General features: G+C 69.6%; 45 protein-coding genes and 1 pseudogene (1 of these 46 running past the window's edge). 24 read left to right on the forward strand and 22 right to left on the reverse strand.

All coding sequences use genetic code 11. From position 1 onward, the window contains the following. Positions 1-83: 83 nt before the first annotated feature. Together FGD71_RS31875 and FGD71_RS31880 are read right to left on the reverse strand one after the other, a co-directional pair. Entirely contained in the window at positions 84-290 is a 207-nt protein-coding gene (locus FGD71_RS31875) for a hypothetical protein (protein ID WP_119104024.1), read from the reverse strand. A gap of 103 nt (positions 291-393) precedes the next feature. Further along, a complete protein-coding gene (locus tag FGD71_RS31880; RefSeq protein ID WP_119104025.1) occupies positions 394-1,827 on the reverse strand; it encodes an MFS transporter in 1,434 nt (477 codons plus the stop codon). 119 nt (positions 1,828-1,946) lie between these two features. On the opposite strand from FGD71_RS31880, the gene FGD71_RS31885 reads away from it, so the two are divergent. Then, a complete protein-coding gene (locus FGD71_RS31885) occupies positions 1,947-2,828 on the forward strand; it encodes a helix-turn-helix transcriptional regulator (RefSeq protein WP_119104070.1) in 882 nt (293 codons plus the stop codon). A 37-nt stretch (positions 2,829-2,865) separates the two neighbouring features. Here the strand turns inward: FGD71_RS31885 and FGD71_RS31890 are convergent, their stop codons facing one another. Then, complete coding sequence (locus FGD71_RS31890; RefSeq protein WP_119104026.1) at positions 2,866-4,311, reverse strand: MFS transporter; 1,446 nt, start codon at positions 4,309-4,311, stop codon at positions 2,866-2,868. Between the two features lie 81 nt (positions 4,312-4,392). Between FGD71_RS31890 and dusB the strand changes: the two genes are divergently transcribed. After that, complete coding sequence (dusB, locus tag FGD71_RS31895) at positions 4,393-5,547, forward strand: tRNA dihydrouridine synthase DusB (protein ID WP_119104027.1); 1,155 nt, start codon at positions 4,393-4,395, stop codon at positions 5,545-5,547. Between the two features lie 81 nt (positions 5,548-5,628). Here dusB and FGD71_RS31900 read toward each other — a convergent pair whose 3' ends face one another. Together FGD71_RS31900 and FGD71_RS31905 are read right to left on the reverse strand one after the other, a co-directional pair. Then, a complete protein-coding gene (locus tag FGD71_RS31900; protein WP_119104028.1) occupies positions 5,629-7,563 on the reverse strand; it encodes an amylo-alpha-1,6-glucosidase in 1,935 nt (644 codons plus the stop codon). Next, a complete protein-coding gene (locus tag FGD71_RS31905) occupies positions 7,560-9,170 on the reverse strand; it encodes an MGH1-like glycoside hydrolase domain-containing protein (protein WP_240436872.1) in 1,611 nt (536 codons plus the stop codon). The genes FGD71_RS31900 and FGD71_RS31905 overlap by 4 nt, the downstream gene beginning before the upstream one ends. A gap of 153 nt (positions 9,171-9,323) precedes the next feature. On the opposite strand from FGD71_RS31905, the gene FGD71_RS31910 reads away from it, so the two are divergent. The 4 genes from FGD71_RS31910 (at position 9,324) to FGD71_RS31925 (ending at position 16,162) form a co-directional block, all read left to right on the forward strand. Continuing rightward, complete coding sequence (locus FGD71_RS31910; protein WP_119104071.1) at positions 9,324-10,541, forward strand: ROK family protein; 1,218 nt, start codon at positions 9,324-9,326, stop codon at positions 10,539-10,541. 404 nt (positions 10,542-10,945) lie between these two features. After that, entirely contained in the window at positions 10,946-13,684 is a 2,739-nt protein-coding gene (gene ppdK / locus FGD71_RS31915) for a pyruvate, phosphate dikinase (protein WP_119104029.1), read from the forward strand. A 210-nt stretch (positions 13,685-13,894) separates the two neighbouring features. Then, positions 13,895-14,827, forward strand: a complete 933-nt coding sequence (locus tag FGD71_RS31920) for an oxidoreductase (protein WP_119104030.1) — start codon at positions 13,895-13,897, stop codon at positions 14,825-14,827. A 174-nt stretch (positions 14,828-15,001) separates the two neighbouring features. Beyond that, positions 15,002-16,162, forward strand: coding sequence for an alkaline phosphatase PhoX (locus FGD71_RS31925; RefSeq protein ID WP_119104031.1), 1,161 nt, complete (start codon positions 15,002-15,004; stop codon positions 16,160-16,162). 109 nt (positions 16,163-16,271) lie between these two features. Here FGD71_RS31925 and FGD71_RS31930 read toward each other — a convergent pair whose 3' ends face one another. Together FGD71_RS31930 and FGD71_RS31935 are read right to left on the reverse strand one after the other, a co-directional pair. Beyond that, positions 16,272-18,317 (reverse strand): SulP family inorganic anion transporter, encoded by a 2,046-nt coding sequence (locus tag FGD71_RS31930; RefSeq protein ID WP_240436873.1) that lies wholly within the window; start codon positions 18,315-18,317, stop codon positions 16,272-16,274. Beyond that, positions 18,314-18,919: a carbonic anhydrase gene (locus tag FGD71_RS31935; RefSeq protein WP_119104073.1), complete on the reverse strand. Its 606-nt coding sequence runs from the start codon at positions 18,917-18,919 to the stop codon at positions 18,314-18,316. Before FGD71_RS31935 ends, FGD71_RS31930 begins: the two co-directional genes overlap by 4 nt. A gap of 406 nt (positions 18,920-19,325) precedes the next feature. On the opposite strand from FGD71_RS31935, the pseudogene FGD71_RS31940 reads away from it, so the two are divergent. From FGD71_RS31940 to FGD71_RS31950, 3 genes and pseudogenes are all read left to right on the forward strand, one after another. Then, positions 19,326-19,691: pseudogene (locus tag FGD71_RS31940) on the forward strand (response regulator transcription factor); the annotation flags it as partial. Positions 19,692-20,576: 885 nt separating this feature from the next. Continuing rightward, positions 20,577-20,849, forward strand: coding sequence for a winged helix-turn-helix domain-containing protein (locus FGD71_RS31945; protein ID WP_420878369.1), 273 nt, complete (start codon positions 20,577-20,579; stop codon positions 20,847-20,849). Then, positions 20,846-22,369, forward strand: coding sequence for a sensor histidine kinase (locus FGD71_RS31950; protein ID WP_119104032.1), 1,524 nt, complete (start codon positions 20,846-20,848; stop codon positions 22,367-22,369). Before FGD71_RS31945 ends, FGD71_RS31950 begins: the two co-directional genes overlap by 4 nt. A 5-nt stretch (positions 22,370-22,374) precedes the next feature. Here FGD71_RS31950 and FGD71_RS31955 read toward each other — a convergent pair whose 3' ends face one another. The 6 genes from FGD71_RS31955 to FGD71_RS31980 all read right to left on the reverse strand — a co-directional run bounded on the left by FGD71_RS31955 (position 22,375) and on the right by FGD71_RS31980 (position 29,719). After that, positions 22,375-23,142 (reverse strand): SDR family NAD(P)-dependent oxidoreductase, encoded by a 768-nt coding sequence (locus FGD71_RS31955; RefSeq protein ID WP_119104033.1) that lies wholly within the window; start codon positions 23,140-23,142, stop codon positions 22,375-22,377. An 88-nt stretch (positions 23,143-23,230) separates the two neighbouring features. Then, positions 23,231-24,658 (reverse strand): MFS transporter, encoded by a 1,428-nt coding sequence (locus FGD71_RS31960; RefSeq protein ID WP_181359316.1) that lies wholly within the window; start codon positions 24,656-24,658, stop codon positions 23,231-23,233. A 148-nt stretch (positions 24,659-24,806) separates the two neighbouring features. Next, positions 24,807-25,391: a TetR/AcrR family transcriptional regulator gene (locus tag FGD71_RS31965; protein WP_119104035.1), complete on the reverse strand. Its 585-nt coding sequence runs from the start codon at positions 25,389-25,391 to the stop codon at positions 24,807-24,809. Positions 25,392-25,566: 175 nt separating this feature from the next. Then, complete coding sequence (nirD, locus tag FGD71_RS31970; protein WP_119104036.1) at positions 25,567-25,917, reverse strand: nitrite reductase small subunit NirD; 351 nt, start codon at positions 25,915-25,917, stop codon at positions 25,567-25,569. Beyond that, positions 25,914-28,502: a nitrite reductase large subunit NirB gene (nirB, locus tag FGD71_RS31975; protein ID WP_119104037.1), complete on the reverse strand. Its 2,589-nt coding sequence runs from the start codon at positions 28,500-28,502 to the stop codon at positions 25,914-25,916. Before nirB ends, nirD begins: the two co-directional genes overlap by 4 nt. Next, positions 28,502-29,719 carry an NAD(P)/FAD-dependent oxidoreductase gene (locus FGD71_RS31980; RefSeq protein ID WP_119104038.1) on the reverse strand — a complete coding sequence of 406 codons (1,218 nt, stop codon included), beginning with the start codon at positions 29,717-29,719 and terminating at the stop codon, positions 28,502-28,504. Before FGD71_RS31980 ends, nirB begins: the two co-directional genes overlap by 1 nt. A 448-nt stretch (positions 29,720-30,167) precedes the next feature. Between FGD71_RS31980 and FGD71_RS31985 the strand changes: the two genes are divergently transcribed. Continuing rightward, complete coding sequence (locus FGD71_RS31985; RefSeq protein WP_119104074.1) at positions 30,168-30,953, forward strand: sulfite exporter TauE/SafE family protein; 786 nt, start codon at positions 30,168-30,170, stop codon at positions 30,951-30,953. A gap of 85 nt (positions 30,954-31,038) precedes the next feature. Here FGD71_RS31985 and FGD71_RS31990 read toward each other — a convergent pair whose 3' ends face one another. Further along, positions 31,039-31,665 carry a class F sortase gene (locus FGD71_RS31990; protein ID WP_119104075.1) on the reverse strand — a complete coding sequence of 209 codons (627 nt, stop codon included), beginning with the start codon at positions 31,663-31,665 and terminating at the stop codon, positions 31,039-31,041. A 218-nt stretch (positions 31,666-31,883) separates the two neighbouring features. Continuing rightward, entirely contained in the window at positions 31,884-32,609 is a 726-nt protein-coding gene (locus FGD71_RS31995; RefSeq protein ID WP_119104039.1) for a hypothetical protein, read from the reverse strand. A gap of 324 nt (positions 32,610-32,933) precedes the next feature. Between FGD71_RS31995 and FGD71_RS32000 the strand changes: the two genes are divergently transcribed. From FGD71_RS32000 to FGD71_RS32035, 8 genes are all read left to right on the forward strand, one after another. Beyond that, the gene (locus FGD71_RS32000; RefSeq protein ID WP_119104040.1) at positions 32,934-33,575 is read left to right on the forward strand and encodes an NADPH-dependent FMN reductase; all 642 of its coding nucleotides are present in this window, start codon (positions 32,934-32,936) and stop codon (positions 33,573-33,575) included. A 142-nt stretch (positions 33,576-33,717) separates the two neighbouring features. Beyond that, positions 33,718-34,815, forward strand: a complete 1,098-nt coding sequence (locus FGD71_RS32005) for a DegT/DnrJ/EryC1/StrS family aminotransferase (RefSeq protein ID WP_119104041.1) — start codon at positions 33,718-33,720, stop codon at positions 34,813-34,815. Beyond that, positions 34,812-35,849, forward strand: coding sequence for a Gfo/Idh/MocA family protein (locus FGD71_RS32010; protein WP_119104042.1), 1,038 nt, complete (start codon positions 34,812-34,814; stop codon positions 35,847-35,849). The genes FGD71_RS32005 and FGD71_RS32010 overlap by 4 nt, the downstream gene beginning before the upstream one ends. Next, a complete protein-coding gene (locus FGD71_RS32015; RefSeq protein WP_119104043.1) occupies positions 35,846-36,964 on the forward strand; it encodes an acyltransferase family protein in 1,119 nt (372 codons plus the stop codon). The genes FGD71_RS32010 and FGD71_RS32015 overlap by 4 nt, the downstream gene beginning before the upstream one ends. Positions 36,965-37,120: 156 nt before the next feature. Next, positions 37,121-39,142, forward strand: a complete 2,022-nt coding sequence (locus FGD71_RS32020; protein WP_119104044.1) for a N,N-dimethylformamidase beta subunit family domain-containing protein — start codon at positions 37,121-37,123, stop codon at positions 39,140-39,142. Positions 39,143-39,363: 221 nt separating this feature from the next. After that, positions 39,364-39,627: a hypothetical protein gene (locus FGD71_RS32025; RefSeq protein WP_140935996.1), complete on the forward strand. Its 264-nt coding sequence runs from the start codon at positions 39,364-39,366 to the stop codon at positions 39,625-39,627. Positions 39,628-39,666: 39 nt separating this feature from the next. Next, a complete protein-coding gene (locus tag FGD71_RS32030; RefSeq protein WP_140935997.1) occupies positions 39,667-40,029 on the forward strand; it encodes a hypothetical protein in 363 nt (120 codons plus the stop codon). Between the two features lie 163 nt (positions 40,030-40,192). Continuing rightward, on the forward strand, positions 40,193-40,951 hold the full coding sequence (locus tag FGD71_RS32035) for a tachylectin-related carbohydrate-binding protein (protein WP_162931285.1): 759 nt from the start codon (positions 40,193-40,195) through the stop codon (positions 40,949-40,951). A gap of 108 nt (positions 40,952-41,059) precedes the next feature. On the opposite strand, the gene FGD71_RS32040 is transcribed toward FGD71_RS32035, so the two are convergent. Beyond that, complete coding sequence (locus FGD71_RS32040) at positions 41,060-42,721, reverse strand: asparagine synthase-related protein (protein ID WP_140935998.1); 1,662 nt, start codon at positions 42,719-42,721, stop codon at positions 41,060-41,062. A gap of 489 nt (positions 42,722-43,210) precedes the next feature. Between FGD71_RS32040 and FGD71_RS32045 the strand changes: the two genes are divergently transcribed. Then, positions 43,211-43,864, forward strand: coding sequence for an acyltransferase (locus FGD71_RS32045; RefSeq protein WP_119104049.1), 654 nt, complete (start codon positions 43,211-43,213; stop codon positions 43,862-43,864). A 45-nt stretch (positions 43,865-43,909) separates the two neighbouring features. Here FGD71_RS32045 and FGD71_RS32050 read toward each other — a convergent pair whose 3' ends face one another. Then, on the reverse strand, positions 43,910-45,217 hold the full coding sequence (locus FGD71_RS32050; RefSeq protein ID WP_119104050.1) for a nucleotide sugar dehydrogenase: 1,308 nt from the start codon (positions 45,215-45,217) through the stop codon (positions 43,910-43,912). 37 nt (positions 45,218-45,254) lie between these two features. Beyond that, positions 45,255-46,832: a glycosyltransferase family 4 protein gene (locus FGD71_RS32055; protein WP_119104051.1), complete on the reverse strand. Its 1,578-nt coding sequence runs from the start codon at positions 46,830-46,832 to the stop codon at positions 45,255-45,257. Between the two features lie 315 nt (positions 46,833-47,147). Between FGD71_RS32055 and FGD71_RS32060 the strand changes: the two genes are divergently transcribed. From FGD71_RS32060 to FGD71_RS32075, 4 genes are read left to right on the forward strand one after another with little or no spacing between them, the layout of a single operon-like run. After that, the gene (locus tag FGD71_RS32060) at positions 47,148-48,398 is read left to right on the forward strand and encodes a glycosyltransferase (RefSeq protein WP_240436874.1); all 1,251 of its coding nucleotides are present in this window, start codon (positions 47,148-47,150) and stop codon (positions 48,396-48,398) included. Between the two features lie 13 nt (positions 48,399-48,411). Further along, entirely contained in the window at positions 48,412-48,927 is a 516-nt protein-coding gene (locus FGD71_RS32065) for a hypothetical protein (RefSeq protein WP_140935999.1), read from the forward strand. 10 nt (positions 48,928-48,937) lie between these two features. Continuing rightward, the gene (locus FGD71_RS32070; protein WP_119104053.1) at positions 48,938-50,284 is read left to right on the forward strand and encodes a glycosyltransferase; all 1,347 of its coding nucleotides are present in this window, start codon (positions 48,938-48,940) and stop codon (positions 50,282-50,284) included. Next, complete coding sequence (locus tag FGD71_RS32075) at positions 50,281-50,901, forward strand: hypothetical protein (RefSeq protein ID WP_119104054.1); 621 nt, start codon at positions 50,281-50,283, stop codon at positions 50,899-50,901. Before FGD71_RS32070 ends, FGD71_RS32075 begins: the two co-directional genes overlap by 4 nt. Positions 50,902-50,949: 48 nt before the next feature. On the opposite strand, the gene FGD71_RS32080 is transcribed toward FGD71_RS32075, so the two are convergent. Both FGD71_RS32080 and FGD71_RS32085 read right to left on the reverse strand, forming a co-directional pair. After that, complete coding sequence (locus tag FGD71_RS32080) at positions 50,950-51,429, reverse strand: hypothetical protein (RefSeq protein WP_119104055.1); 480 nt, start codon at positions 51,427-51,429, stop codon at positions 50,950-50,952. 44 nt (positions 51,430-51,473) lie between these two features. Further along, on the reverse strand, positions 51,474-53,552 hold the full coding sequence (locus FGD71_RS32085; protein ID WP_119104056.1) for a N,N-dimethylformamidase beta subunit family domain-containing protein: 2,079 nt from the start codon (positions 53,550-53,552) through the stop codon (positions 51,474-51,476). A gap of 269 nt (positions 53,553-53,821) precedes the next feature. On the opposite strand from FGD71_RS32085, the gene FGD71_RS32090 reads away from it, so the two are divergent. Continuing rightward, on the forward strand, positions 53,822-55,294 hold the full coding sequence (locus FGD71_RS32090) for a glycosyltransferase family 2 protein (RefSeq protein WP_162931286.1): 1,473 nt from the start codon (positions 53,822-53,824) through the stop codon (positions 55,292-55,294). Between the two features lie 41 nt (positions 55,295-55,335). Here the strand turns inward: FGD71_RS32090 and FGD71_RS32095 are convergent, their stop codons facing one another. Together FGD71_RS32095 and FGD71_RS32100 are read right to left on the reverse strand one after the other, a co-directional pair. After that, a complete protein-coding gene (locus FGD71_RS32095) occupies positions 55,336-56,262 on the reverse strand; it encodes a class I SAM-dependent methyltransferase (protein ID WP_119104058.1) in 927 nt (308 codons plus the stop codon). A 90-nt stretch (positions 56,263-56,352) separates the two neighbouring features. Next, positions 56,353-57,671, reverse strand: partial view of a hypothetical protein gene (locus FGD71_RS32100; RefSeq protein ID WP_119104059.1) — the 3' portion only. Its footprint extends 415 nt past the window's final position; 1,319 of the gene's 1,734 nt are visible here — the last part of the coding sequence; the start codon falls outside the window, past its right edge; it ends in the stop codon at positions 56,353-56,355.

The following is a 57,671-nucleotide window of genomic DNA, read 5'->3' on the forward strand; positions in this document are numbered from 1 at the left end:
GCGACTGTCTCTTCCTCACGACCAGACCAACGAGCAGACAAGCCCACGGTCACAAGATCAAAGCTTTTGTTAGAGCCAGTTAGTCATCCCTCCGTCGGATCCACCGTCGCCTGGTGCTCCTCCGCCAGGTGTTCCTCCGCCTTCAGCCAGGGCAGGAACTGAGCGCTCTGCCGCCAGTCGCAGGTCTCGCATCTGATGGTGCGCTGCACGCCGGAGCGCTGCACGCGGACGACGTGCTCGCGGCCGTGCTGGTCCCAGCGGCTTACCTTGCTCTTGTTGATCTGCAGCATGACGCCCTCCTCGTGTGGGGGTGGCTCGCAGCAAGGAGTGTGCAGCAAGACCAACATCAACAGGGAAACTTGTGAGGAGACTTGGGCTCATGAGGTTGGTGGGTCAGCTGATCGTGCGGGGCAGACGCAGGCTCAGCAGGGTGGTCAGGGCGATGCCCGCGAGCTGCACCAGGAGCGTCGTGACCAGGGCGTCGCGCATGCCCATGCCGGGAATCAGGGCCAGGAAGAGGGAGCCGAGAGTGGCGACGCCCAGGGCCAGCGCCGACTGCTGGGCGGTGATCATGACGCCGCTGCCGACTCCGGCCCGGGCGGGCGGGACCTCGGAGAGGATGACGCGGAAGACGATGGGGAGTTGGAGCGCCTGACCCGCTCCGGCCACGGCCGCGCCCGGCAGCAGTTCCGCCACGCCCAGGTCCGGCCAGGAGCGCTGGGCCGCGAGGACGATGAGGGTCACGCCGACCGCCTGGACGAGGCCGCCGACGGTCACGACGCGCGTGCCGTAGCGGGTGACGAGCCGCGGACCGCAGAGGGAGACGACGAAGAAGGTCACCGCCATCGGCGCCAGCGCCAGCCCGGCCGTGACCGGCTCGAGCCCCGCACCTTGCTGCAACGCCACCGCGATCACGAACATGAACCCACTGAAGCCGATCGAGAACGGCAATATCATCGCGAGCCCCCGCCGCAGGGACGTCAGCGCGAACAGGCTCGGCGGGACCAGGGGCGTACGGCCCTGGCGGTCCGCCCGGCGCTCGACGAGGTAGAAGGCGGCCGCGGCGAAGGGGAACGCCGCCAGCGCCGGCCACGTCCACAGCGGCCAGCCCGCCGCCCGGCCCTCGGTCAGGGGCACCAGCAACGTCAGCAGCGACACGGCGAGCAGCACCGTGCCGGGGCCGTCCACCGGCTCCGGGTGCTGCGAGCGGGTCTCGGGGAGAGTACGCGCGGCGAGGACCAGGCCGACCAGCACCACCGGCACGTTCACCAGGAACACCGAGCGCCATTCCGTGCCCGCGATGTCCGCCGCGATCAGGACGCCGCCGAGGATCTGGCCGGCCACCATGGAGAGCCCGGCCGTCGCGCCGTACAGGCCCATCGCCCTGGCGCGGCGCGGCCCTTGGGTCGCCGACTGGATGGTGGCGAGGACCTGGGGGAGCATCACCGCGGCCGCCGCGCCCTGCGCGACGCGCGCCGCCACCAGCGTCCAGGCGGTCGGCGCCAGGCCGCACGCCAGCGAGGTCAGTCCGAAGGCCGCCATACCGGCGAGGAAGAGGCGGCGCCGGCCGAACATGTCGCCGAGCCGTCCGCCGAGGACCAGGAGAACGGCGTACGAGACTCCGTACCCGGCGATGACGAGTTCCAGGACCGCCTCGCTCGCGGACAGGTCCCGTTCGATCGTCGGCAGGGCGACGTTGACGATGAAGAAGTCGATGAGGGGGAGTGCCGCGCCGAGCAGCACGGTGAACAGCCCGATACCGCCGAGCACGGGTGGGGCGGTCGGGGAGCGGGTGGCCTTGCGGTCCACGGTTCTGGTGTCGGTCACATGTCAGAGCCTCGGCCAACTCCCAGACGGGTACCAGAGTCTTCTTGTCCTGGTAGCAGCAGTACCTGGCAACAGGCTTGGCGGGACGGCACGCTGGAGGCATGACGAGCGTCACGAGCATGGTCGACCAAGAAGCGGGGGCACGGGAAGCCGGCGAGGAGAAGGAGTCGGTGGTGCGGCGGCACGAGCTCGCCGCCTTCCTGCGCCACCGTCGCGAGCACATCACCCCCGAACAGGTCGGCCTGCCCCGCGGTCGCCGCCGGCGCACGCCGGGACTGCGCCGCGAGGAGGTGGCGCAGCTCTCCGCGGTCGGCGTCACCTGGTACACCTGGCTGGAACAGGCCCGGGACATCCAGGTCTCCGTGCAGGTCCTCGACGCCCTCGCCCGCACGCTGATGCTCGACGGCAGCGAGCGCGCCCACCTCTTCCAGCTGGCCGGAGCCGTGGACCCCTCGCCCGCCGCGAGCTGCCCCTCGGTCACGCCCGCGCTGCGCACCCTCCTCGAACAGTTGGAGCCGGTGCCGGCCTGCGTGCAGAACAGCCGGTACGACATCCTCGCGTACAACCGCACCTACGGGCTGTTGCTGTGCGACCTCGAGGCCGTGCCGCCCGAGGACCGCAACTGCCTGATCCTTTCCTGCACCAACGAGGCGTGGCGTTCCTCACTCGTGCAGCCGGACGAGGTCCTGCGGATCATGGCCGCCAAGTTCCGTGCCGCGATGGCCGGTCATCTCGCCGAGCCCGCCTGGAAGATGCTGCTCAAGCGGCTGCGGACCGATTCCCCGCAGTTCCGGGAGGTCTGGGAGCGGCACGAGGTCGTCACCACGAGCGGCAAGCGCAAGCAGTTCGTCAACGCCCATGTCGGCCTGCTCACCGTCGACCACACCGACCTGTGGCTGGGCCCGGCGTCCGGCCCGCGCATCGTGACGTACCCACCGGCCGACGGGGAGTCCCGCGAGCGCCTGGAGAAGCTGCACGCGATCGCTCTCGCGCGGGTGTAGAGCCGCGAGGGCGGAGCTCATGCTCCGGACGTCGCGTTCAGGCCCGGACGCCCGCCGCCTCCTTGATCTCCGCCGACTCCAGCCGCTCGGCCGTGCGTTCGGCGGTGCGGCGCGCCCAGCGGCCACTGGTGAGCGCGCCCACGACGAGGACCGCGAGGCCGCAGGCCGCGATGATCCACCAGCCGGGGCGGGCGGCCGACACGAAGACGTCCCGGTACGAGGAGGAGCCCACTCCCGAGGCCAGTACCGCGCCGATCACGGCGACGCCCAGGGTCTGGCCGATCTGCCGGCTGGTGGAGGCGACGGCGGCGGCGACACCGGCCTGGGCGCGGGGCATGCCGGAGACGGCGGTGTTGGTGATGGGCGCGTTGACGAAGCCGAAGCCGAGGCCGAAGAGCATGTAGCCGATGGCGAGCGTGACGTTCGTGGTCTCGGCCTCGAAGGCGGCGAAGAGCACACCGCTCGCGGTCATCGCCACCCCGGCCACGAGGAGGGAGAAGCGAGGGCCGCGGCTGCCGACCAGACGTCCGGACAGCGGGCCGCAGACGAACGTCATGGCCGCCATGGGGAGCATCCACAGGCCCGTCTCGAGGGCGGTCAGGCCCCGTACGTTCTGCAGATAGAGCGTGGAGAGGAAGAGGAAGCCGCCGAGCGCCGCGAACGCGCTGACCGCCACGACCGTGGCTCCGCTGAAGGGCGCCGAGCGGAAGAAACGCAGGTCGATGAGCGGTTCGGCGCGCCGGGGCTCGTACCACAGCAGGCTCAGCAGGGCGGCCATGGCGAGGGCGCCGAAGGCGGCGACCTTGAGGGCGCCCGAGGTGGGCGCCTCGATGATCGCGTACGTGAGGGAGCCGAGCAGCGCGATCACCAGGAGCTGGCCGACCGGGTCCGGGCGGCGGGCCTTCGGCGCACGGGACTCGGGGACGTACCGGAAGGTGAGCAGGAGCGCGGCCAGGCCTACGGGGAGGTTGATCCAGAAGATCGAACGCCAGCCGATCGAGTCCACGAGGAGGCCGCCGACCAGAGGGCCGGCGGCCATGGATATGCCGACGACACCGCCCCACAGGCCGATCGCGCGGGCGCGCTCGCGCGGGTCGGTGAAGGTGTTGGTGATGATCGACATCGCGACGGGATTGAGCATCGAACCGCCGACCGCCTGCACCATGCGGAACGCGATGAGCGATTCGAGGTTCGGAGCGAGGGAGCACAGTGCCGAGCCGATCGTGAAGACGACCAGGCCCGCCATGAAGACGCGTTTGCGGCCGATGCGGTCGGCCGTCGAACCCGCGAGCATCAGCAGCGAGGCGAGTACCAGTGTGTATGCGTCGATCGTCCACTGGAGGCCGGCCACGCTCGCGTGCAGTTCGTTCTGCATCGAGGGCAGGGCGACATTCAGGACGGTGTTGTCGAGGCTCACGATCAGCAGGCTCATGCAGCAGATCGCGAGCACGAGCATGCGTCGGCGGTGGCTCAGCTCGGGCATTGCCCCATCGTACGCCAACTCCATAGTGTTGCTAACTAACGACTGTGGCTCGTGCTCGTCGGCATACGTGACAATGGGGGAATGCCCACGTCCACAACTCCGGTGAACTCCACGCTGTCGATCGGTCCGCACGCGGTGCAGCCGCCCGTCGTGCTCGCGCCCATGGCCGGGATCACGAACGCGCCCTTCCGCACGCTGTGCCGGGAGTTCAGTGGTGGCAAGGGACTGTTCGTCAGCGAGATGATCACCACGCGGGCGCTGGTCGAGCGCAACGAGAAGACCATGCAGCTGATCCACTTCGACGCGTCGGAGACGCCGCGGTCGATCCAGCTGTACGGGGTCGACCCGGCGACCGTCGGCAAGGCCGTCCGCATGATCGCCGAAGAGGATCTCGCCGACCACATCGACCTCAACTTCGGTTGCCCGGTGCCGAAGGTGACGCGCAAGGGCGGCGGCTCGGCGCTCCCGTACAAGCGGCACCTGCTGCGGGCGATCCTGCGCGAGGCGGTGAGCGGGGCGGGCGACCTCCCGGTCACGATGAAGATGCGCAAGGGCATCGACGACGACCACATCACGTACCTGGACGCCGGGCGGATCGCCGTCGAGGAGGGCGTGACCGCGATCGCGCTGCACGGCAGGACGGCCGCGCAGCACTACGGCGGCACGGCGGACTGGGACGCGATCGCCCGCCTCAGGGAGCACGTGCCTGAGATTCCGGTGCTCGGCAACGGCGACATCTGGTCGGCCGGGGACGCGGTGCGGATGGTGCGGGAGACCGGGTGCGACGGGGTGGTCGTGGGGCGAGGCTGCCTGGGCCGCCCCTGGCTGTTCGCGGATCTGGTGGCGGCGTTCGAAGGACGTACGGAGGCCACCGCCCGCCCCACCCTCCGTGAGGTGGCGGCCGTCATGGTCCGGCACGCGACCCTGCTGGGCGAGTGGATCGGTGACGAGGCACGCGGCGTCATCGACTTCCGCAAGCACGTGGCCTGGTACCTGAAGGGGTTCGCGGTCGGCTCGGAGATGCGCAAGCGGCTCGCGATCACCTCCTCGCTGGACGAACTCCGGGCCGGGCTGGACGAGTTGGACCTCGACCAACCGTGGCCGACGGACGCGGACGGCCCGCGGGGCCGGACTTCGGGCAACAACCGAGTGGTCCTACCGGACGGCTGGCTCAAGGACCCGTACGACTGCGCGGGCGTAACCGAGGAAGCAGAACTGGACACCTCCGGGGGCTAGCGTCCCGTCAAGGGGCGCGGGGAACTGCGCGACCAGCCACGAACGGCCCGCAGCCGCGCAGCGACATGTAGCCCCGAGCTCTCAGGCCCCACCCACAGCCGTCAGCAACGCCAAAGGAGCCGCCGCGGAGCGGGACTCCCGCACGCAGGCGTGCGGATAAGGCACCGGCTCGCGATGGGAATCGCGGCCGTAGCCCGCGAGAACCTCCGGGAGCCGATGCCCGGTGGCCGTCGCGGCGTCGACGAGCGCGTGGGCCACCGTGCGCGCCTCGTCGTGCAGTCCGTACCGCGCCAACCCCAGCGTGATCAGCGCGTTGTCGTGGGGCCAGACGGACCCCCGGTGGTACGACAGCGGATGGTACGCAGGCTGGCCGGAGGCAACCGTGCGGACGCCCCAGCCCGAGAAGAAGTCGGGTTCGAGGAGGCGGCGGCCGACCAGTTCACCGAACTCCTTGTCCAGAAGGCCCGACCAGAGCAGATGACCCGCGTCCGAGGCGAGGGCGTCCACCTGGTTGCCGTCACCGTCCAGCGCCAGGGCAGGGAAAGACTGGTCCGCCATCCAGAAGTCCCGCTGGAAGCGGTCGCGCAGATCGCTCGCGGCCTGTTCGAGCAGGGCCGCGTAGACCTCGTCCGCCCACACCGTGCGGGCCAGCTGCGCGGTGCGGCGCAGGGCGTCGTACGCGTACCCCTGCGCACCCGCGGCCGTCACCGGGCCGGTGGCGCGGCTGCCGTCGGCCGAGCAGATGGAGCCGGGGGAGTCCTTCCAGTTCTGGTTGGCGAGGCCGCCCTCGTCCGCACGGTAGACCAGGTAGCCGCGCGAGGTGAGGCCGCCGTGATCCAGCATCCAGCCGACCGCCGCGCGGGCGTGGGACTCGAGGCGGCGGGCCAGGTCCACATCGCCGGTCTGCTCGACGTACGCGCCGAGGACGACCAGGAACAGCGGGGTCGCGTCGACCGAGCCGTAGTAACGCCCGTACGGCACCTGGTCGAAGTGCGCCAGTTCCCCGTGCCGCACCTCGTGCACGATCTTGCCCGGCTGGGCCACCGCGCCCGTACCGACCTCGGTCGCCTGGGTCGCGGCGAGCGCGGGCAGCGTGGCGGCGGCGAGCTCCGGGCGGTAGGGGAGCGCGAAGAGGGAGGTGAGGAGGGCGTCGCGGCCCAACAGCGTCAGGAACCAAGGGACTCCGGCCGCCGGGACGCGGAGGTCCTCACCGTCGGGGCCCGTCGCCGGGACCTGCAGGACGGCCAGGTCGGACAGGCCCCGCGCGCAGGCCGCGGCCAGCTCCGGCCAGCCCGTCGGGAAGGGCACGCCTTGCGCGAACTCGTCCTCCAGCGCCAGGAGCCGCTCGTTCACCGCGGACGGGGAGAGGGGCATCTCCGGATGCGGGGTGCCGTGCGGGCGGGCCGCGACCCGGAGCGCCAGCTCGGCCGAACCGTGCGGTTCGAGATCCAGGGACCAGACCAGGCGGCGGGCGCCCGTTCCGGTCTCCTCGACGCCGTCCGGCGCCGGGTCGGAGGTGACGGTCGTACAGGAGCGCCACTCCCCGCGCTGATAGCCGAACTCCACGCCGTCGTCCAGGACTTGGCGGGAGCGGGTGGCACCGATCTTGGTGTACGTACGGTGGTCCGAGCGCAGCTCGAACTGGTCCGTGAAGTCGGCGTCCGCGGTGACCGCGATGCGGACCGTGGTCGGTACGGGGCGGTTGCTGGTGACGCGCAGCGCCTCCACGAACGCGCCGTCCGCGACGGCCTGTTCCCGGAAGAGCGTGTACGCGGGCGGCTCCTGACGGCCGCCGCGCGGTACGAGGACGCAGCGCGCGGTGTCGCCGCCGGCGACCGGGGTGAGCGTCTCGGGCAGGGCGCCGTCGACGGTGAGCTGCCAGCGGCTGAGGTGCCGGGCGTCCTGGACGAACAGCCCGTCCGGGGAACTGCCGCCGCGCACCCCGCTGATGTCGCCGCCGTCACCCACGGCCGCGAACGTCCTGCCGCGTACGAGCAGATGCTGCCGGTCCGTCATGCCCGGTTCCCTCCCTTGTCCCTTATACCGTCCATGCCGTCCATGCCGTCCATGCCGTCCACACCGTCCATATCGGCGATGCCGAACTTGTTGAACGTGTCGAACGTGTCGATGCCCACAGGGGACAGTCCGGGTCCCGGGGGCTCGTGGAGCAGATCGAGCGTGAGCGCGGCGGTCCAGCTGAAGCCGAGCGCCCCGCAGGCCTCGCCGGTGTACGGGTCGACGTACTCCGCGAACTCGGACGCGCCCGCCGTGTCCAGCAGCGCGGCCCGCAACGCGTCCGCCCGGGCGTGCTCCCCGTGCAGCCGCAGCCCGCGCTCCAGCAGCCAGTTGGTGTTGAACCAGGCGGGCCCGCGCCAGTACCGGTGCGGATCGAAGGCCTCCCCGGTGAGGTCGTAGCTCGGTACGAGCCGGGCGGGGCCCCCGAGCCCGAAGTGCGGCCCGCACGCCGTACGGACGAGCGCGGTGGCGGTCTCGCGGGACAGGGTCGGCAGCAACAAGGGGATCAGCCCGGAGACACTGCGCTCGGGGATGAGAGCCCCGCCCTCCCCGCCGCCGTACACGTCCCGGCAGAAGAACATCCCCTCCACCGGATCCCACAGCCGGTCCACCAGCGCCGTCGTCAGCCGCTCGGCGCGCGCGTGGCGGGCCGTGCCCGTGGCGCCGAGCTCCTCGGCGATGCGGGCGAGCGCGTGCTCGGAGGCGATCAGCAGCGCGTTGAAGGCGGGGTCCTCCACCGCGAACTTCCCCCGGCCGTCCGCATATCCCTGGTCCCGGTAGTCCGTCGCCAGACGCACGTACCGTCCGTAGTCCAGGTCCGTCGGCCGGTCCTCGGGTGCGCCGTGGTCCAGGTCGGCGCGGCGGAAGGAGCGGGCCGGGGCCGGGGTGATGCGGGAGAGCGGGGCGTCCCAGCACGGGGAGTTGTCCATGCCCTGCTCCCAGGGGTGGACCACCGATGCCAGGCCGCCGCCGCCCAGGTCACGGCGGTGCAGCAAGTAGCGGTGCCAGGCGGCCAGGCGCGGGTGGACCCGGGCCAGGAAGCCGCGCGCCCGGGACAGCCCGGGATCGGCCTGGTGGACCAGCCACGCGGCCAGCGCGTGCACCGGTGGCTGCACGATGCCGGACGTCTGTACGGTGCGCGGGGCGCCCGCGGTGCGCCCCGCGGTCGAGGAGCGCCAGAAGTCGGGGCTCGGGAAGTACGCGTCGAGCGGGACGGAGGGGTTGAACACGATGTGCGGGATGCGGCCGTCGCCCCACTGCGCGCCCAGCAGCGTCTCCAGCTCGACCTGCGCCCGCAGGGGCGACAGATGGCGCAGCCCGATCGCGATGAACGCGGAGTCCCAGGACCACTGGTGGGGGTACAGGCCACGCGAGGGCACCGTGGACGTTCCGGTCCAGTTGCCGTGCAGCACCCGGGCGGCCCCGAGGTGCAGCGATCGGGCTCCGACCGCGCCGGAGTGTTTCGGGCGGACCGGATCGTATACGGCCCTCCCGGAACGGCCGGCCGCGCCGGTCTCACCCTGGCCGGAGACTGGAGGTGAGGCCGAGGTGCGAACGAGATCCAGGCGCCCGGTGCGGCGGGCGGTGAGCTGGGTAGAGCGGTCCACTCGGGTCTCCACGAAGACTGGTCCGGCCAGTTCGGCAGTATCTGGCTTAGAGTTACGTCTATTTAACACGCAAAACCCAATATGTAATGCAGGGTTGAGGAACGCAAGAGGGTGTCCATGGCGGACATGACCGGAAGCACCGGGAGGACCGGAATGGCTGGACGGGCCGGCAGGACCGGAAGTCAGGCGAGCGCCGGTGACCTTCTGGAGCTCGTGCGGAGTGGGCGCGCCACCACGCGTGGTGCGTTGCAGCAGGTCACCGGGTTGTCCCGGGCCACGGTCGGTCAGCGGCTCGACCGGCTCTTCCGGGCGGGCTGGCTGCGCGAGGGTGCCGCGGGCCCGGTGGACTCGCCGCTCGGCGGCCGCCCTTCGGTCCGACTTGAGTTCGACGACGCCCACGCCGTCGTACTCGCCGCCGACCTCGACACCCGGCACGCGCGCGCCGCGGTGCTCTCGCTCACCGGCGAGCCGCTGGCCGAGCACACGGGGCCGATGCTCATCGAGGACGGGCCGGACGTGGTGCTCGGTGAACTGGGCCGCTGGTTCGGCGAGTTGCTGGAGAAGGCCGGGCGCGGGGCGCACGAGGTGTGCGGGATCGGGCTCGCGGTGCCCGGCCCGGTCGACAGCGACACCGGCCGCGTCGTCCAGCCGCCGATCATGCCCGGCTGGGACGGCTACGACATAAGAGGCCGCCTCGCTCGCGCCTTCGCCGAGCACACGGGCGCCGCTCGGGTGCCGGTCCTCGTGGACAACGACGCCAACCTCATGGCGTACGGCGAACAGCGATCCGGTTACCCGGACTGTTCGGCCTTCGTCCTGGTCAAGGTCTCCACCGGTATCGGGGCGGGCGTCGTGGTCGAGGGCACGATCTACCGGGGCATCGACGGAGGGGCCGGCGACATCGGGCACATACGGGTGCCGGAGGGCGCCGACGCGCTGTGCAGGTGCGGCTCGTACGGCTGTCTGGCCGCCCTCGCCAGCGGTGGCGCCGTGGCGCGGCGGCTCGCGGAGGCTGGGGTGCCGGCGGCCTCCGGGGCCGATGTGCGGGATCTGCTGACCGCGGGGCATCCGGAGGCGGCCGCGCTCGCGCGGGAGGCCGGGCGGCGTGTGGGGGAGGTCCTGGCGACCGTGGTGACGCTGCTCAACCCCGGGGTCCTGATGATCGCGGGAGATCTGGCCGGAACCCCGTTTCTGACGGGCGTGCGCGAACTGCTCTACCAGCGTGCCCTGCCCCGCTCCACCGCTCATCTGGACGTGGTCACCGCGCGGCTCGGCGAGCGGGCGGGACTGGTGGGGGCGGGCGGTCTGGTCGTGGAGCACCTGTACGCGCCCGAGCGGGTCGAGGAGCGGCTGCTGGCGTTGGGCGTGTGACGTCCGCACAGCGGTCCGTGAACCCGTCCGCATACTGAAATCTGGCCGCCCCGCACGGCGTGATTCTTGCCACCCTTGATAAGGGTTGCGCTCAGATGAGCGGATCTTGGGCGGCTGCACTTCTCAAAGTGTGGCACTCAGTGCCACCCATTGATCATTCACGACTCGAACTCAAACGTAGGAAGCGTCGCTCATGTGAGCGCCTCTGGGCGGTTCTGAGCCTTGACTCGTTCGGGAAGTGAAAACATCCCGCCTCGGCTTATTGCCAGCCTTTGACATTCGATCTGGTGGCGGACGAGTGGTTACAACCATGTGACGCGCAAGTGGACGTACCGAGGTACCTTCGATCTGGGTATGTTCCTCGCCGTCAGGGCAGCCACCGCGTCCTCGAGGGAGTCGAGACCGTGTCGGAAAACAAAGATCCCCACGTAACTGAGAGCGGCGACGAGGGCGTGAAGTTCGTTTACGACTTCACCGAGGGCAACAAGGACCTCAAGGACCTCCTCGGTGGCAAGGGTGCCAACCTCGCCGAGATGACCAACCTGGGCCTTCCCGTCCCTCCGGGCTTCACGATCACCACCGAGGCCTGCAAGACGTACCTCGACAGTGGCGAGGAGCCGGCGGCACTGCGTGACGAGGTGAGCGCGCACCTCGACGCGCTCGAGAAGGAGATGGGCAAGAAGCTCGGGCAGGCCGACAACCCCCTGCTCGTATCGGTCCGTTCGGGCGCGAAGTTCTCGATGCCGGGCATGATGGACACCGTCCTGAACATCGGGCTCTCCGACAAGTCCGTGCAGGGGCTGGCCAAGCAGGCCGGTGACGACCGCTTCGCCTGGGACTCCTACCGCCGCCTCATCCAGATGTTCGGCAAGACCGTCCTCGGCGTCGACGGCGACCTCTTCGAGGACGCGCTGGAGGCGGCGAAGAAGTCCAAGAAGGTCACGGTCGACACCGAGCTGGAAGCGGCCGACCTGAAGAAGCTCGTCACCAAGTTCAAGAAGATCGTCAAGTCCGAGGCCGGGCGCGACTTTCCGCAGGACCCGCGCGAGCAGATGGACCTCGCCATCAAGGCGGTCTTCGACTCGTGGAACGGTGACCGCGCGAAGCTGTACCGCCGCCAGGAGCGCATCCCGCACGACCTCGGCACCGCCGTCAACATCTGCTCGATGGTCTTCGGCAACCTCGGCCCGGACTCCGGTACGGGCGTGGCCTTCACCCGTGACCCGGCCTCCGGCCACCAGGGCGTGTACGGCGACTACCTGCAGAACGCGCAGGGCGAAGACGTGGTCGCCGGTATCCGCAACACCGTGCCGCTCGCCGATCTGGAGAAGATCGACAAGAAATCGTACGACCAGCTGATGCAGATCATGGAGACCTTGGAGAACCACTACAAGGATCTCTGCGACATCGAATTCACCATCGAGCGCGGCCAGTTGTGGATGCTCCAGACGCGGGTCGGCAAGCGGACGGCAGGGGCCGCCTTCCGTATCGCCACCCAGCTCGTCGACCAGGGGCTCATCGACGAGGCCGAGGCGCTGCAGCGCGTCACCGGAGCGCAGCTCGCGCAGCTGATGTTCCCGCGCTTCGACGAAGAGGCGGAGGTCCGGCAGATCGGCAGGGGCATCGCCGCCTCCCCGGGGGCCGCGGTCGGCAAGGCGGTCTTCGACTCCTACACCGCGATCAAGTGGTCGCGTTCGGGGGAGAAGGTCATCCTGATCCGCCGCGAGACGAACCCGGACGACCTCGACGGCATGATCGCGGCCGAGGGCATTCTGACCTCGCGCGGCGGCAAGACCTCGCACGCCGCCGTGGTCGCGCGCGGCATGGGCAAGACCTGCGTGTGCGGTGCCGAGGAGCTCGAAGTCGACACCAAGCGGCGCCGGCTGACGGTGAACGGCACCGTCGTCGAAGAGGGCGACGTCGTGTCCATCGACGGCTCCAGCGGCAAGGTGTACCTCGGTGAGGTCCCGGTCGTCCCGTCCCCGGTCGTCGAGTACTTCGAGGGCCGGATGCACGCGGGCGCCGACGACGCCGACGAGCTGGTCGCCGCCGTCCACCGGATCATGGCGTACGCGGACCGGGTGCGCCGGCTGCGGGTGCGCGCCAACGCCGACAACGCCGAGGACGCGCTGCGCGCCCGTCGCTTCGGAGCTCAGGGCATCGGCCTGTGCCGTACCGAGCACATGTTCCTCGGCGACCGCCGTGAGCTCGTGGAGCGCCTGATCCTCGCCGACACCGACGCCGAGCGCGAAAACTCCCTGAAGCAGCTGCTTCCGCTGCAGAAGCAGGACTTCGTCGAGCTGTTCGAGGCGATGGACGGACTGCCGGTGACGGTCCGCCTCCTGGACCCGCCGCTGCACGAGTTCCTGCCGGACGTCACGGAGCTGTCGGTCCGCGTGGCACTGGCGGAGTCCCGCAAGGACCCCAACGAGAACGACCTGCGTCTGCTCCAGGCCGTGCACCGGCTGCACGAGCAGAACCCGATGCTGGGCCTGCGGGGTGTGCGTCTCGGACTGGTGATCCCGGGCCTGTTCACCATGCAGGTACGGGCGATCGCCGAGGCGGCCGCCGAGCGCAAGAACGCCAAGGGCGACCCCCGCGCCGAGATCATGATCCCGCTCGTGGGCACCGTCCAGGAGCTGGAGATCGTGCGCGACGAGGCGGAGCAGGTCATCGCGGAGGTGCAGCAAGCCACGGGCGTCCGCCTGAAGCTGGCGCTCGGCACGATGATCGAGCTGCCGCGCGCCGCGCTGACCGCCGGTCAGATCGCCGAGGCCGCCGAGTTCTTCTCCTTCGGCACGAATGACCTCACGCAGACGGTCTGGGGCTTCTCGCGCGACGACGTCGAGGCCTCGTTCTTCACCGCGTACCTGGAGAAGGGCATCTTCGGCGTCTCCCCGTTCGAGACGATCGACAAGGACGGCGTGGGCTCCCTGGTGAAGTCCGCGGCGGACGCCGGCCGCGCGACCCGGCCCGACCTGAAGCTCGGCGTCTGCGGTGAGCACGGCGGCGACCCGGAGTCGGTCCACTTCTTCCACGAGGTGGGGCTCGACTACGTCTCCTGCTCCCCGTTCCGGATCCCGGTGGCCCGCCTGGAGGCCGGCCGCGCGGCCTCCAGCTCGAAGGGCAGCGACCACCGCTGACCCGGGCCGGGCGCAGCGACCACCGCTGACCCGGCGCACACCACCGGAGCCGCCGTCGGTCACCACTACCCTCACCGGCACGGCTGCGGCTCCGGCGCACAAAAGAGAAAGGGCGGCGCCCCGTGCGGGGGGCGACCGCCCTTTCTCTGTGGCCATCGCGCCGACAGCTCGTAGGCTGGGAGCCACCCGTTCGCGGAGGGAGCCAGAGCCATGGCCGGCTGGAGTGCGACCGACATCCCGGACCAGACGGGCCGTACGGCTGTCGTCACCGGGTCGAACAGCGGGATCGGCTACACCGCCGCCCGCGAACTGGCCAGACGCGGCGCCCGTGTCGTGCTGGCCTGCCGCAACGAGGTGCGGGGTACGGAGGCCGCCGACCGCCTGGCGATCGAAGTGCCGGGCGCGGAACCGGAGTTCATGCGGCTGGACCTGGGAGAGCTGGACTCCGTACGGCGGTTCGCGCAGACGTACGGGCGAGAGCACGACCGTCTGGACCTGCTGATCAACAACGCGGGTGTGATGGCACTGCCGTTCGGGCGCACGGCGGACGGTTTCGAGACGCAGTTCGGGGTCAACCACCTGGGGCACTTCGCGCTCACCGGGCTGCTGCTGCCGGTGTTGCTCGGCACTCCCGGGGCGCGCGTGGTGACCGTCTCCAGCACGATGCACTCGGTGTCCAACATCGACATCAACGACCTGAACAGCGAGGGAAGGTACGGGCGTTGGACCGCATACGCCCGCTCCAAGACGGCCAACCTCCTCTTCACCCACGAACTCGCGCGCCGGCTCGCCGCCATCGGCTCCGACGTCGTTGCGGCGGCCGCGCACCCCGGCTACGCCGCCACCAACCTCCAGACGGCGGGCCCGAAGCTGGAGGGCCGCAGCGCCGTCGAACGTTTCATGCGCATCGGCAACCGCTACTTCGCCCAGTCCGCGGACGCCGGCGCCCTTCCCACGCTGTACGCGGCCACGGCCCCCGACGTCCGGCCCGACTCCTTCACGGGCCCGGCCCTCCTGGGCTGGCGCGGCTCACCCACGAAGTCGTGGCGCGCCCCCTGGACGCTCAACGACAGGGCCGCGGAACGGCTCTGGGAGGAGTCGGAGCGGTTGACGGGGGTGGGCTACGAGGGGCTGAAGGCCTGAACCCGGGGCATCGGCACGAAAGGCACACATGCGCGAGGTGCGGCGCATCGATGGCACCACTCCCGCGTCACCGCTCGGCCACGACACGTCCACCCCGCGCCCGTAGGTTCCATGCCCGCACGACCCCGCCGCCGACCGGTGGCGGGGCGGCTCAGGCACACACCTGGAGCAGAAGTGGAACGTCGTACCCTCCTGCGTGCGGCCGTCATCGGCGGCTCATCGGCCGTCCTCGGCGGAACCCTCTGGCGCGGCGCCGCGTACGCCGCCCCCGCCCAGCCGGGCAGCGGCCCGTACGGCGCGCTCGGCGCGCCCGACGCCAATGGCATCAGACTCCCCAGCGGTTTCAGCAGCCGCGTGATCGCCCGCTCCGGCCAGACGGTCAGCGGCACCTCGTACACCTGGCACAACGCTCCTGACGGCGGCGCCTGTTACGCCGACGGCAGCGGCTGGATCTACGTCTCCAACTCGGAGATCAACCCGTCCGGCGGCGCGAGCGCGGTGAAGTTCTCCTCGACGGGCGCGATCACGGGCGCGTACCGGATCCTTTCGAACACCCGGCAGAACTGCGCGGGCGGCAAGACCCCGTGGAACACCTGGCTGTCCTGTGAGGAGGTGTCGCTCGGCTACGTCTACGAGACGGACCCGTGGGGCGTGAACGCCTCGGTGCGCCGCGACGCGATGGGCCGTTTCAAGCACGAGGCCGCGGCCGCCGACCCGGTGCGCAAGGTGGTGTACCTGACGGAGGACGAGTCGAACGGTTGCCTCTACCGCTTCGTCCCGACGACTTGGGGCAACATGTCCTCCGGCACACTGCAGGTCCTGGTCGCCGGAACCGCCACGTCGGGCTCCTTCACCTGGGCGAACGTACCCGACCCGGACGGCTCCCCGACGACCACGCGCACCCAGGTCTCGGGCTCGAAGAAGTTCAACGGCGGCGAGGGCTGCCACTACGCCAATGACACGGTCTGGTTCACGACGAAGGGCGACAACCGTGTCTGGCAGCTCAACCTGACGAACAACACGTACGAGTTGGCGTACGACGACTCCCTGGTGACCTCCGGCACGGCCCCGCTGACCGGTGTCGACAACATCACGGGCTCCTCCTCCGGTGACCTGTTCGTCGCGGAGGACGGCGGCAACATGGAGATCTGCGTCATCACCCCGGACGACGTGATCGCACCGTTCCTGCGGATCGACGGCCAGTCGTCGTCGGAGATCACGGGCCCGGCGTTCTCGCCCGACGGCACCCGGCTGTACTTCTCCAGCCAGCGGGGGACGAGCGGGAGTTCCTCGGGTGGGATCACGTACGAGGTGAGGGGTCCGTTCCGGGCCTGACGGCCGGTCCGCCTGACTGTACGCGCCTGGTCGTACTTCTGGTCGTACGCACCTGGGGGCGCCCGTTCGGTACGGGCGCCCCCAGGGGCATGCCAGGGTCAGGGTCAGGTCAGCGGGATGTGTAGCTCTCCGCGTACTCCTCCGGCATCGGGCGGGTGTCGAGGTAGAACCACTCGGCGGTGGGGCCCGGTGTGGGGGAGGTGGGCGAGCGCTGGGGCAGGGGAGTGTCGGCCCGGTACGTGGGCGACGACTCCGGTGCCGTGGGGGCCTTCGTGTCGGTGGCGATCGGTTTCGCCGGGCCCGGCATCAGGAGTTCCACGCGCAGGCCCTTGCCGCGCTGCTGGGTGACGAACTCCTCGACCTGGTTGCGGCAGGCGTGGTCCAGGTGGGTGACGCCCTTCAGATCGAGTCGGATGCGCGGCTTGCCGGACTCGGCGGCACCTTCCAGGGCCTCGATGACCTGCGGAAGGCGCAGGAAGGTGGCGTTGCCCGCCATGACGACCTTCGCCGTGTCGTCCTCGATGTGCTGCTTGATGACCGTCTGCGACATGCGCAGGGCCGCGAGGATGATGCCCGCGGCGAGACCGACCAGGACGCCTTCCAGCAGGGCCGTGAGCACGATGACCAGCGTGGTGATCGACATGACCGCGAACTCGCCCCGGTCCTGGCGCCACATCTTCGGGAACTCCTCGGGCGCGAAGAGCTTCCAGCCGCTGTGGATGAGGACACCCGCGAGGACCGAGATCGGGATCAGCGCCAGGACCTGCGGCAGCAGCAGCGCGAAGGCCAGCAGCCACAGGCCGTGCAGGGTGCGGGACATACGGGTCTTGGCGCCCGCCTGGACGTTCGCCGAACTGCGGGCCACCACCGCCGTGATGGGCAGCGCGCCGAGGACGCCCGCCACCGTGTTGCCGGCGCCCTGGGCGATGAGCTCGGGGTTGTAGCGGGTGCGCGGGCCGTCGTGCATCCGGTCGACGGCGGCCGCGGTGAACAGCGACTCCGCGGACGCGATCACGGTGAAGGTGAGGATCGCCGTGATGACGGCAGGGTCGGCCAGGCCCGCGAACTGCTCCGCGCCGGGTACGTCGACGGACGCCAGCAGGTTGCCGACCTGGAGCGTCTTCACGTTCACGCCGGGCAGGGCGGCGACCGCGATGCCGATGCCCACGGCCACGAGCGCGGCCGGGATCTTCTTGATCGGGCCCGGCACCTTCTTCCACATGAAGCTGAGGACGACGGTGAGGATGCCGAGGCCGGCCGCGATCATCGCCTGCGGGTTCGAGACGGTGTCGGCGAGCAGTCCCGGGACGCCGGCCATGTTCTCGAGCGGGGTGCCGGGAGCCTTGGCGTCGGCCGCGGGGTACGCCTGGCTGAACATCAGCGGCAGTCCGATGCCCGCGAGCATGCCCTGGACGACCGCCAGGGAGATCGCCTGGAAGAACCGGCCGAGCTTCACCAGGCCGAGGATGATCTGCAGGATGCCCGAGAAGAGGACGATCACGCCCAGTTGGGCCACGCCGAGATCCATCACGGTCTCGGCGACCAGGGCGGCGAGGCCGGCGGCCGGGCCGCTGACCTGGAGGGTGCTGCCCCGCTGCGCGCCGACCACCAGGCCGCCGATGACGCCCGAGATGATGCCCAGCTCGGCCGGGACACCGGAGGCCACGGCGACGCCGATGCAGAGGGGGAGGGCCACGAGGAAGACCACGAGGGATGCCGTGATCTCGGTGGCCAGGTCAGCCTTGGGGGCGTTGGAGGACTTCGCGCCCTTCGCGCCCTTCGCGCCCTTCAAGAGGTTCGCGGCCAGGGGGGACTTGGAGGTCTTGGGCGGCTTGGGGCCCGTGGGGTCCGTGGGGTCCGTAAGGGGGTCGGGGTCGTTGTACGCCTGGGGTGCATGGGCTGTGGGGTGGGGCTGCTCGGACGGGTGCGGCGGTGTCGCCCACGCGTCGTGGCGCGGGGGCCCCGGGGACGCCGGCCATTCGTCCTGATGGTGCGGGGGTGCCGCCCACTCGTCCTGTGGCCCGGGTGTCGCCCACGCGTCGTGAGACGCGGGTGCGGTCTGGTGCGGTCCCGTCGCGTCCACCCTCACCGTGCGGCCCGCGCCGTCCGGTCCGGCGCCGCGGCCCCTGGCGTGCCTCCTGTGCGTGCCGCTCATGCCGCATGCACCCGGAACAGGCCGTCCTCGTCCAGCTCATGGACCTGGCCGGTGTCCACCTCGTAGTACCAGCCGTGCAGTCGCAGCCCGCCCTCGTCCAGACGCCGCCGTGCCGACGGGTAACTCCGCAGTGCGGCGAGCTGGTTGACGACGTTCAGCTGGACCACGTCCGACAGTGACGGTCCGGTCGGCGTGCCCTCGAGCACCGGCGCCAGCCGCGGGCGGGCCAGGTCCAGCCAGGCGTCCACACCGGGCAGCCTGGACAGGTCGTCGCCGGACCTGATGGCGCTCATCGCGCCACAGTGGGAATGGCCACACACGATGATGTCGTGAACGCCGAGCACCTCCAGTGCGTACTCGATGGTGGCCGCCTCGCCCGAGGCGCCAGGCTGTCCATATGGCGGAACGATATTGCCGGCGTTCTGCAGCTCGAATATTTCTCCGGGCCCTGCGCCCGTGATCAGGGCGGGTATGACCCGTGAGTCCGAGCAGGTAATGAACAATGCCTCGGGCGATTGACCTTCGGCCAGTTTCCGGTATTCGCCGCTTTCGAAGTCGACCCGTCGCTTGAGCGAGCGGGCGTGGTCCAGCAATGCCTTCACGGTTCCTCCCAGCAGGGGTTTTCCCACCGCGTCCGACATGGCGTGCAGCCAGATCACGCTCAGCATTCGACCAGGTCAGATGCGGTTCAGGGGTGGTTCTGGGGGTAGTTCAGGGGTGGGGTTCGACCGGTCTTCATCACCGTAGAACAGCGACTGCCAGACGAAGGTTAGGGGAATGCTAAAACGCGGCCAGGAATGGATCAGACTTTGTCCGGGCGCCCCAGAGGGGGACTAAGAGAACGTCAACAGGGCTCGGCCGGGCGGTTTTTGAGCGGCTGCTCACATTGCCCCGGATCTACGGGACGTACCATTGACGGCTCTTGTAGCGTGTCCACTCCACGGCAACGGAATTCGTGCTGTCCGGATGCGTGGTTGCTGTTGACGGTTCACGGAGAGACGGGAACGCATGAGCGTACGAGTGCTGCTCATCGAGGACGACCACACGATCGCCGAACCGCTCGCCGAGGGTCTGGGCCACTTCGGGCTGGCGGTGAATCATGTCGGCACCGGAACCGAGGGGTTGAGGGGGCCGTACGGCGATGTCGTCCTGCTCGACCTGGGCCTGCCGGACGTGGACGGCATCGACGTCTGCCGTGGCATCCGGCAGACCTCCGACGTCCCCATCATCATCCTCAGCGCACGGGGCGAGGAGGCCGACCGTGTCCTGGGCCTCGAACTGGGCGCCGACGACTATCTGGCGAAACCATTCAGCATGCGCGAACTCGTCGCGCGGGTGCGGGCGGTGACCCGCCGTACGCAACGGAACGGGCCGGGCGGGCAGGTACCGGACGCCGAGGCGTACGGCCCGGGTGCGAGAAGCGGGTTCGGCGCCGGGGAGACCGGGGGCGGGTCGCTCGGGGCCGGCCTGTCGGTCTCGGGATCGTTCGGGGCCGGTCTTCCGGGCCCGGGGACGTACGGCGGCGGAGCCGTCTCCGGTACGGGGACGCATGGCGCCCTGGACTCCGGGGCCGGGGCCGGGGCCGGGGCCCGCGACGCGGCGGAGCCGGAGAGCGGGGCGCCGAGCTCAGGGGCGTCGGGTTCCTGGTCGCGGTCCGCAGGGGCGTCGGGCGGGGAGTCCTTCGGCGGGGAGTCGTTCGGTGGCGAGTCCTTCGGCGGGGAGTCGTTCGGTGGCGAGTCGTTCACCAGGGACTCGGAGGCCGCGCCGCCCAGGCCGACCTCCTCCCCCTCGTACGAACCCGGCGATGTCACCCGGCAGTTCGAGTCCTCACGGAGCTTCGAGGCCGACTCCTTCGACAGGGGCCGCTCCCTGGAGTCGAGCCGTTCACCGGAGCCGGGCGGCTCCCCGGAAAGGGGCCGAGCCCTCGACACGAGCAGCTCGTTCGACTCGACCTCTTCCTTCGACTCTGGCTCTTCCTACGACTCGACCAGCTCCTTCGACTCGCGCTCCTTGGACTCGTCCCGCTCCTTCGATTCCACCCGCTCCTTCGAAACGACCGGTTCCTTCGATTCGGCACGTTCGTTCGACGCCCCCGGCTCCGCCGAGTCCTCCCGTTCGTTCGACGCGCCTCGTTCCTTCGAGGCCCCCGACCCTGCCTTCGACCCCGTACCACCCCCCGAAGCCGCCGCCGAGGACGGCGCCACCGGGCCGCTGGTCGTGGACCGGCGGACGCGGCAGGTGTGGGTCGGTGAGTCCCCCGTGGCGTTGACGCCCAAGGAGTTCGAGCTGCTGGCGCTGCTCACCGAGGACCCGGGGGCGGTGTACTCGCGGCAGCAGATCCTCGACCGCGTATGGGACGAGCACTACGAGGGACCGACCAAGACCCTGGACGTCCACGTGGCCACGCTGCGGCGGAAGTTGGGGAACTCGGCGTGGATCCAGACACTGCGCGGGGTGGGGTTCCGGCTGGCGGTGCACACGCGGCCGCCCACCGCGTACCCCGCGTCCGACCAGCCGGCGGCGTATCGATGACCCGACGCCTGCTGCTCAGCTACCTCAGCCTCGCCGCCTTCGTCCTGCTGTGCCTGGAGATCCCGCTGGGGATCGTCTACTCACGGGCCGAGCGGGAGCGGATCGTCAACTCCGCCAACGACGAAGCCGAGTCGGTGTCCGCGTTCGCCTCGCTGTCCGTCGCGTCCGGACGGGAGGGTGAGCTGACCGAGCGGGTGGAGCACTGTGCCGAGCGCATCGGCGGGCAGGTGGTCATCCTCGACGCGCAGGGCGATCTGCTGGCCACCTCCGACCCGCTGTCGGGTGAGGAGGAGCGCGGCCTGGCGTCGCACCCCGAGGTGGCCGCCGCGCTCGACGGCAGGGCCACCACCCACGTCCGTACGTCCACCATCGGCGGGGTGCGCTACCTCTCCGTCGCGGCCCCGGTCGTGCACGGCGGGCAGGCGCAGGGCGCCGAGCGCGCGATGGGGGCGGTGCGGATCACGCTGCCCACGGACATGGTTACCGACCGCGTCAGCCGGGTGTGGCTGCTGCTGGCGTTCACCGGGCTCGCGGCCCTCACCGCCGTCGCCGCGCTGGCGTTCGCGTTCGCCCAGTGGACCGGACGTCCCATCCGGCAGTTGGAGGAGGCCACGCACCGGCTGGCCGACGGCGGCTCCGCGACCCCGGTGGCGATCACCAACGGGCCGCCGGAGGTGCGCAGCCTCGCGGCCACCTTCAACCGCACCGCCGCGCGCCTCGAACACCTCCTCGCTTCCCAGCGTGCCTTCGCCGGCGAGGCCTCCCACCAGCTCAAGACCCCGCTCGCGGCGCTGCGGCTGCGCCTGGAGAACCTGGAGTCCGACATCGCCCTGCACGCCCGGGGCAGCCTCACCGCCGCGATGACGGAGACCGACCGGCTGGCCCGGATGGTCGAGGGGCTGCTCGCGATGGCGCGGCTCGACGAGAGCGCCGCCGAACGTGAACGGGTGGATCTGGACCGGGTGTGCGTGGAACGGCACCGGGCCTGGGCCCCGCTGTTCGAGCAGCACGGCGTGGGGCTCGCGCTGGTGGGCGACTACGCGGGGCAGGTGCTGGCGGTGCCCGGAGCGGTGGAGCAGATCCTGGACAACCTGCTCTCCAACGCGCTGCGCGTGTCACCGCCGGGCACCACGGTCTCCATCGACCTGCGCCGCCACGCCGCCCAGGAACGCCGCTTCCCCCACCACTTCCCGCACCACCGCACGTCCGGCCCCGCCCGGGTCGACCTGCACGTCATGGACGAGGGCCCCGGCATGACCGAGGAGCAGCGCCGCCGCGCCTTCGACCGCTTCTGGCGCGCCCCCGACGCCCCCAAGGGCGGTACGGGCCTGGGCCTCGCCCTGGTCCAGCGCCTCGCCCACGCCGGCGGCGGCGAGGCGGTCCTCCGGCCCGCACCGCACGGTGGCCTCGACGCGGTGGTCCACCTGCCGTGCGCCTCGAACCGGGACGGCATCCCGAACCGCGACGGCACCCATGCTCCGGACCACCGGCCCCCGAGACCACTGGAGGCCACCCGCTGAGCGGTCTACAGCGACGCGCCGCCGTCGATCACCAGATCAGTGCCGACGACGGACGCGGCCGCGTCGGAGGCCAGGTACAGCACGGCCGCGGCGACCTCCTCGGTCGACGAGGCGCGACCCACCGGCGACTCCTCCTTCATCCGTACGGCACGCTCGGTCTCGGTCTCACCGGGCTGCAGCGACATGGTGGTCGCGGAGACGCCGGGGCTCACCACGTTGATGCGGACGCCGTCCGCGATGTGGTCGAGCGCGGCGCCACGCGTGAGCGCGGACATGGCGGCCTTGGAAGCGGCGTACGCGACCTTGCCGGGCAGGTGCCGGTGCGCCCCCAGGTTGGACGAGATGTTGACGATGGCGCCGCCGTCCGGCTGCGTGCTCATCTGCCGGACCTGGGCCCGCAGGGCGAGGAGCACACCGGTGACGTTGGTGTCGAGCAGCGTGTGCCAGTCGTCGTCGGAGAGGTCGGTGACCGGCTGCCCGCCGCGGAAGACGCCGGCGTTGTTCACCGCGACGTCGAGCGAGCCGAAGCGGTCGACGGCCGCCCGGACGAGCGCGTCCACGTCTTCGGCCCGTGCCACGTCGGCGGCCTGCGCGACCACCGTGCCAGGCGCGCCTTCGGCGAGGGCGACGGTCTCGTCGAGCGAGGCCCGGGTGCGCCCCGCCACGACGACGGAGGCCCCTTCGGCGGCGAACGCGAGCGCGATGGTCCGCCCGATCCCGGATCCGCCCCCGGAGACGAGGACGGTACGGCCTGAGAAGCGGCTGTCGGTCATGGTGTGACTCCTTTTCCTCAGTGGATGGTGCTCGGTGGAGGGTGTGCTGCGGGAACCCCGCTCCCGGCCGGTGCCGGGGGCGGGGAGATCAGGGGCGCGCCAGGCGCAGGGCCACGGCGGCCGTGCCGAACAGGGCCGCGATCGCCGCGAGGCTCGCCGCGTCGCCGCCGACGGCGAGCACCAGGGCGAAGACGACGGTCGGGCCGGTCTCCATCGCCGTGTTGTGCACTCCGCCCGCGAGCCCGGTCCGTTCGACGGGCACCCGGTCGGTGGCCAGGACGGCGGCCCCGGCGAAGGAGGCGGCCACCCCGGCGGCCAGCAGGACGAATCCGGGGAGAAGCCCGTACGCGTACGGGACGCCCGTGTCCAGTCCGAAGAGCGCGAGCAACATGAGTCCCCCCGCTCCCGTGACCAGTCCGGCACGGGTGACGGCGGTGGCCCCGTACCGTGCGACGAGCCGCCCGGCCACCCGGCTCGACGCGATGAGCGCGACGGCGAACGGCGTGAACGCGACCGAGGTCCGCAGCGCCGACCAGTCACGGCCGTCCTGCAGATGGAGCGAGAACAGCACGAAGACGGTCGCGGTCCCGGCGGAGGTGAACGCGGTGGCGGCGAGCCCGAGCGCGCGCCGGCCGTCCAGGAGGAAGCGCGGCGGCAGCAGCGGATCGTGCGTCCGCCGCTCGACCGCGAGGAAGACGGCCAGCAGGACGACACCGGCGGCTAGCGGTCCCAGCACCCGGCCCGAGGACCACGGCCAGGCGTCGGTGAGGACGAGCCCGTAACTCGCGGATGTGAGACCGGCCGTGACCAGGAGAGCGCCGGGAAGGTCGAGGGCGGGAGGGGTGAGGGCTGGAGGGGCGAGAGCTGAAGGGGTGAGGGCCGGGCGATCAGGTAGCCCGGGTCGATCCACCGCCGGTGAGATTGCTGGCCGGAACAGGATCCGGGGTGCCAGCGCGAGCGCCGCCACCGTCACCGCGAGCGGCACGGTGAAAGCCCAACGCCAGGACCAGAGCGCCGAGATGACGCCGGAGAGCAGGTTGCCCGCCGTGGCGCCGAGGATCGACAGGCCGCCCCAGGTGGCCATGGCCCTGCCGTACGCGGCGGGGGAGTCGAACAGCGTCCGCAGCAGCGCCATCGCGGCCGGCGCGATCAGGGCCGCTCCCGCGCCCTGTGCGAAGCGCGCCCCGAGCAGTGCCGCGTATCCGGGGGCGAGCGGGGCGGCGGCCGACGCGGCACCGAACAGCAGAAGACCGGCGGTGAGCGCGCGGCGTCCGCCGTAGCGGTCGGCGAGCCGTCCGCCGAACAGCAGCAGACCGGCGAAGGTCAGCCCGTACGCGGCGCTGAGCAGGATCAAGTCCTCGCGCCGCAGCCCGAATTCATGCCCGATCCGCGGCAGTGGCACCGCCACCGCCGCCAGCGTGAAGATCAGGGTGACCTGCAGGGTGCCGAGCAAGGCGAACGGCACTCGGGTGGAACGCGGTGGCGGCGCCGCTGTCGACGTGGTGCCGTCGACCATGGTCATGTAGCTCCCCTTTACTTGACCGATCGGTTCAATATGAGGACGTGCTTCGAACAGGAGGGCATGCGAGACAGGGGGCATGCGAGGCAGGAGGGCATGCGAGACAGGAGGGTGCGCGAAACGGCCGTACGGGAGACGGCTTCGGTCAGTCCAGCAGCGTCAGCGCCTGCTCCGCCGCGTCCCGCACCCGCGCCGGGTCCGTCGACGCCTTGCCGACCACCCGCAGCCCCTGCAGCAGCACCAGCAGCATGCGGGCCAGGGCCCGTGGGTCGCGGTCCTCCGGGAGTTCGCCCTGGGCCTGGGCGCGTACGAGTGCCGAGTGCAGCGGCATCTCGATGTGCTGCCAGCTGAGCTCCACGCGGCGGGCCGCCGCGGTGTCGTGCGGGCCCAGTTCGGCCGCCGTGTTGGTGACGAAGCAGCCGTTCAGGCGTCTGACCTCGTCCGCGGCCTCCGCCGCGAACCGCCGCACCAACGTGCGCACGGCGGGCAGCGCGGGACCGGGCTGGGACAGCTCGCGCAGCAGCGCGGTGTCGGACGCCTCGCCGTACCGGTCCAGCGCCTTCAGGTACAGGTCGTGCTTGTTGCCGAAGGTCGCGTAGATGCTGGCGCGGCCGATGCCGAGGTGTTCGACCAGGTCGGCCATCGACGTCGCCTCGTAACCGCGCCGCCAGAACAGCTCCAGGGCGGACTGGAGCGCGGCGTCCGGATCGAATTCCTTGGTCCTGGCCATGCGAAGCAGCCTAGGCTTTTCTGAAACGATCGGTCAAGCAACGAGGGCAACGACGGCAGGGTCCGGCTCCATGGAGCCGGACCCTGCCGTGCGTGAGCGGGCGCCCACCCCTACATCGGATACATCGGAGCGCGCACCCCGTGCCTCAGTTNCATCGGAGCGCGCACCCCGTGCCTCAGTTTGTCCGTACCTCGTACGAGGCCACGGTCACCGTCTCGTCGTCCAGGCACCGCCCCGACTCCAGGTCGAACCGCTGCTTGAGCAGGGGCGAGGCGACGAACGGACGGCCCTGGTGGGTGCCGGTCAGTCCGCGGGAGAGGACGGCGGCGCCGCTGAACGGGTCGCGGTTGTCGATGGCGTACAGGCGGCCCGATCGGTCCAGGAAGAGGGCGGCCTGGCGGCCGTCCGGGAGCAGGGCGGCCACGCCGCGGCCCGGGAGCAGGGCGGTCAGGTCGCAGACCGTGAACCAGTCGTCCTCCAGCTGGAGTTGGATCTTCAGGGCCGTTGTCTCGGGTGCGAGGGTCATCGCGTCGCGCTTCCTTCCAGGGGGCGGGTGCCGATGGTCAGCAGCGGCAGGTCGGGCTTGATCTGGTCGCGCTCGGGGACGAAGCCGACGACCGGGTCGGGGGTGTCCGGCGCGTTGACGAAGGAGACGAAGCGGGACAGCTTCTCCGGGTCGCTGATGGTCTCGGCCCACTCGTCGCGGTAGTTCGCGACATGCGCGGCCATCAGCGACTCCAGCTCCTCGCAGATGCCCAGCGAGTCGTGCACGACGACATCGCGGACGTGGTCCAGGCCGCCGTCGATCCGCTCCAGCCAGGTCGAGGTGCGCTCCAGGCGGTCGGCCGTGCGGATGTAGAACATCAGGAAACGGTCGATCAGCCGGATCAGTTCGGCGTCGGACAGGTCCTGCGCGAGCAGGTCCGCGTGGCGCGGGGTCGCGCCGCCGTTGCCGGCCACGTACAGGTTCCAGCCGTTGGACGTGGCGATCACGCCGAAGTCCTTCGACTGGGCCTCGGCGCACTCGCGGGCGCACCCGGAGACCGCCGACTTCAGCTTGTGCGGGGAACGCAGACCCCGGTAGCGCAGCTCCAGGTCGATCGCCATGCGCACCGAGTCCTGGACGCCGTAGCGGCACCAGGTCTGCCCGACACAGGACTTGACCGTACGCAGGGACTTTCCGTACGCGTGCCCGGACTCGAAGCCCGCGTCGACCAGCCGTGCCCAGATCAGCGGCAGCTGCTCGACCCGCGCACCGAACATGTCGATCCGCTGACCGCCGGTGATCTTCGTGTAGAGCCCGAAGTCGCGGGCCACCTCGCCGATCACGATGAGCTTCTCGGGAGTGATCTCGCCGCCGGGGATGCGCGGCACGATCGAGTACGAGCCGTTCTTCTGGAGGTTGGCGAGGAAGTGGTCGTTGGTGTCCTGGAGGGAGGCCTGCTCGCCGTCCAGGACATAACCGTCCGCGCCGATCGTGGGCGCGAGCGAGGCGATGATCGAACCCACCGCCGGCTTGCAGATCTCGCAGCCGTCGCCGCCGCGCGCGCCCTCGCGCCCGTAGCGGTCCAGCAGCTGCTGGTAGGTGTTGATGCGCAGGGCGAGGACGATCTCGTACAGCTCCTGGCGGGTCTGCGAGAAGCAGCCGCACAGGCCGTGGTCCACCTCGACGCCGTTCGCCTCCAGCTCGTCGTTGACGAGCTGACCGAGGACCTTGACGCAGCTGCCGCAGCCCGTACCGGCCTTGGTGCACTTCTTGACCTCGGGCACCGTCGTGCACTGGTGGTCGGTGACGGCGCCGCGGATGGTGCCCTTGGTGACGTTGTGGCAGGAGCAGATGATCGCCTCGTCCGGCAGCGCGGACGGGCCGAGCTGGGCCGGGCCGCCCGAGCCGGCCGGCAGGACGAGCTGCTCCGGGGCGATCGGCGGCACCGATCCGGTGAGCGCGCGCAGCGTCCCGTACGCATCGGCGTCGCCGACCAGGATGCCGCCGAGCAGCGCGCCGTCCCGGCCGATGACCAGCTTCTTGTACGTGCCGGAGCGGGAGTCCGCGTAAACGACGTCGAGGCAGTCCTCGGTGGCGCCGTGCGCGTCACCGAAGGAGGCGACGTCGACGCCGAGCAGCTTCAGCTTGGTCGACAGGTCGGCGCCCGTGAAGGCGGCCTCCTCGTCGGCTGCGATGGTGGCGGCCGTCGTCTCGGCCATCTCGTAGCCCGGCGCGACCAGGCCGTACACGCGGCCGTCCGAGGCCAGCGCGCACTCGCCGATCGCGAAGACGTGCGGGTCGGAGGTGCGGCACTGCTCGTCGACGCTGATCCCGCCGCGCTCGCCCACGTTGAGTCCGCAGTCGCGGGCGAGCGCGTCGCGGGGGCGCACCCCGGCCGAGAACACCACGAGATCCGTGGCGAGTTCCGATCCGTCGGAGAGCTTCATGCCCGTCACCGCGCCGTCGTCGCCGGTGACGATCTCCTGCGTGCCCGTGCCGGTGTGCACGGACAGGCCCATGTCCTCGATGGTGCGAAGGAGCGCGGCGCCGCCGCCCTCGTCGACCTGCACCGGCATCAGACGCGGCGCGAACTCCACGATGTGCGTGGTCAGTCCGAGTCCCTTGAGCGCGCCCGCCGCCTCCAGGCCCAGCAGCCCGCCGCCGACGACCGCGCCGGTGGTGGCCTTCGCCTTCGCGTACTCCTCGATGGCGAGGAGGTCCTCGATCGTGCGGTAGACGAAGCAGCCCTCGGCGTCCTTGCCGGGCACCGGCGGCACGAAGGGGTACGAGCCGGTCGCGAGCACGAGCGTGTCGTACGTGACGGTCAGACCCGAGCGGGCCGTCACCGTCCGCGCCTCACGGTCGATGTGCTCGGCCGGGTCGCCGATGTGCAGCTCGATCCCGTGGTCCTTGATGAACTCCATGTCCGTCATGGACAGTTCCTCGGGCGTACGGCCCGAGAAGTACGAGGTCAGCTGGACGCGGTCGTACGCGGGGCGCGGCTCCTCGCACAGCACGACCACGCGGTGCGTGGCGGTCAGGCCGCGCTCGGCGAGCGCTTCGAGGAAGCGCTGGCCGACCATGCCATGGCCGACGAGCACGATCGTGGGGGTGTCCGTGGACATCAGGAGCCTCCATCGTTGGTAAGCAGGTGGAGCAGTGGTGCGCCGTCCGTGGGGAGCGGCTCTGCTCCCTCCCAGGCGCGGGCGAGCGCGCCGACGGTGCCGAGCTCGCCGACGAGCACCCCGCCGACCAGGCGGTCGTCGCGGACGACGACCTTGCGGTAGGTACCGCGGGTCGCATCGGCGAGCTGGATGACGTCGTCGCCGGGGCGAGGGGTGGGCTCGCCGAAGGAGGCGAGGTCGAACGGGGTGCCGGAGGCCAGGGTCAGCCGGGTGAGGGCGCGGGTGCCGGTGTAGCGGGCGCTGTCGTTCCGGGTGAGCAACTCCGCGAGGACGTCGGCCTGTTCGAGGGCGGGCGCCGCGAGACCGTAGACGTTGCCCGCGTGCTGCGCGCAGTCGCCGATCGCCCGGATGTGCGGGTCGGACGTGCGGAGTTCGTCGTCGACGACGATGCCCTTGTGCACGGTGAGACCCGCGTCCTGGGCGAGGCCCACGCGGGGATGCACACCGCAGGCCAGCACCACCAGATCGGCGTCGAGGGCGTAACCGTCGGCCATCTCGACCGAGCGGACCGCGCCGCCGACGCAGCGCACGTCGCGTACCCGGCACTCGGTGTGCACCTCGACGCCGAGGTCCTTGAGGTGCCGGAGCACCAACCTCGACGCCGAGGGGTCCAGTTGACGTTCCATCAGGCGCTCGGCCTGCTGGGCGAGGACGACCTGGGCGCCGCGCGCGGCGAGCGCGCGGGCGGCCGAGACGCCGAGGAGCCCGCCGCCGATGACGACGGCGCGGGCGCCCGGGCGTACCGCCTCGGACAGGCCGAGGCAGTCGTCCATCGTGCGGAACGCGTGCACGCCTTCCGGCAGCTCGTGCCGGCCCGGTGTGAAAAGGCCCCGCAAGGGCGGAAGAACCGGGTTCGATCCGGTCGCCAGGACCAGCGTGTCGTATGCGATCACGGTGCCGTCCGCGCAAGTCACCTGCCGGTCCGCACGGTCGATGCCGGTGACGCGGGTGCGGGTCAGCTCCGCGGGCGTGGGCAGGGCGATCACTTCTGGGGTGTAGCGTCCGGCCAGGACCTCCGCGAGCAGGACCCGGTTGTACGGGGTGTGCTCCTCGTCGCCGATGAGCACAGCGGGCAGGCCGAGCTCTCCGAGCCGCCGGGCGAGTCGTACGCCCGCGAGGCCGGCGCCGATCACCACCACACGCGTATTTGAGGTCATGAACGCAGCGTGCGGTGCCGGTGTTACCCGGCCGCATCACGACTGTTTCCCGCGGGGAACGCTGCCCTCAGCACCGCGGGTGCGGGAGTGTGAGGGTTCTGACGGGGGGCTTGGGGGCCTTGGGATCTTCCCTGCTGGGGCCCGGTGGGGTCAACCGAACCTCTGGGCTCCGTGCAGGCACGATCGCACCCGGGGCGGGGCCGCGGAAGCCTTGAGATGCCGGGGTTATCTCACTCACATTCCCGGCCCGCACCCGAGCTCGCACCGCGGCTCGCACCCCTGGAGAACGTGTCATGGACACCACCCAGAAGCCATATGTCCGGGACGCCGCCGCCGTGCGGACGTGGCAGATCGTACGCGAACCGTTCACCGCGCGGACCTGGCGCCGGTCGCGTGCGGGGACCTAATTACTTGGACGACGCACGCACCCGTCCATAGGGTCATGATCATGCCGGACATATCGCTGGCCATGGTCGTCGTCCTGTGTCTCGCGGCCCTCGCGGCCGGCTGGATCGACGCGGTGGTGGGCGGAGGCGGGCTTCTGCTGCTCCCGGTGCTGCTACTGGGGCTGCCGAACTCGGGACCGGCGGTCCAGTACGCGCTCGGTACCAACAAGGCCGTGGCGATCGTCGGGACGACGGGCGCGGCGGTCACGTACGCGCGGAAGGCGCCCGTGGACGTGAGCACCGCCGTGCGGATCGGGCTCGCGGCGCTCGCCGGTTCGACGGCCGGGGCGTTCGTCGCCGCGGGGATGAGCACCGAGGTACTGAAGCCCGTCGTCATGGTCGTTCTGCTCGGCGTCGGGGCGTTCGTGATCCTGCGGCCCGCCTTCGGCACGGCACCGTCGACCGGGCCCGTCTCGCCGCGCCGGGTCCTCGCCGCGATCGGGCTCGCCGGTCTCGGCATCGGCTTCTACGACGGGCTCATCGGCCCCGGCACGGGTACGTTCCTCGTGCTCACGCTCACCGCGATCCTCCACCTCGACCTGGTGACGGCCTCCGCCACCGCCAAGATCGTCAACTGCTGCACCAACGCGGGCGCCCTCGCGACCTTCGCCTGGAAGGGCACCGTGTACTGGCAACTGGCCGCGCTGATGGCCGTCTTCAACCTCGTCGGCGGCACCGTGGGAGCGCACACCGCGCTCAAGAAGGGCAGCGGGTTCGTACGGGTCGTGCTGCTCACGGTCGTGTTCGCGCTGGTGGCGAATCTGGCGTACGAGCAGTGGGTGGCGTGACCTGTGGCAGGCGTTACCTGCGGAGAAGGTGACCTGTGGAGGGCGTGAACGGTGGAGCGCGTGGACGGCAGTGGAGGCGTGGCGGTCAGCGGCTGCCGGTGAGGTGCGCGAACACCACCACGTTGCCCTGGTAGCCCGTGGCCCTCGAGTAGCCGCCCCCGCAGGTGATCACCCGTAGCTCCGGCCGACGGGAGGCTCCGTACACCTGCTGGTCCGGGAAGCCGCGGGCTCCGTACACCTCGACCGCGTCGACGGAGAAGAGGGCGACCGTGCCGTCCCGGCGCTCGACCTCGATCGTGCTGCCCTTCTTCAGGGCGCCGAGGCGGTAGAAGACGGCGGGTCCGTCCGCGTTGTCGACATGGCCGGCGACGATCGCGGTGCCTCTCTCGCCGGGTGTGGTGCCGGCCTCGTACCAGCCGGCGAGGTTCTTCTTCTCGGCCGGTGGTACGTCGAGGCTGCCCTGCGGAGTGAGGCCGAGGCCCGTGAGGGGAGCGTTCACGCGGATCGAGGGGATGCGTATGCGGTCGGGCGGGGAGGGCGGGAGCGCGGCCGCCGCGAGCGGATCCTCCTGCGTGCCGGAGCGGGCCTGCGCGGCCGACGGCTGCGGCGGGGCGTCCGTCTCGGCGTCGCTGCCCAGCAGCCATGCGCCCGAGCAGAGGGCGACGAAGGTGACGGCGGCTATGGCGAGGTTGCCGCCGCGTCCGCGGGACATCCGCATGATGTACCCCCCTATTTTCAGGAGCCGTCGAGCCATCGAGCTTCCGAGCCATGGAGCTTCCGAGCCATCGCTCCTCCGAGCCATCGCTCCTTCGAGCTGTCGAGCCTTGGGAGCCCTCAGGAGCTGGGTCCCGCTGCCCCCTCCGGGCCGCGAGGGGCGTCGGACCCGAAGGGGGAGGGGACGGCGGTACCGGTGGACAGCGAGGTGTCCGGTCAGATCCCGTCGCCTCTCGCCCGGCGATGCAGGAGCCAGGTACCGCCCGCGGCGGCGACGGCCAGCGCTGCCACTCCCGCCGCGGTCCGCGCGGGGTCGGGACCGGGTGCGCCGCCGACCCCCGTCTTCACACTTCCTCTCGGGTGTACCTGCTCCTGGGCGGGTTCCTCGGTGCGTTCCCCGGCGGTCGGCTCGGAGTGTTCCTCGGCGGGCTGCTCGCTGTGTTCCTTGCCGCGTTTCTCGCTGGGTTTCTTCGCGGGTTCCTCGGCGAGTTGCTCGGAGTGTTCCTTGCCGCGTTCCTCGGCGTGCTCCTTGCCGCGTTCCTCGCCCCGTTCCTTCGCGGATTCCTCGGTGCTCGCCCGGGCGGAGGCCAGCGTGACCGTCACGTCGCCCGTCAGCCGCTTGCCGTCGGAGCAGCGCGCGGCGATCTCGTACGTGCCCGGTTGCGCGGACGGCGGCACCCGGAGCCAGCCGACCGCGTTCTGCTCGTGCTCGCTGGGCTCCAGCGTGAACTCGCCCGCGCCCACCGCGCCGGCGTCCCCCGTCATCGAGCTGTCCGCGCCGCACGCCGACGTGTTCACCGTGACCTCGGCGCCGGGCGCGACCGTGGACGGGTACACCTCCAGGCCTTCCGTTCCCACGTCGGCGCCGTGCGCGGGCACGGCAGCGAGGCCCGCGACGGCGACGGCGAGCGCGGTACCGGTCAGCAGGCAGGCTGTGCGCATCGTGCTCGCTCCTCCGAAAGGCCACGACCCGCGGCACCCCCATGTGCCGCTGCGTCGGTCGCGCCCTGCCCTATGTAGGTAAGTGGCAGTGGCCGCGACACGCCTCCTGAAGGGACGTCAGAAATGAGGTGAACGGGTGTCGGGCGAGCGCCCCGGTTGCCGTGTTCGACGGCATTTCAGCAGGTCACCGGCGCCCATGGAAAAAGAATCCGATCGGAGCGAAGCGCGGGTGTGAACGGGTGACCGGCTCCCTCGGGGTGTTTCCGGCGCATTCCTCGGACAGCGACTTGACCTCAGGTTTGGTTGAGGTATGAGGCTGCTCCCATGAACACCGCCACAGACTCCGCAACCGATACGGCTACAGCCACCGATACCGCTACGCCTACCGCTGCCCCGCTCCGTGTCGCCGTGATCGTCGGCAGCAACCGCGAGGGCCGCTTCGGCCCTGTGGTCGCCGACTGGCTGCTCGGCCGGATCGGCGAGCGCGAGGACCTCATGGCCGAAGTCGTCGACGCCGCCGACGCCCGACTGCCCACGGCCCTCTCCTACTCACCGTCCCCCGAGGTGACCGCCGAGCTCGCCAAGATCACGCCGAAGCTGGCCGGCGCCGACGCGTTCGTCGTCCTGACCCCCGAGTACAACCACTCCTACCCGGCGGCCCTGAAGAACCTGATCGACTGGCACTTCGACGAGTGGCGCGCCAAGCCCGTCGCCTGTGTCTCGTACGGCGGCATCTCCGGCGGCCTCCGTGCCGTCGAGCACCTCCGCCAGGTCTTCGCCGAACTTCACGCCGTCACCGTCCGTGACACGGTCTCCTTCCACAATGCGGGCGCCCACTTCGACGACGAGGGCCGTCACAGGGACCCATCGGGTCCGGACGCGGCCGCGAAGGCGATGCTGGATCAACTGGTGTGGTGGGGGCGGGCGTTGCGTGCGGCGAGGGCGGCGCATCCTTACGGGGGCTGACCTGTTCCGAGCGAGAGATGGCAAATCGCTTCATCACACGCATACCGCCTCAAGAGTGGATATGAGCTGATCACGAAAACCTCCGACGCGGAACGAGGGTTAAAGGCAGGCCGACTCCCTCGCTCTCGAACGGAGACTGCCCGTGAGTGGGTCCAACCTGTCGATCCCTGCCGCACGGCCCGTGATCGGTGAAGCCGAGATCGAAGCCGTTGTACGCGTTCTGCGCAGCGGCCATGTCATCCAGGGGCCCGAAGTGGCCGCCTTCGAAGAGGAGTTCTCGGAGCTGGTCGCGGGGCGTTCCTGCGTCGCGGTCAACTCCGGAACCTCCGCACTGCAACTGACGCTGATGGCGCTCGGCATCGGACCGGGCGACGAGGTGGTGGTGCCCTCCTTCTCGTTCGCCGCCACCGCCAACGCCGTACGCTTGGTCGGCGCCGAACCGGTCTTCGCCGACATCACGCCCGGCACCTACTGTCTCGATCCGCTCGCCACGGCCGCCGTCATCGGCCCGCGCACCGCCGCGCTGATGCCGGTGCACCTGTACGGGCACCCGGCAGCCATGGACCGGCTCATGCCGCTCGCCGACCGCCACGGCCTCGCGGTGATCGAGGACGCCTGCCAGGCGCACGACGCCGCGCTGCACGGTCAGCCGGTCGGAACGTTCGGGCAGGCCGGATGCTTCAGCTTCTATCCGACGAAGAACATGCACACGCTCGAAGGCGGCATGATCAGCACCGCCGATCCCCAACTGGCCCGCACCCTCAGGCTGTTGCGGAACCAGGGCATGGAGCAGCGCTACGAGAACGAGATCGTCGGCGCCAACATGAGGATGACCGACGTCGCGGCGGCCGTCGGCCGTGAACAGCTGAAGCAGCTGCCCGCGTGGACGGAGCGGCGCCGGGCCAACGCCAAGGTGCTCGACTCCCGTATCGAGGGGCTGCCCGTGCCGCAGGTGGCCGATGGCGCCCGGCACGTCTACCACCAGTACACCGTCCGCGTTCCCGACGGCCGCCGGGACGACGTGCAGCAGGAGCTGGCCCGGCAGAGCATCGGCAGCGCGGTGTACTACCCGACGCCGATCCACCGGCTGAAGCCGTACCAGGACCCGGGCAGGCCGCCCCTGCCCGAGACCGACCGCGCGGCCGCCGAGGTTCTCTCCCTGCCGGTGCACCCCACCCTCGGACCGGGCGAGCTGGAGCGCATCGCCCAGGCCGTGAACCTCGCCGGAGGTGCACGGTGAGCAAGCAGACCTTGCGCGCGGGACTCATCGGCCTGGGCGCGATGGGACGCAACCACGCCCGAGTGCTGTCGTCGCTCGACGGCGTCGAACTCGTCGGCGTCATGGACCCGGCGGGAGACCCAGCGGGCGCCGCGCGCGGCGCCCCGGTCCTCGCCACCCTGCCCGACCTGCTCGCCCTCCGCCTCGACTACGCCGTAGTCGCCTGCCCCACGGCGCAGCACGAGGAGATCGGCCTCGCCCTGGCCGCGGACGGCGTGTGCGCCCTGATCGAGAAGCCCCTCGCCCACTCCGCGGCCGCCGCCCGACGGCTGGTCGACGCCTTCGACACGGCCGGTCTGATCGCCGGGGTCGGGCACATCGAGCGCTTCAACCCGGCGTTGCAGAGCATGCGTGCGCGCCTGGAGGCGGGCGAGCTGGGCGAGGTGTTCCAGGTGGTCACGCGGCGCCAGGGCCCCTTCCCGCATCGCATCGCCGACGTCGGTGTGGTCAAGGACCTCGCGACCCACGACATCGACCTCACGTCCTGGGTCACCGACCGCGACTACGCCTCCGTCTCGGCGCGCACCGTCTGCAAGAGCGGCCGCCCCCACGAGGACATGGTCTCCGTCGTCGGCGACCTCAGCGACGGCACCCTGGTCAGCCATCTCGTCAACTGGCTCAGCCCGCTCAAGGAGCGCTTCACCGCGGTGACCGGCGAGCGCGGCTGCCTCGTCGCGGACACCCTCACCGCGGACCTGACCTTCCATGCCAACGGCGCCGTGACCACGGAGTGGGAAGCGCTGCGCGCCTTCCGCGGAGTCTCCGAGGGCGACATGGTCCGGTACGCCATTCCCAAGCGCGAGCCGCTGCTCGTGGAGCACGAGCGGTTCCGTGACGCGGTGGAGGGCAAGGCCACGGACATCGTCACCCTCGACCAGGGGCTGAGGACCGTCGAAGTGGCGGAGGCGGTCATCGACTCGGCACACCACCGGGCGTCCGTCCCACTGCAGAGCCCACACCGCAGCACCCTGTCGGCGGTCACGCAGCGGTCGTGACGGTCCCCTCGCGCGACGCACTGCCCTCCCTCACCGGTCTGCGGTTCTGGGCCGCGCTCCTGGTGGTCCTCTACCACCTGAGCCGACAGGTCGGTGAGGTACCGGGGCTCAGCCCGCTCGTCTGGTACGGCCGCAGCGGGGTGACCTTCTTCTTCGTGCTTTCCGGGTTCGTGCTGGCCTGGACGTACCAGGGCGCCCGGTTGCCCGTCATGGTCTTCTACCGGCGGCGCTTCGCCCGTATCTGGCCGCTGCATCTCGTCACCACCGCGCTGTCCGTGGCGCTGTACCTGCTGCTGTCGGCCGAGGTCTCCGTCACGGCCGTAGCCGCTTCGCTCCCGCTGCTGCAGGCATGGCATCCGGCCCTGGCGAAGGGCGGCAACCCGGCCGCGTGGTCGCTGAGCGACGAGGCGTGGTTCTACGCCCTTTTCCCCGGACTGCTCGTTCTTCTGACGGCCCGCGGCAACCGGCTCCTTCGCCGAGCGGGAGTGACGGCCGTCCTGGCACTGCCCCTCGCCTGGCTGTGCGGTGCCCTGGTCGTCTCGCCGGCGGTCAGGTCATGGCTGCTGGACTATCTGCCGCTGACGCGCAGTGCGCAGTTCGTGCTCGGAGTGGTGTGCGCGCTCGCGGTCAAGCGAGGAGGGCGCCCCCCGCTGTCGCTTCCCGCAGCCGCCGTGGCGGTCCTCGCCTGGCACACGGCCCTCATCCCCTGGCACGCGGCCGTACCCGACAGCGCCTGGTACGGCCCCTACAACGCCTCCCAGCTGCTGAGCGCACCCCTCTTCGCCGCACTGATCGCGGCGGCGGCACATCACGACGTACAGGGACTGCCCACGGGTCTGCGCGGCGCCTGGCTCCTCCGCCTGGGCCGCTGGTCCTTCGCCTGGTACCTGGTGCACGAACTCGTGCTACGGCTCTTTCTGCACCTGTACGGCCGCGCGGCGCCCGGCTGGCCCGCACTGGTCGTGTGGCTGGTCCTGGCCCTGGTCAGCCAGATTCTGGCCGGGCTCCTGTATGCGTTCGTGGAGCGGCCCGCCGAGTCATGGCTGCGCAGCCGCGGTTCGGTCCCTCAGAGGGCCGGGCGGTCGGGCACCGACCGATTGTCATGGAATCCTTAATGCCGACCATTCATTTCCCTGCGCGGCTTTCCCGCGAATCTCCTAATTCGAAGTGCAGGCTCGACTCGCCGAGATCGTTTCTGTTCTTGCACCCGAGCCGCCGTGCACGCACAATTCAGGCTTACAATGGACTTCTAGGGCAGCAGTCAAGGTGACATGGCTTACGACCCGGAACAGCGGTTCCTGCAGCTAGTACCCGGCGGAAATGGGATCATTTACGGGATCCAGTCCGACGGTAACCTTTACTGGTATCGCCACAGGGGCTGGACCGACGGCACCGCCTCCTGGGCGAATTCGGGAACCGGTCGGCTCATCGGCGGCAAGTGGCAGCAGTTCCGTTACGTCCTGGCTGCCGCCGACGGGCAGATCTTCGCATGGCATCCGAACGGCGATCTGATCTGGTATCGCTACATCCTGACCGATATCAACACCGGCGCAGGACGGTGGCACGGAGCAAGCGGCAGCCGGATCGGTACCGGATGGAACAGATTCCCACGTCTCCTGGGAGGGTGGAACAACGTCATCTACGGGGAGGATGGCGACGGAAACCTGTTCTGGTACCGCTACACCGGAAATGACGGCTCCTTCAGTTGGGCCTCGGGATCCGGCTCCAAGATCAGCTATGGGTGGAGCAAATTCGCCGCCCTGTTCGCCGACCCGAACGGAGTCATTTACGTACAGGGCGGAGGCGGCCCGCTCAGTTGGTACCGCTATATCGGCACCAATGGGTCGTCGGAATGGGCGAACGGCGGGCGGCGCATCAACCTCGGCATCCTGGGCGGCACGCAAAAACAGATCTTCTCCAACGGTTCCGGTACCGTTTACAGGATCAGACTCAACACTGCCACCGTGCCGGGGCCCGACAACGAGCTCACGTGGAATCGCCTGCAGAACTCGGAAACCGTCAACACCAGCGGTGTCCAGTGGCACAACGGCGGGACCACGGTTCAGGTGGGGCGTGGGTTCACCCTGCAGGCCTCGGCGGCGCTGCAGGGCTATCCGACCTCGCTGTCCGTGCAACACGGCGACAGTCTCGGGATTCACGTCTCGTCGACTTTCTCGTCCTACACCTCGTCCACGGTGCGTCTGGCTCCGGCCACCGGTGCCCCCGTTCAGGTCACGCCGCCCGTCAGCCGGTCGGGGGAATTGCAACTGGTGCAGGGTGGCTACCGCAGTAATGGGTGCGGCTGGGACACATCCTTCTCGGTGGACACGGCAACGGACTGGCCCTCGGGCGTCTACGCCTCCCAGTTGAAATCGCCGTGGGGCGGTCAACACAACGTCATGTTCGTGGTGAAGCCGGCCGTGCCGCAGCAGCAGATCGCCGTGCTGCTGCCCACGAACACCTACAACGCCTACAACCTGTGGGGCGGGCACGACCAGTACACGCCCGGCCAGATCGGCGTGCAGCGCACCTTCACCCTGCAGCGTCCGAACATGGGCATCGACAAGGTGGAGACCTTTGTGTCGGCCACCGGGTTTCTCGACCATCTGCTGTACAGCGATCTGTTGCTCTTCCGCTGGATGACCTCGGCAGGAATCTCCTTCGACTGCTATACCGACAACGACCTGCATACGAACGGTGACTCCTGGCTGCCGAACTATCGCGCGCTGGTGTTGACGAGCCATCCGGAGTATTTCACGCAGAGCGCTCGGGATAATGTGGTCGCCTTCCAGAACGCCGGCGGCCGCATTATCAATACCGGGGGCAACGGAATCTTCGAAAGAGTGCAGTACACTCCGGACGGTACAGCAGTCATCTTTCGGCGATCCGACGGCGTACGAGATGTTTTCAGGGATTCGGGAGAGTCTGAATCGCAAATTCTTGGAGTGGCACATTTCGCGCCGTCGAACTTCACCTTCGCCTCGTATGAGGTGCGCAATGATCACCCCTTCCTGGAGGGTACCGGACTCAGCGTAGGGAGCGTCTTCGGTGCGTCCGCCTACAACGGGCCGGCCAGTGGCTGGGAAGTCGACCGGCGGATTGGTGCGGTGCCCGGCGCGGTACTCATCGCCGAGGGGCTCAATGTGGACGGTGGTGGGGAAATCCTCTACGTGCCCAAACCCAATGACGGCTGGGTTTTCACAGCCAGCTCACTGTGTTTCAACGGCGCCCTGCCCAGAAGTCCCGAAATTCGCAGGATGCTGCTCAATGTTTTCACGGCGGCGGTGGCGTAGTCGGGCCAGGGGTGGAGTTCGTTCCCTGATGTCGAGGAGAGAATATGCAGGAGATCTCAAGGCGCACCGTACTGGTTGGTGCCGTGACCGCGACGGCTGCGCTGAGCCTTCCCCCTTCCGCTGCCGAGGCGAAGCCGAAGCCTGTCGCGGCGGCCGCTCTGGATCCCACAACCTGCGCAATGCTGGGCAGCACGCAGGCCTGTGTCACGGCGCGATCAGCCATGGACGTGACTTCCCTCCAATACACCCTCACCAATAGTGGCGAGGCCGCCGCGAGCTACACCATCTCGTACCTGGACGTGGACGGTGGTCCCGAAGGGAACCCGCGCACGGTCTCGGTGGGGCCCGGGGAGACTGTCATCGGCTATTTCTCCGGTGAACTCCAGCACTGTTTCACTCTCCAGATCTGCCCGGAGTCGGGCGGTGACTGCGTGGTCCTCGGACCCGTATGTGCCGAATACACATCCGGTTGGATGATGTACTGAAGTCAGGAACGTTGTCCTCACGGACAGAAAAGGATGGGCATGCGAAGAACCGCTGTACTCGCGTTCACCCTTCTCGTCACCGCGCTGGCTGCCCCGCCCGCCCATGCCGGCGAGACGGTCTGCAATCAGGACGGGGTGGCCAGCCTGTGTGCCACCGCGGAGCCCGTCATGGATGTGACGGGCATCAATTACGACGTAGGGCAACTGGACGGTCCGGGCAGTTATCAAATTCACTACGTGGATTTGAACAACGGCTTCACCTCCACTCCGCAGAACATCGGCCCGCTGTTTCACGGGCAACACCTGTTCGGCTCCATGTTCGGCGAACTGGAGCACTGCTTCCAGGTGATTCTGACCAGTGCCGCCGGCACCGACCTCCAGGTGGGACCGGTCTGCCCCTGACGAGTCGGCGATCCCCAACAGCATCTCGGAGGTTCGGATGTCCAACAGCAGCGGAACAAGACGCCTTTCCAGAGCCCTGAGCTGTGCTCTGGCGGCAGTGCTCCTCACCTTGACGGCTCCCCTGGAATCCGCCCACGCCGCCACCACCTGCACAACGCCGGCAGTGAGCAACTACCACGTGGACGGCAACGGCCAGCTGCGACGCTGGAGCCACAGCGGCCCGCTGACCGGCAGCGCCACGTGGTACCAGTCGGTGATCGATCCGACGTGGGGCGGCATCACCACCTTCTCCGGTGGTGACGGAGTTCTCTTCACCATCTCCGGCTCAGGCGCTCTGCGGTGGCACAAGGACAACAACTACAACGGCACCGGAGGGCCCAGCTGGCACCCCAACAGCGGGGCCACGATCGGCTCCGGCTGGTCGGGGTTCAGCCGGGTCATGGGTGGCGGGGACGGCACGATCTATGCGGTCGCCCCGGACGGAAAACTGTACTGGTACCGCTACTTGGGCACGGCCGGCGAGGTCAACTGGGTGTCGTCCCAAGGACGTCTGATCGGCACCGGCTGGGGCGGCTTCCAGCGCATCGCGCCCAGCGGGAAAGGCGTCCTGTACGGCGTCACGTCCGGCGGTGACCTGCGCTGGTATCGCCACCTGGACCCGCTCGGCGGCAATCCCACGTGGGCCAACGGCGGCACCGGGACAACGGTCGGAATCGGGTGGGCGGGATTCACCAGGCTCGCCTCCTTCGGGGCCGGCATCCTGCTCGCCCGGAACAGCACGGGCACACTCTTCTGGTACCGCCACCTGGACCCGCTGGGGGGCTCGTTCAACTGGGCCAACGACGGAGAGGGAACGTCCCAGGGCACCGGCTGGAACAACAGCCAGATCCTGGCCGACGTAACCGGTTGCAGAGAGACCTGAGTTCCAGGACGGAAGCGTGGAGGGCGGGCCAGTCCGCTCGGCCTCCACGACGACAAACGGTCCACCGAGGCAGCTCGGTGGACCGTTTTCCGCTGTCGGGCGTTGGCCTCAGCCCCGTTCCGGAGCCGCGGCATCCGACGTCCCCCGGCGGCGGGGTACGCGCAGCCTGGCGCGCCAGCTCGGCGAGGTGGTGGAGGCGCTCGAGGCGGTGGCGGTGGTCGAAGTGATCGAGGAGGTCGGGGTGGTCAGGGTCGGCGTGGTCGAGGAGGCGAGGGCCGGCGGGGTGGTCGAGGAGGCCGGGGCGGGCGGCCGGAGGGCCGACTCCGCGATGGCCAGGGCCGCGAACTGACGGAGTGGCGCGGCATCCGCCGGTTTGGGGCAGCCCTCCTCGCAGCGCTGGACGACCTCGCGAAGGGCGTCCGCTTCCATGAGCCCCGTCAGCGGACCACCGGCATGGTCGAGCATCTTCCGGATCTCCGGAACACCGTCGCCGTCCCAGATGCGGGCCGCGGTGGAACGCGACGACGGGCCCGAGGCAAACGGCACATCGGCCCATTCCGGCACCAGCCGCTTCAGCAGGTCCATGTGAATGCGCCGGTCGCGGTGGTCCGTCGCCCTCATGGCGAAGGCGGCCTGCACGAACTCCCTTGTGGTGAAGGGCGTGATGAGCCCGACGCTGTAGGCGGACGTGCACCAGCGGCGCATGCGTTCCATCATGTAGGCGTAGTCGAGGATCTGGTACCCCTCGACGCCGAGAGCGGCGGCCTTTCCGGTGAGGTGCGCGCCCAGTTCCCGCTGGCGTTCCCCGACCAGCGGGCTCTGCACATCGGCGGGTACCTCTTTGGAGAGGCACTTGGTCACGAGGGGTTCCATCCGGGCGGCGGTCGGCGTGCCGTCCAGGGTCTTCGGGTACCAGTACGCGGTGGCGATCTCGCCCCCCGCCCCGCTGAACACGGGCTCCCCCTGCTTCTTGGTCAACTGCGCGGGGCGAGCGCCGCGTTCGAGGTAGCTCGACGGGAACTGGTGGTCGTAGTAGTTCTGCAGCCGCAGCACCCGGTGCGGGAGGCTTTCGGTGTGCACGGTGCGTGATTCCGCGACCCGGACGAAGCGGTGCTCGACCTCGATGCCGCGGTGCTTCATCAGCAGGTCGGTGAGCGACCGCGCGACGTCGCCCTCGGTGGGGTGATCAATGTTGGTCGAGAACTTCGGCAGGACACCGGCGGCGATCAGCGCGGCGGCGATCAGACGGGAGTCCTTGCCGCCGGACAGGCCGAGGGCCACCGGACCGTCCCGGAGCGCCGCGGCACTCGCGGCGACTCGTGTGAAACCGTCGGCAGCCTCGTCCAGTGCCGCGTGTTCACCGCCCTGACGGCCGACGCCTTCGGCGACGAAGTCGTCGAGGCTGGTGCGCTGATGATGTGTCAGGTTCCATGTCCCGTCCGGCCGCTTCTCACCCGTCAGCCGTTCTCCGGGTGCGAGCAGGCGGACCCCGTGGACCGGCGACGAGGTCCCGCCGAAGTGACCGGAGGCCACGTAGTGCGACCACCCCGTCTCGTCCGGCCGTACGGGGTCTCCGAAGAACGCGGGAAGCAGCGTGGGCCGGTTGGAGAGGGCGACGACGCCCTGCGAGGAGTACTCGAAGACCCGGGCCATGCCGAGCCAGTCCTGTTGCAGTGCGAACCGAGGTGACCTGCGGTCCAGAGCGAGCAGGGCGAACGGTGGCACGACCTCGGTATGGATCTCCTGCCCCTGGAGAAGCCGGCCTGCCATGGCGTGGGGGGTGGATCCGCCGGGAGCCCCGATCGGAACACCGAGCGAAACAGCTGCCGAATGTTCCGTCTCGTGGAACAGGGGCCAGCGCCACCCGTTGAGCTCGGCGTGAGCGAGATGGACACCCCATCCGTCGCCCTCCACCCGGTGGTGTGACCAGCCTTCAGGAATGAGCGGTGTCTGATACTCCTGGAGGCGACGCAACGCGGCCTGCTGCTCGCCGTCGCTCTGACACCGGTCCCGCGAGAACCAGGCAAAAAAGATCCACATCAGCGCGCTCTCATGGTCGCAATCCCTCAACTCACCGGCTCGACCGAGGCCCGCTGCAACAGGGGGCCGACAAAGGGCCGACGAGCTCTTCAACAGGAGAACAGGAACCGGTCACACGGGTCACCGCATGCTGGGCCCCTTCACCCGGACGGCTTCGCCGAGCCGCCCTCGGCGGACGCGTCCCCGCACCCGGCCCGCGGCTCGGTCGTTCCACAGCGCATGAAGCAGAACAGTGAGGCGGCGCCGACGCCGGTCCGGGTCGCTCCCGGCGCACAGATCGACGAGACGGCCGTGCTGGGCCCCGGCACCGCGGTGTGGGAACTCGCCCAGATCCGGGAGAAGGCCGTGCTCGGCGAGAACTGCGTGGTGGGGCGGGGCTCCTACGTCGGCCCCGGCGTGCACATCGGCGACCGGGTCAAGATTCAGAACCAAGCGCTGGTCTACGAGCCCGCCGAGCTCGGCGACGGCGTCTTCGTCGGCCCCGCGGTCGTACTGACCAACGACCACAACCCGCGCTCGGTCGACCCCGAAGGCCAGCTCAAGCGCGGTGGCGACTGGCAGCCCGTGGGGGTCACGGTCGCCGAGGGCGCATCGCTCGGCGCGCGCTCGGTCTGCGTGGCCCCCGTTCGGGTCGGCCGCTGGGCGATGGTCGCCGCCGGTGCCGTGGTCACCCGGGACGTACCGGACTTCGCGCTCGTCGCCGGCGTCCCGGCCCGCCGGATCGGCTGGGTGGGACGCGCGGGCGAGCGGTTGCGCGAACTCCCGGGCCCGGCCGGGATCTGGGAGTGCCCGCGCACCCGCGTTCTGCACGCCGAGAAGGACGGCGTCCTCACGGAGGTCCCACCGCCGCCCGCGCCCAGGCCGGCCGCCTGACGCGACGGGTCGCCCCTCCCCGTCCACCGTGGTGTGGAGAGGACATCAGGCCCGGTGGGCCGTCCGTGACGGCGAACCCAGCACGATCACCTCGGCCCCGGCCCACCTGCCGGGGTCGGTGATCCGCCGCCCGTCGACCACGACCCGAACGCCGGGGACCTGGTCGGTGCCGAGCTCCCGGTATTCCTCATGGTCGGCCTGGACGACGGCGGCGGTGACACGCTGACCTGTGTGCGGCGGCAGCCCGAGCGCCGTCAGCTCCTCGGCGGAGTACAGCGGATCCGACACGTACGGCTGCGCCCCGCGCGCCCGCAGCGCATCGACGACCGGGAACACCCCCGAGAACGCCGTCTCCTTGACGCCGCCTCGATAGGCCGCACCGAGCACGAGCACTCCGGTGCCGGTCAGTTCGCCGTACGCCTCCTCGAGGCGCCGCACCGCGTACTCGGGCATTGCGGCATTGGCCTCGCGGGCCGCCCGGACGACCGTCGCCTCCGGGTCATTCCACAGGTACATCCGCGGATAGACGGGGATGCAGTGGCCGCCGACGGCGATGCCGGGCCGGTGAATGTGACTGAACGGCTGCGAGTTGCAGGCGTCGATCACCAGGTCCACATCGACGCCGATACCGTCCGCGAACCGAGCGAACTGGTTCGCGAGCCCGATGTTCACGTCCCGGTAGGTGGTTTCGGCGAGCTTGGCGAGCTCCGCCGCCTCCGCCGATCCCAGGTCCCAGACCCCGTTGGGCCGCGGCAGGTCGTCGCGCGCGTCGAAGTCGAGGACCGACTCGTAGAACTCCACCCCTCGACGGCCGGACGCCTTGTCGAAGCCGCCGACGAGCTTCGGATAGCGGCGCAGGTCCGCGAACACGCGTCCGGTCAGCACCCGTTCGGGGCTGAAGACCAGGGCGAAGTCCCGGCCCGCGGTCAGTCCGCTGCCCTCTTCCAGCATCGGCGCCCAGCGTCGGCGCGTCGTCCCCACCGGCAGCGTCGTCTCGTACGACACGAGCGTGCCGGGCCGCAGCCCGCGCGCCACCGCCCGTGTCGCCGCGTCCATCCAGCCGAAGTCGGGGACGCCCTCGGCGTCGACGTAGAGCGGGACGACGATCACCACCGCCTCGGCCTGCGCGACCGCCGCGGTGGTGTCGGTGGTGGCCCGCAGCCGCCCCTCGGCGACCGCCTTCTTCAGCTTCTCGCCGAGGAGTGCCTCGCCCGGGAAGGGCTCCACCCCGTCGTTGACGAGGCGTACGACGTGTTCGTCCACGTCCGCGCCCGTGACATGGTGGCCGCCGGCCGCGAACTGCACGGCCAGCGGCAGTCCGATCTTGCCGAGCGCCACGACACAGATCTGCATGGTTGTTCTCCTTCGAAGACGCTGCGATGTGCCGTGGTCACCGACTCATCGGAGGGGCCGTCATCTCGGTGTGGTCGGCACGGACACGCTGCGGGAACCGTGGCGTGTCGGGGACCAGCTCGCTGTAGACCTGATCCAGTACTTCGGCCTGCGCCTCCCAGGTCCAGGCGTCCAGCAGTCCCGGCTTGTCGTACGCGGCCCGGTAGCGTGCGCTGTCGGCCAGCACCGCCCGTACGGCCCGTGCGTAGTCCTCGACGTCCTCGGCGCGGAAGACCTCGCCCTGGCCCGTCTCGTGCACCGTGCGGGCCATGGTCTCCACGTCGCTGACGACGACGGGCAGCCGGGCGTGCGAGTACTCGAAGAACTTGGTGATGAGGGCGAGCTCGTGGTTGGGCCAGTGATGGATCGGGATGGCTCCCACGTCCGCGGACGACAGGAAGTGCGGGACCTGCCAGTGGTCCACGTATCCCAGCACATGCAGCCGGTCCCCGGCTCCCAGCGCCGCGGCCCGGGCCAGCAGCTTCCGGATGGCTGCCGCCTCCGGATTGGGGACGACGAGCGCCGCATGGACCGAGGGCAGCCGGGGCAGGGCCTCGACCATGGTGGCCAGCCCGCGCTGCGGCGATGCGGCACCGCTGTACACGACCAGCGGTACGTCGGGATCGAGTCCGCACTGCTCGCGCAGCGACGGCAGCGGTTCGTCCGATGTCTCCTGGAGCGGGCGCATACTGGGCGCGTTGAGCACCACGGTGGGCTTCCGCGCCAGACGGTGTGTCCTCTGCAGCAGCTTGGCGAGGCTGTCGGAGACGGTGATGGCGGCATCGGCGTACGGGGCGTACTCGCGCTCATGGTCGATATGCGCCGGTTTCCAGCGCTCGTTGTCGACCCACGGCTTGATCCCCGGCAGGAACTCGTGGGCGTCCCAGACGAGTTTCACTGGGCGCCCTTTGGCGAGCGCACGCGTTTTGGCGTGTGCGCCCACTCCGATGACACGGAAGTCATTCGCGTGGATCAGATCGGCCTTCAGTTTGTCGACCACTGGGCCGTAGGCGATTTCGAAATCCCAGAGCGCCGGCCAGAGCGTTCGCCAGCTGCGTCTGCCCCGGATCTTCCGGCATGCGGACGTCACCAGCCGGTCGAGGGGTGTGTCGCATCGCCGTCGGGAGCTGACCCGCTTGATGAGCTGCCGATGGCGGAAGGCCACCCAGCGGCTCATGCCTTTCGCCGCCACGCGTGGTGCGAGGAGCCCGATCCGACGCAGCCCGGCCCACAGTGCGCGGAAGCCGCCCTCCTGCTGAGCGAGTGTCAGGGAGGCACGCCTGATGCTGAGGTCGACGCGCCAGGCCTTCACCTTCTGCGCACGGTACGCGGCCTCCGGTCGCCCCAGCTGATACGCGAACGGGTACCGGATGCCAAAGCCGCGCAGAGGATGCCGGGTTCGGTCCAGTCGGGTCGGCACCGGGACGAGCATCGCCCGCGCCTGTCCGATCTTCCACTTGTGGATCTTCCTGTCCGGTGACCGGCCGAGGAGCACCACGTCCCATCCGGCCTCGGCTGCCGAGTGGGCGGCCTTCTGAACACGGGAGTCCCCCTTGATCCCGTTGCAGACGAGCATCACCACCTTTCCCCGTCGACTGGGCTCTTCGCCCGTCTGGTCGGGTCCCACAGATCGCCTCCCGTGAAGTCGGACCTCGCGTATCCGCTACAACGAAATCCGCTCGACGCGGCTACGTGTGCGGTGGCTGAGGTACCCACATGGACTCCCAGTAAATACCAACAAAACACGTGAAATAGGTGTATAGGTAGTCGAACTATTCACCTTTGGGTGGGAGATTCACCCTCCCGCCCAACCCGCCACCCACCACGAATCGTTGGCCACCGAGGAGACCCGCCCACGACAAGGCCGGCGCCCAGTGAAGGACACGAACGAGTGCGCGAACCCCTGATCAAGGACGTGGCCATCGTCACTCCCTGGTATCCGACCACCCAACAGCCTTTTGCCGGTTCCTTCGTCGAGGCCATGGTGGAGGCGACGGCTCCCGGCTGCGACCGCGTCAGCGTGTACCACTGCGACGGATGGGGCTGGGGCAATCCCGATCAGGGGCGGCACAGCGAGATCACGCGAGCCCACCAACGACTTCTGCCGCTGGCCGCGCGGCCCCGCCCCACGGTCGGTGGCGCCCAGGTGACCTATGTGCCCGCCGTGTACCGGCACAGGCGAGGCCCGCGCCACTGGGGTGAGCAGGCCATGGCCCACCGTGACTGCCTGAGGGCCGCCCTGGGCGGCCGGCCGATCGACGCTCCGGTCATCCACGCCCACGTCGGGCTGCGCGGCGGATGGGTCGCACTGGAGAACGCACGGGCCGACGCCAGGGTGTTCGTCACCGAGCACGCGACCTTCGTCGAGAAGGTGCTGGAAGACCCGCAAGGGCGCGAGCTGTACGGCGAAGTGCTCGAACGGTGCGCCGGGTTCTTCGTCGTCGGGGAGAAAGTGCGCCAACCCATCGCGCAGGCCTTCCCGCAGCATGCCGACCGCATCGGCATCATCCCCAACGCCATCGCGTTCGGCACTCCGCGCACCGACCCCGTCACGCGGCTGCACCGCTGGCTGTACGTCGGCCTTCTCATCGAACGCAAGGGCGTCGCGCTGCTGCTCGACGCCTTCGCCCGCTGTCGCGCCGAGGAGCCCGAACTGACCCTCACCGTGGTCGGGGACGGTGTCCTTCGGGACGCGCTACAGAAACAGGCCGCGGAGCTGGGAGTGAGCGATGCCGTCACCTTCACCGGAGCGGTGACACCGGCCGAGACTCAACGGCTGATGCGCGAACACGACCTCTTGGTGCACCCCAGCCGCCTCGAGACCTTCGGCATGACCGTCGTCGAGGCGATCGCCGCGGGACTGCCCGTTCTGGTGACGCGCAGCGGAGGCCCTCAAGAGGTACTGGCCGGGATCGAGGACGTCGCCGGGCAGCTCATCGACGTGAACGATGATCCCGAGACCATCGCCGAGGGTTACCGGCTCCTGAGCGCCCGCTTCCCCCACTCGCTGGACCTGCCGCACGCCCGGCGCCACCTGAAGGAGCGCTGTGGGCACGATGCCGTGGCCCGAATCCATCACGCCCTCTGGTTCCCCGACCGGCCCTCCGCCGTCCCGTCGCACGCCACTCTTCCCGGTACGTGAGGTGACCGAGCCCATGCGAGTCGTCTTCCTGGCGTTGCAGGCCACCCGCCGTCACGCCGTCACCAGCGAGTCCGCCGAGGTCGTCGCCGGCGGCGGGCGAGCCGTCGTGATCGTGGAGAACACGAAGGCATGGAAGGAGGAGACCTTCGCCCCGGGGGTGGAGGTCGTGGAGCTGTCCCGGCTGGAACTGCGCCATCCGCCAAGGCTGTTGGAGTGGCTGCTGCTCTTCAGGGGTCCCCGTGTCGTGGCCGCACTGCTCGGTCGTGGGCCCCTGCGTCCCTTCGTGCGCCGTGCCGAGCGCGCATACGAGCGCCGGGTCGCGCTCCCGCTGCACCGCAGGGTCTTCACCCCGGCCTACCGCAAGGTCTGCGGCGACGCACGACAGCGTCTGATCGGATCACTGGTCCGGCGCAGTTCGCCCGAGGTGATTGTGCTGGCCGACTCGGCGGGGCTGTCGTACGCCTCCTCTCTCCTCGACGGCGCATCCGTTCCTGCCCCCCGCATGGCCTACAGCCTCCGTCACAGCTGAGAGGGTTCCGATGGTCTTCGCCCGCGCCCGCAGGCCCCGCGCGCTGTACCTCGCCTACTACTTCCCACCGTCCCGCGCCAGCGGCGTCTACCGCGCGCGTGCGACCGCCAACTATCTGGCGCGCCGTGACTGGGACGTGACAGTGTTCGCCTGTCCGATGGACTTCCTGGACAAGGTCATCGGATCCAAGGACGAGGAGTTGCTCGGCACCCTCGACCCACGGATCCGCATCGAGCGTCCCCCGCTGAACCAGTACGTCTGGCAGCGGGACGCGCGCGACTTCGGTCCGCTGCGCAGGACGTTCCCGCACACCGCGCAGAAGGGCTACGCCTGGACGCAGCGGCGGCTGTTCCCCGAGCACTACGCGTCCTGGTCCTTCGCATCCGTCAGGCGCGCCCTCGCTCTGCACATGCGGCGCCGCTTCGACGTCGTCGTCGCCACCGGCAACCCGTTCTCCTCGTTCGCGGCCGCCTGGCTCTTCCGGCGCATCACTGGGGTTCCGTACGTGCTCGACTACCGGGACTCCTGGACGCTGAACCAGTTCACGGACGAACTCGCCCGTCCCGAAGGGGATCCCGTGCACACCTGGGAGCGCCGGGTGACGGGCGGCGCCGCGGAGGTGGTGTTCGTCAACGAGGCGATGCGGGCCTGGCACGCCGAGCGCCATCCCCATGCCGCGGACCGGATGACCGTGGTGCCGAACGCCTGGGACGCCGATCTGCTCGACCTGCCGCCGCTGGACCTCTCCGTTCCGGCCGCGCCCCGCCCGATCCGGTTCACCTTCCTCGGCACGGTCACCGCCGTCCAGCCCGTCGAGGAGATGCTGTCGGCATTCCGTATGGTGCGCAGGCATGCGGACTTCAGCGATGCGGAGCTGCACATCCATGGCCACCTGGGCTTCTTCAAGGGGGCCGATGCCGCACTGCGGGGCCGGCTCCAGTCGGACGCGGACGACGGCCGCGACTCGGGAGTCCGGCTGTGTGGCCCGGTGCCCAAGACCGAGGTGGCCGACGTCTACCGGGAGAGCGACGTGCTGGTCTTCCTCACCGGCGGGGCACGCTATGTGACCTCGGGGAAGATCTTCGAGTACATGGCCACCGGCCGTCCGATCGTCTCCGTGCACGGCCCCGGCATCGCCGCGGAGGAGGTGCTCGACGGCTACCCCCTCTGGTTCAACGCGAACAGCCTGGATCCCTCCGCGCTGGCGGACACGATGATCTCGGCGGCGAAGGCCGCTCGTGATCTCTCGCCCGAGGAACATCTGTCGGCCCGACGGCATGCGGACACCTACGAGCGCGATGTCGTGCTCGCGCCCTTCGAAACCCGTCTGCGCACCCTGGCGAGGAGAAGTTCATGACCCTGGTCGACGAGGCCGCGAAAGACACACCGGGTACGGAGGGGACGCCGCCGCACGTGGTCATCCTTTCCTACGCCGATCCCGTGCCTCAGCGCGTTCTCGCCTACGCCCTGTACCTGCTACGGCGCGGGGTCCCGGTCGACCTCGTCACGCCGACGGCGCCGTCTTCCCCCACCTCCGCGACGTTTCCGCACTTCCGGGTGTGGGAGATGAAGTCCGTGGAGGAGCGGCACCCGGTCAAGTGGCTGCAGTACACGGTGGTGCACCGGCTTCCGTCGGGCGTGCTGAACCGCGTCCGGCGTGTGGCGCGCCGCGTGCCGGGGGGCGGACCTGTTCTGCGGGCGGAGCGACTGGCACGACGGACCCACCGTCGGGTCGCCGACCTGGTCGACCGGCGGCTGTTCTGGCCGGTCTACGACCACGTACGGCCGTTGGTGCTGGCCCGGGCCTCACGGCGCGCACTGGCGTCCATCGACTTCGACGCGGTCGACCGCGTGGTGTTCACGGACACACCGGCGGAGCACCTTGCATGGAAACTGGCTCAGCGTCACCCGGAAACCGTTGTCGACGGCAGACTCGACCGGGAGCCTTACGCGCATCTGGAGCAGATTCGCTGAGACAGGACGAGTGGGCTCATGGCCGCGTGGTACGCGGCCATGAACTCATCACCAGTCGGATGAAGATTCCGCGCACACCGGTCCGAGGGTCATGCAGGTCACGTCCGCTTCCTTGCCGCTGGTCCGAGGGCCCGTCATCTCCTTGCCGGCCGACACCGGGCACACCTGCAGAGTGAAACAGTGCAGAAGGTCGCCGTAGAAATAGTCGCTGACGGATTCCCCCGCTTCCACCGACACAGTGACCGTGCCGGGATTGGGGCCGCCGTCTACATCCAGGCATGACACGGAGTAGGTCCGGGGCGCGTCCCCGTGATTCTTGATGGTGTACTGAATGCCGCATACATCCTGGATCTGCCGCACCTCGACGCAGGCTTCCGTGCTGCCCATTGTTTCGCAGGAGCCCGGCGCCGACTCCTCGTTTCTCGTGTTCTCCGTGGGCATCGCGTGAGCGGTGGGGGCGGGGACGGTCAGGGTAACGGCTGCCGTTGCGGCGCCGACCAGAACCGTGCGGCGTGAGATCTCCTGCATACATCTCTCCAGCTGTCAGAGAAGGGTCTTCTTACCGTGGTCGCCTAAGCCACCGCCGCCGTGAGCACATTGAGCATGATTCTGCGCATCGCCGCGTCGAAGGGCAGGCCGCCGTTGAAGGAGAGGGAGCTGGCCGAGAACACCCAACCGCCGTTGGGCTTGGGTACGTACATCATGTCGGCTCCGGCCCCGGGGTTGAGGCCTTGGGCGATGAGTACCGCTCCTGGAGTCGAAGCGTCGTCGATGTCGATTTCCCAGCCGCTGGCCGAGGCGTTGTAGGCCACACTGCCGAAGGTGCTTCCCACGCTGAGACCGGTTCCCGTCAGGAAGGCGTGGTTGTTCTGGACCTCGTACGGCGCGAAGGTCATGTACGACGGTGAGTAGAACGACACCTCCAGGATTTGCGATTCGGGCTGGCCGTCTTCCCGGAAGAGATCACGTGTGCCGTCGGCTCTGCGGAAAACGACCGCCGAACGGTCCCCGTTGTACTCCACCTTTTCGTAAATGCCGTTCCCCCCGGTGTAGATGAGGCGGCCGCCGGCGTTCTGGAAGTTGACCACGTTCTGTCGCATGGTCTCGGTGAAGTACTCCGGGTGGGTGGTCAGCACCAGCGCCTTGTAGCTGGGCAACCACTGATCTCCGGTCGCGTCCAGGTCGTTGTCGGCGTAGCAGTCGAAGGAGAAGCCCGCCGAGGTCATCCAACGCGTCAGTAGCAGGTCGCTGTAGAGCAGGTGGTCCAGGAAGCCGGTGGCCGACACGAAGTTCTGGTTCCGGTCGACTCCCATACCGGGACGCTCAAGGGTAACGGTGCGCTGTGTGCCTAGCTGACCGCCCGTGTACTGGTTGTGGCCTCCCCAGAAGTTGTAGGCGTTGTACGTGTTGGTGGGGACCAGGACAGCGATGTCCTGCTGTGGTGAGGACGGCCGCACGACGAAGGGCACATTCTGTGTGCCGCCGAAAGGAGACCGCAGTTGTGAGGCATAGATCCCCGAAGTCCAGTTCGAGGCGACGGACACGGAGAAGGAGGGGTTCCAGCCACACCCGGCGCTGCGGTACCCGCTCTGCAGGAACTGGAACTGTCCGCCACGGGAGACGGGCGAGGTGACCTGGACCGGGTCACCGCTGGCGGGAGCGAGACGCAGAGTGGCCGAGGTGTACGAGGAAAAGGTGGTGGACACGTGGATACTCAGGCTCGAGTTCTGCGGCGTGGACACGGAGCCCGGATACCCCTGGAGCGCCGCCGAACCCTGATTGGTGAAGCCACTCCCCACCCGAACGCCTTCGCCGTTGTTGACCCACTGGACGCCGCTGGTGTTGATGGTCTCGGAGTTGAGCAGGCGATACCACAGGAGTTCGGTGTCCGCTCCGGGCGGATTGGACGCGCTCAGTCTGACCCGGTAGATGGTGCCGGAGCCATTGGAGAGGATCTGTTTCTGGTATCCCCCCAGAATGCGCAGGTCGATTCCTCTGCCGCTGTTAGCCCAGACCGAAGACCCGTTGGTTCCCAGGTAGCGGTACCAGTTCAGGGCGCCGCCCTGCCTCGATGCGAAAATGACTCCGTTCGGATCCGCGAGCAGATAGTTGAACGACTTCCAGCCCCTGCCGATCTGGGCCCCGGAGCCCGACGCCCAGCTGGACGATCCGTTATTGGCGGTGTATCGGTACCAAAACATGTTCCCGCTGCCGTCAACTCCGTAGAGGACGTTGTTCCAGCCGCCAAGGAGGCGTGGGAATCTGTTCCAGCCGTGACCGATCTTACTCCCGCTCGCGGAATGCCAACTTCCGGCGCCCGTACTGCTGTTGTTCAGGATGTACCGGTACCAGATCAGATCCCCGTTCGGCTGGAAGGCGAAGATCTGTCCGTCGGCGGCAGCCAGGACGTAGCGAAACTGCTGCCACTTGGTGCCGATGAGCCGACCGGTGCCGGCATTTGCCCAAGAGGATGAACCAGTGCTCCATCCCGTATTGCGGTACCAGTAGAGGTTGCCGTCGGACTGAATCGCGTAAATAATCCCGTTGCCGCCGGGCACCAATTGCAAGAAGCGCTGTTGAGGGTCGTACGCCATGTCTCTTGATGCCCATTCTGTCAACCGTCGTGGACGCGATTGTGGGTGACCGGTCATTCATGCTCAAGAACCAACACGGCGCGACGGGCTTGTGGGTATTTCTGCTTTATCGGCTATCTCTTACGGTAGTTGTGGCGCAGTCCGGCGGACGACGCGTCATCGGTGGAGGCGAAGCAGATATGCCGGGGCCGTAGCCATCACTCCGCATTCCTCGTTCAAAAGGCGGGGGTGTCGAGAGGAGACAGCAGGACATGTTCACCGCGCGCAGTGCGAAGCGGAGGGTCAGGCGCGGAAAGCGTGGCGCGGCCCTCTCCTGCGATGTCAGCGTGATCGTTCCGGTCTACAACGCCATGCCGTACCTCACCGAGTGCCTGGACTCACTCGTGGGGCAGTCCATCGACCGGGCGCGGATGGAGGTCATCGCCGTCGACGACGGTTCCACGGACGGCGGTGAGAAGGAGCTGGAGCGGTACGCGTCCCTGCATCCCGGACTGTTCAGGGTGATCCACCAGCCCAACTCCGGTGGTCCGGCGAGCCCTTGCAACCGCGGGCTGGAGCAGGCCGCCGGTCGCTATGTCCTCTTCCTCGGCGCGGACGACTACCTGGGCCCCGAGGCGCTGGAACGGATGGTGGACAGCGCCGACGCCAACGAGTCCGATGTGGTGTACGTCAGGATGGTGGGCGTCGGTGGCAGGGAGGTGCACCAGGGCGTCTTCGCCAGAACCCGGGCGGAAGTGCCGCTGGACGACTGGCGGATCTGCTGGGCCCTGTCCAACACCAAGCTCTTCCGCCGCTCCCTCGTCGAGGAGCACGGGCTGCGTTTCTCCGAGACGCTGACGGCCTTCAGCGATCAGCCGTTCACCCTCGAAGCGCTGTTCCGGGCTCGTCGCATCTGCGTGCTCGGCGACTACGACTACTACTTCTCGGTGCGCAGGGACGACCTGAGCAACATCACCCTCCGATCCCGGCATCTGGAGCGGCTGCGGGGCCTGACGGCCGCGATGGCCGTCACCGAGCGATTCACCGAACCGGGCAGCAAGTGCCGCGCCAACATGAACGTGCGGCACTTCCACTGGGAGGCCGAGCAGCTGCTGCGCGCCAACTTCCTGGAGCTCGAGGAAAGTACGCAGCAGGAGATCTTCGAAGGACTGCGGGCCCTGGTGGACCGGTACCTCGACGAGGGGGTCGAAGAGCGGCTGCAGGTGCGTCGCCGGGTGCGGCTCGCGCACGTACGCGCGGGGGACCTGGTGGGACTGCGGGCGGCCATCGCCGAGGAGGACGACCAGGGGCGGGTTCCGCTCACGGCCCGGGGCGACCGTGTGTACGCGGACTACTCCGCCTTCCGTGAGCCGGAGCGCACACTGCCCGACAGCGTCTTCGACGTCACGAAATGGGCCAGGCAACGGGCCTCCCAGCAGCGCTTGGAGATCCGCTCACTGGTCGCGGTGGGAAAGCCAAGGCCGCTCGGACTCAGGATGCGGGCAGTGAGCTCCCTCGACGACCTCGCTGACCTGGCCGACCAGAACGTCGCCTCGGTCACCGTCGACGAGGCGCCGGCAGGGACCCGCATCCGGCTCCAGGCGTTGGGGGACGGCGCGGGGACCGAGATCGACGTGGAACTGCCCTTGGCCGTACCGGAGTTCGGCCGGGCGCTGACGCTGCGGATCCGTATCGCCGGTGTCGAGCGCACGGCCAGGTCGGCCGACGAGCTGGGGCGCCGGGTCGTGTCCGCCTTCCTCGTCCGGCTACGCAGTGGTGTGGCGCGGCGGTTGCGACGGCTGATCCGGGCGGTGGGGTGACTGACGCGCACAGGTCGTGGCGGGGCGCGCGGCCTCGCACCTCAGCCCCGGGCGCGGCATGCCTTGCGCAGCGCCCGGGTGACGACCGGCGGCAGCAGGTCGACGGCGATCCGGCGCGCCAGCGAGCCGCTCTTCGGTGCCCCGGCAGCGGTGGAGGACAGGACACGTGCCGGGCTGTACACGCGCCTGGGGTGACACGAGGTGACCAGGTCGGGTGCCGGGATCTTCCCGCGTGAGGCGCGGATGACGTCGTGGCCGGCGATCTCCTGAATCCCCGGTACGCACTTGGGGATGGTCCGCAGCTCCGTCAGCAGCGCTTCCCTCAGCGGTGCGGGATCGCCCCAGGTGCCGTAGAGCTTGTTGGACGACAGCATGACGGGGCGCAGGCCGTGGCAGAACACCGCTTCCCAGCTCGCGGCGGCGACACCGGGGGTGTGTTCGGTGCGGTAGTCGTCGAGGACGAGGATGCCGTCCTCGCGCAGTGCTTTCTTCGCTGTCAGGATGTCGCCGCGTACGTCGTCGTACATGTGCGAGGCGTCGATGTGGACGAAGCGGCACGAGTCCTCTTCGATCAGCGAGGCCAGCACATCGGTGCGGCCCTCGACCACGTCCGGCAGCGTGTCGTTGAAAGCCAGGTAGTTGGCCTCGAAGGCGCGGCGGGTCAGGGACCTTTGGTAGAAGGCCTTGGTCGCCTCCTTGGTGTAGCCGTCCTCGGCGCCGAAGAGGTCGCAGACGGTCAGCTTCTCGCCGTCCCGCAGGAACGCTCCCATGACGATGGTGCTCTTGCCGAGGTAGCAGCCCATCTCGAGGAGGTCGCCCGGGGGATTGAGCGGGGTGCGGTGTCCCAGGAACCAGGCGAAGAGGTGCTGGTCGAGTGGCCAGAACCAGCCCGGTACCTCCTCCAGGGAGCTTGGCCTGGGCAGTTCGCTGTCGCGGCTGGTGGTTGCCTCGTCACGCGTGATGGTCATGGTCGTGATCTCCGTCAGGATCGGGGAAGGGGGAGGGGGAGAGGTAGGGGGTAAGAGGAGGGGAGGCAAGGGGCGATGGGCGGGGACTCCTCAGCTGTCGTGTGCGGACGACCGGCCGGGTCGGAGCACCCCGCCGCAGCTGTGGTGGCCGCTCTCGTAGTCCTTGGGGACGGCGCGGTCGGCCCAGGCACGAACGGACTTCAGCCGCTCGGGATGGTCAACGGCGTCGGCCAGGACCCAGTCACCGGTGCCTTCGTTCGTACGCATCAACGGCACATATCCTTCGGCGGTCAGTCGAGGCGCCGTCATTCCGGTGCTGCGGGCCCAGTAGCCGACCGCATGGATGAAGGTGGGCCGCAGCTCGCCGAATACGTACGCCTGCAGCCCCTTGGTGTCCTGCGCGGCCAGGGCCTCGGCGATCCGCGGTTCCGTGAGACCGGCCAGGTCGTACACCCGGTGCCTGCTGGTGAGCAGAGTGCCCCCGAGGCTGGGCAGCAGGAGCGAGGCGTTCCGCATGCCGAGCCGGTCGGCGTACTCGTTGAAGATCACGCCGTCCCGGTTGACGATGTTGCACATCGGCAGCGTCGGCCTGGCACGGAACGCGGCGGCCGGCTGCCACTGTCCCACCCAGGACAGGAGCAGGGCGAGGCTCGCAGCGACCGCGGTGAGGACACGACCGCGTGGTGTTCCCCGCTCGACCAGAGCAGTCACGGTCAGGGCCACGGCCATGGTCGCCAGGACCCACACGGGAGTTGCGAACCGGTAGAGGCCCATCCAGTCCCGCTGGAGCACGCCGAAGGCACCGAGGGTCAGTGACAGCGGCACCAGGACGGCGGCCAGCGCGGCGCGCAGCGGACCACGACGGGCGAGGAGCATCGCGATCCCCGCCAGAGCCGTCAGTACGGCCGACCAGCCGGCGAAAGTGAGCAACTCGCCGATCGTCTTCGCGAACACAGCGGGCTCCGGCAGCTTCTGGGCCTTGGCCACCGCAGTGTTGGGCACAAGGCGTCCGAAGAGCGTGTAACGCCAGACGAGGAACGCGGCGTACGGCACCGTGAAGGCGGCGATACTCAGGGCGGCCGGCCGCATCCGCGATGTCAGGTTCGCCCGCCGGACCGACAGCAGAAGCAGGAGCGGGTACGCGCCCGCGAGCACCGCACCGTCCGGTCTGGTGAGCGCGGCGGCCAGCGCGAGCAGCCCGGAACTCACGGCGGGGCCGCGATCGAGCAGGGTGCCGGTGGCACACGCACGGACGAGCACCGAGGCGAGAACGGCGGCGAGTAGGGCGTACAGGGGATTCTCGAGCCCGGAGAACACCCAGGCCACGAAGGAGATGTTGGCTGCCAGCAGGACGCCGGAGAGTGCTGTCACGACCCAGGAGAAGGTGACGAGAAGCCGGGCCGCGGAGG

The organism is Streptomyces sporangiiformans, from assembly GCF_005768555.2.
GTDB lineage: Bacteria > Actinomycetota > Actinomycetes > Streptomycetales > Streptomycetaceae > Streptomyces > Streptomyces sporangiiformans.

Coding starts and splice junctions, on each gene's coding strand:
- FGD71_RS31875 (WP_119104024.1), bottom strand. CDS start 290: ATGCTGCAGATCAACAAGAGCAAGGTAAGCCGCTGGGACCAGCACGGC.
- FGD71_RS31885 (WP_119104070.1), top strand. CDS start 1,947: ATGGTCGACCAAGAAGCGGGGGCACGGGAAGCCGGCGAGGAGAAGGAG.
- FGD71_RS31890 (WP_119104026.1), bottom strand. CDS start 4,311: ATGCCCGAGCTGAGCCACCGCCGACGCATGCTCGTGCTCGCGATCTGC.
- dusB (WP_119104027.1), top strand. CDS start 4,393: ATGCCCACGTCCACAACTCCGGTGAACTCCACGCTGTCGATCGGTCCG.
- FGD71_RS31900 (WP_119104028.1), bottom strand. CDS start 7,563: ATGACGGACCGGCAGCATCTGCTCGTACGCGGCAGGACGTTCGCGGCC.
- FGD71_RS31910 (WP_119104071.1), top strand. CDS start 9,324: ATGGCTGGACGGGCCGGCAGGACCGGAAGTCAGGCGAGCGCCGGTGAC.
- FGD71_RS31920 (WP_119104030.1), top strand. CDS start 13,895: ATGGCCGGCTGGAGTGCGACCGACATCCCGGACCAGACGGGCCGTACG.
- FGD71_RS31930 (WP_240436873.1), bottom strand. CDS start 18,317: ATGAGCGGCACGCACAGGAGGCACGCCAGGGGCCGCGGCGCCGGACCG.
- FGD71_RS31950 (WP_119104032.1), top strand. CDS start 20,846: ATGACCCGACGCCTGCTGCTCAGCTACCTCAGCCTCGCCGCCTTCGTC.
- FGD71_RS31955 (WP_119104033.1), bottom strand. CDS start 23,142: ATGACCGACAGCCGCTTCTCAGGCCGTACCGTCCTCGTCTCCGGGGGC.
- FGD71_RS31960 (WP_181359316.1), bottom strand. CDS start 24,658: ATGGTCGACGGCACCACGTCGACAGCGGCGCCGCCACCGCGTTCCACC.
- FGD71_RS31965 (WP_119104035.1), bottom strand. CDS start 25,391: ATGGCCAGGACCAAGGAATTCGATCCGGACGCCGCGCTCCAGTCCGCC.
- nirD (WP_119104036.1), bottom strand. CDS start 25,917: ATGACCCTCGCACCCGAGACAACGGCCCTGAAGATCCAACTCCAGCTG.
- nirB (WP_119104037.1), bottom strand. CDS start 28,502: ATGTCCACGGACACCCCCACGATCGTGCTCGTCGGCCATGGCATGGTC.
- FGD71_RS31980 (WP_119104038.1), bottom strand. CDS start 29,719: ATGACCTCAAATACGCGTGTGGTGGTGATCGGCGCCGGCCTCGCGGGC.
- FGD71_RS31985 (WP_119104074.1), top strand. CDS start 30,168: ATGCCGGACATATCGCTGGCCATGGTCGTCGTCCTGTGTCTCGCGGCC.
- FGD71_RS31990 (WP_119104075.1), bottom strand. CDS start 31,665: ATGTCCCGCGGACGCGGCGGCAACCTCGCCATAGCCGCCGTCACCTTC.
- FGD71_RS31995 (WP_119104039.1), bottom strand. CDS start 32,609: ATGCGCACAGCCTGCCTGCTGACCGGTACCGCGCTCGCCGTCGCCGTC.
- FGD71_RS32000 (WP_119104040.1), top strand. CDS start 32,934: ATGAACACCGCCACAGACTCCGCAACCGATACGGCTACAGCCACCGAT.
- FGD71_RS32020 (WP_119104044.1), top strand. CDS start 37,121: ATGGCTTACGACCCGGAACAGCGGTTCCTGCAGCTAGTACCCGGCGGA.
- FGD71_RS32025 (WP_140935996.1), top strand. CDS start 39,364: ATGGACGTGACTTCCCTCCAATACACCCTCACCAATAGTGGCGAGGCC.
- FGD71_RS32030 (WP_140935997.1), top strand. CDS start 39,667: ATGCGAAGAACCGCTGTACTCGCGTTCACCCTTCTCGTCACCGCGCTG.
- FGD71_RS32040 (WP_140935998.1), bottom strand. CDS start 42,721: ATGGCAGGCCGGCTTCTCCAGGGGCAGGAGATCCATACCGAGGTCGTG.
- FGD71_RS32045 (WP_119104049.1), top strand. CDS start 43,211: ATGAAGCAGAACAGTGAGGCGGCGCCGACGCCGGTCCGGGTCGCTCCC.
- FGD71_RS32050 (WP_119104050.1), bottom strand. CDS start 45,217: ATGCAGATCTGTGTCGTGGCGCTCGGCAAGATCGGACTGCCGCTGGCC.
- FGD71_RS32055 (WP_119104051.1), bottom strand. CDS start 46,832: ATGCTCGTCTGCAACGGGATCAAGGGGGACTCCCGTGTTCAGAAGGCC.
- FGD71_RS32065 (WP_140935999.1), top strand. CDS start 48,412: ATGCGAGTCGTCTTCCTGGCGTTGCAGGCCACCCGCCGTCACGCCGTC.
- FGD71_RS32070 (WP_119104053.1), top strand. CDS start 48,938: ATGGTCTTCGCCCGCGCCCGCAGGCCCCGCGCGCTGTACCTCGCCTAC.
- FGD71_RS32075 (WP_119104054.1), top strand. CDS start 50,281: ATGACCCTGGTCGACGAGGCCGCGAAAGACACACCGGGTACGGAGGGG.
- FGD71_RS32080 (WP_119104055.1), bottom strand. CDS start 51,429: ATGCAGGAGATCTCACGCCGCACGGTTCTGGTCGGCGCCGCAACGGCA.
- FGD71_RS32085 (WP_119104056.1), bottom strand. CDS start 53,552: ATGACCGGTCACCCACAATCGCGTCCACGACGGTTGACAGAATGGGCA.
- FGD71_RS32095 (WP_119104058.1), bottom strand. CDS start 56,262: ATGACCATCACGCGTGACGAGGCAACCACCAGCCGCGACAGCGAACTG.